At 71.5% G+C, this 49051-nt stretch carries 51 protein-coding genes, 1 pseudogene and 1 riboswitch; of the genes and pseudogenes, 30 read left to right on the top strand and 22 right to left on the bottom strand.

What is annotated here, in order from left to right; genetic code table 11:
- From GVV75_RS07910 to GVV75_RS10535, 11 genes and pseudogenes are all read left to right on the top strand, one after another.
- Nucleotides 1-403: hypothetical protein (locus GVV75_RS07910; RefSeq protein ID WP_159814252.1), on the top strand; the 403-nt coding region annotated here is incomplete at its 5' end.
- 129 nt (nucleotides 404-532) lie between these two features.
- Nucleotides 533-1342 (top strand): F0F1 ATP synthase subunit A, encoded by an 810-nt coding sequence (gene atpB / locus GVV75_RS07915; protein WP_159626049.1) that lies wholly within the window; start codon nucleotides 533-535, stop codon nucleotides 1340-1342.
- 109 nt (nucleotides 1343-1451) lie between these two features.
- Nucleotides 1452-1655 (top strand): ATP synthase F0 subunit C, encoded by a 204-nt coding sequence (gene atpE, locus GVV75_RS07920; protein WP_073451362.1) that lies wholly within the window; start codon nucleotides 1452-1454, stop codon nucleotides 1653-1655.
- A gap of 18 nt (nucleotides 1656-1673) precedes the next feature.
- Nucleotides 1674-2276, top strand: coding sequence for a F0F1 ATP synthase subunit B (locus GVV75_RS07925; protein ID WP_159523981.1), 603 nt, complete (start codon nucleotides 1674-1676; stop codon nucleotides 2274-2276).
- Nucleotides 2273-3088: a F0F1 ATP synthase subunit delta gene (locus GVV75_RS07930; protein WP_159626053.1), complete on the top strand. Its 816-nt coding sequence runs from the start codon at nucleotides 2273-2275 to the stop codon at nucleotides 3086-3088. Before GVV75_RS07925 ends, GVV75_RS07930 begins: the two co-directional genes overlap by 4 nt.
- Nucleotides 3089-3155: 67 nt before the next feature.
- Complete coding sequence (gene atpA / locus GVV75_RS07935; protein ID WP_159523983.1) at nucleotides 3156-4787, top strand: F0F1 ATP synthase subunit alpha; 1632 nt, start codon at nucleotides 3156-3158, stop codon at nucleotides 4785-4787.
- Nucleotides 4788-4790: 3 nt separating this feature from the next.
- Nucleotides 4791-5735, top strand: coding sequence for a F0F1 ATP synthase subunit gamma (locus tag GVV75_RS07940; RefSeq protein WP_159814254.1), 945 nt, complete (start codon nucleotides 4791-4793; stop codon nucleotides 5733-5735).
- A 91-nt stretch (nucleotides 5736-5826) separates the two neighbouring features.
- A complete protein-coding gene (gene atpD / locus GVV75_RS07945) occupies nucleotides 5827-7296 on the top strand; it encodes a F0F1 ATP synthase subunit beta (RefSeq protein ID WP_159523985.1) in 1470 nt (489 codons plus the stop codon).
- Between the two features lie 5 nt (nucleotides 7297-7301).
- Nucleotides 7302-7661 (top strand): F0F1 ATP synthase subunit epsilon, encoded by a 360-nt coding sequence (locus tag GVV75_RS07950; RefSeq protein ID WP_159814256.1) that lies wholly within the window; start codon nucleotides 7302-7304, stop codon nucleotides 7659-7661.
- Nucleotides 7662-7666: 5 nt separating this feature from the next.
- Nucleotides 7667-8071, top strand: a complete 405-nt coding sequence (locus tag GVV75_RS07955) for a DUF2550 family protein (protein ID WP_159524013.1) — start codon at nucleotides 7667-7669, stop codon at nucleotides 8069-8071.
- A 249-nt stretch (nucleotides 8072-8320) separates the two neighbouring features.
- Nucleotides 8321-9017: pseudogene (locus tag GVV75_RS10535) on the top strand (transposase); the annotation flags it as partial.
- Between the two features lie 40 nt (nucleotides 9018-9057).
- On the opposite strand, the gene GVV75_RS07965 reads toward GVV75_RS10535, so the two are convergent.
- Both GVV75_RS07965 and GVV75_RS07970 read right to left on the bottom strand, forming a co-directional pair.
- Nucleotides 9058-10401, bottom strand: coding sequence for a DUF418 domain-containing protein (locus GVV75_RS07965; RefSeq protein ID WP_159718096.1), 1344 nt, complete (start codon nucleotides 10399-10401; stop codon nucleotides 9058-9060).
- A 102-nt stretch (nucleotides 10402-10503) separates the two neighbouring features.
- Nucleotides 10504-11304, bottom strand: a complete 801-nt coding sequence (locus GVV75_RS07970; RefSeq protein ID WP_159814260.1) for a class I SAM-dependent methyltransferase — start codon at nucleotides 11302-11304, stop codon at nucleotides 10504-10506.
- A gap of 77 nt (nucleotides 11305-11381) precedes the next feature.
- Here GVV75_RS07970 and nucS point away from each other — a divergent pair, with 77 nt between their 5' ends.
- Complete coding sequence (nucS, locus tag GVV75_RS07975; protein ID WP_159523989.1) at nucleotides 11382-12077, top strand: endonuclease NucS; 696 nt, start codon at nucleotides 11382-11384, stop codon at nucleotides 12075-12077.
- A 62-nt stretch (nucleotides 12078-12139) separates the two neighbouring features.
- Here nucS and GVV75_RS07980 read toward each other — a convergent pair whose 3' ends face one another.
- Complete coding sequence (locus GVV75_RS07980; RefSeq protein ID WP_159814262.1) at nucleotides 12140-12298, bottom strand: hypothetical protein; 159 nt, start codon at nucleotides 12296-12298, stop codon at nucleotides 12140-12142.
- 33 nt (nucleotides 12299-12331) lie between these two features.
- Between GVV75_RS07980 and GVV75_RS10140 the strand changes: the two genes are divergently transcribed.
- Together GVV75_RS10140 and GVV75_RS07990 are read left to right on the top strand one after the other, a co-directional pair.
- On the top strand, nucleotides 12332-12514 hold the full coding sequence (locus tag GVV75_RS10140) for a hypothetical protein (RefSeq protein ID WP_159523991.1): 183 nt from the start codon (nucleotides 12332-12334) through the stop codon (nucleotides 12512-12514).
- Nucleotides 12515-12536: 22 nt separating this feature from the next.
- Nucleotides 12537-13769, top strand: coding sequence for an N-acetylglucosamine-6-phosphate deacetylase (locus tag GVV75_RS07990; RefSeq protein ID WP_159814264.1), 1233 nt, complete (start codon nucleotides 12537-12539; stop codon nucleotides 13767-13769).
- A gap of 205 nt (nucleotides 13770-13974) precedes the next feature.
- Here GVV75_RS07990 and purU read toward each other — a convergent pair whose 3' ends face one another.
- The 9 genes from purU to rpmB form a co-directional block, all read right to left on the bottom strand.
- Entirely contained in the window at nucleotides 13975-14877 is a 903-nt protein-coding gene (gene purU, locus GVV75_RS07995; protein ID WP_159523993.1) for a formyltetrahydrofolate deformylase, read from the bottom strand.
- 13 nt (nucleotides 14878-14890) lie between these two features.
- The gene (locus GVV75_RS08000; protein ID WP_236266108.1) at nucleotides 14891-16186 is read right to left on the bottom strand and encodes an APC family permease; all 1296 of its coding nucleotides are present in this window, start codon (nucleotides 16184-16186) and stop codon (nucleotides 14891-14893) included.
- A 9-nt stretch (nucleotides 16187-16195) separates the two neighbouring features.
- Nucleotides 16196-17446 carry a glutathionylspermidine synthase family protein gene (locus tag GVV75_RS08005; RefSeq protein ID WP_159814266.1) on the bottom strand — a complete coding sequence of 417 codons (1251 nt, stop codon included), beginning with the start codon at nucleotides 17444-17446 and terminating at the stop codon, nucleotides 16196-16198.
- Nucleotides 17447-17872, bottom strand: coding sequence for a hypothetical protein (locus tag GVV75_RS08010; protein ID WP_159814268.1), 426 nt, complete (start codon nucleotides 17870-17872; stop codon nucleotides 17447-17449).
- A 436-nt stretch (nucleotides 17873-18308) separates the two neighbouring features.
- The gene (gene ykgO, locus GVV75_RS08015; protein ID WP_003782012.1) at nucleotides 18309-18431 is read right to left on the bottom strand and encodes a type B 50S ribosomal protein L36; all 123 of its coding nucleotides are present in this window, start codon (nucleotides 18429-18431) and stop codon (nucleotides 18309-18311) included.
- Nucleotides 18432-18433: 2 nt separating this feature from the next.
- A complete protein-coding gene (locus GVV75_RS08020) occupies nucleotides 18434-18703 on the bottom strand; it encodes a type B 50S ribosomal protein L31 (RefSeq protein ID WP_159523996.1) in 270 nt (89 codons plus the stop codon).
- A gap of 13 nt (nucleotides 18704-18716) precedes the next feature.
- Nucleotides 18717-19022 carry a 30S ribosomal protein S14 gene (gene rpsN / locus GVV75_RS08025; RefSeq protein WP_159814270.1) on the bottom strand — a complete coding sequence of 102 codons (306 nt, stop codon included), beginning with the start codon at nucleotides 19020-19022 and terminating at the stop codon, nucleotides 18717-18719.
- Complete coding sequence (rpmG, locus tag GVV75_RS08030) at nucleotides 19022-19192, bottom strand: 50S ribosomal protein L33 (RefSeq protein ID WP_159523998.1); 171 nt, start codon at nucleotides 19190-19192, stop codon at nucleotides 19022-19024. Before rpmG ends, rpsN begins: the two co-directional genes overlap by 1 nt.
- A complete protein-coding gene (rpmB, locus tag GVV75_RS08035) occupies nucleotides 19189-19428 on the bottom strand; it encodes a 50S ribosomal protein L28 (protein ID WP_073451341.1) in 240 nt (79 codons plus the stop codon). Before rpmB ends, rpmG begins: the two co-directional genes overlap by 4 nt.
- Nucleotides 19429-19476: 48 nt before the next feature.
- Between rpmB and GVV75_RS08040 the strand changes: the two genes are divergently transcribed.
- The 3 genes from GVV75_RS08040 (at nucleotide 19477) to GVV75_RS08050 (ending at nucleotide 24012) form a co-directional block, all read left to right on the top strand.
- A complete protein-coding gene (locus GVV75_RS08040) occupies nucleotides 19477-20694 on the top strand; it encodes a GTP-binding protein (protein WP_159814272.1) in 1218 nt (405 codons plus the stop codon).
- 945 nt (nucleotides 20695-21639) lie between these two features.
- Nucleotides 21640-21726: riboswitch (ZMP/ZTP riboswitch) on the top strand.
- A gap of 46 nt (nucleotides 21727-21772) precedes the next feature.
- The gene (gene glyA / locus GVV75_RS08045; RefSeq protein WP_159524585.1) at nucleotides 21773-23083 is read left to right on the top strand and encodes a serine hydroxymethyltransferase; all 1311 of its coding nucleotides are present in this window, start codon (nucleotides 21773-21775) and stop codon (nucleotides 23081-23083) included.
- Nucleotides 23080-24012 (top strand): bifunctional methylenetetrahydrofolate dehydrogenase/methenyltetrahydrofolate cyclohydrolase, encoded by a 933-nt coding sequence (locus GVV75_RS08050; RefSeq protein ID WP_159814274.1) that lies wholly within the window; start codon nucleotides 23080-23082, stop codon nucleotides 24010-24012. Before glyA ends, GVV75_RS08050 begins: the two co-directional genes overlap by 4 nt.
- 72 nt (nucleotides 24013-24084) lie before the next feature.
- On the opposite strand, the gene GVV75_RS08055 is transcribed toward GVV75_RS08050, so the two are convergent.
- On the bottom strand, nucleotides 24085-24411 hold the full coding sequence (locus GVV75_RS08055) for an acylphosphatase (RefSeq protein WP_159524586.1): 327 nt from the start codon (nucleotides 24409-24411) through the stop codon (nucleotides 24085-24087).
- Nucleotides 24412-24506: 95 nt separating this feature from the next.
- Here GVV75_RS08055 and GVV75_RS08060 point away from each other — a divergent pair, with 95 nt between their 5' ends.
- Entirely contained in the window at nucleotides 24507-25352 is an 846-nt protein-coding gene (locus GVV75_RS08060) for an exodeoxyribonuclease III (RefSeq protein ID WP_159524587.1), read from the top strand.
- A 95-nt stretch (nucleotides 25353-25447) separates the two neighbouring features.
- Here GVV75_RS08060 and GVV75_RS08065 read toward each other — a convergent pair whose 3' ends face one another.
- Together GVV75_RS08065 and galK are read right to left on the bottom strand one after the other, a co-directional pair.
- A complete protein-coding gene (locus tag GVV75_RS08065; protein ID WP_159814276.1) occupies nucleotides 25448-28111 on the bottom strand; it encodes an MSCRAMM family protein in 2664 nt (887 codons plus the stop codon).
- A 571-nt stretch (nucleotides 28112-28682) separates the two neighbouring features.
- Nucleotides 28683-29996 (bottom strand): galactokinase, encoded by a 1314-nt coding sequence (gene galK, locus GVV75_RS08070; protein WP_159814278.1) that lies wholly within the window; start codon nucleotides 29994-29996, stop codon nucleotides 28683-28685.
- 136 nt (nucleotides 29997-30132) lie between these two features.
- Between galK and GVV75_RS08075 the strand changes: the two genes are divergently transcribed.
- The 8 genes from GVV75_RS08075 (at nucleotide 30133) to GVV75_RS08110 (ending at nucleotide 37880) form a co-directional block, all read left to right on the top strand.
- Nucleotides 30133-30687 (top strand): 2'-5' RNA ligase family protein, encoded by a 555-nt coding sequence (locus GVV75_RS08075; protein ID WP_159626085.1) that lies wholly within the window; start codon nucleotides 30133-30135, stop codon nucleotides 30685-30687.
- Nucleotides 30688-30707: 20 nt separating this feature from the next.
- Nucleotides 30708-31814, top strand: a complete 1107-nt coding sequence (locus tag GVV75_RS08080; RefSeq protein WP_159814280.1) for a YihY/virulence factor BrkB family protein — start codon at nucleotides 30708-30710, stop codon at nucleotides 31812-31814.
- 19 nt (nucleotides 31815-31833) lie between these two features.
- Entirely contained in the window at nucleotides 31834-33018 is a 1185-nt protein-coding gene (locus GVV75_RS08085; protein WP_159626089.1) for a mannose-1-phosphate guanylyltransferase, read from the top strand.
- 81 nt (nucleotides 33019-33099) lie between these two features.
- Nucleotides 33100-33798 carry a hypothetical protein gene (locus tag GVV75_RS08090; protein WP_159814282.1) on the top strand — a complete coding sequence of 233 codons (699 nt, stop codon included), beginning with the start codon at nucleotides 33100-33102 and terminating at the stop codon, nucleotides 33796-33798.
- A 119-nt stretch (nucleotides 33799-33917) separates the two neighbouring features.
- On the top strand, nucleotides 33918-35123 hold the full coding sequence (locus GVV75_RS08095; RefSeq protein ID WP_159626093.1) for a metal ABC transporter solute-binding protein, Zn/Mn family: 1206 nt from the start codon (nucleotides 33918-33920) through the stop codon (nucleotides 35121-35123).
- Nucleotides 35120-35917, top strand: a complete 798-nt coding sequence (locus GVV75_RS08100; protein ID WP_159626095.1) for a metal ABC transporter ATP-binding protein — start codon at nucleotides 35120-35122, stop codon at nucleotides 35915-35917. The genes GVV75_RS08095 and GVV75_RS08100 overlap by 4 nt, the downstream gene beginning before the upstream one ends.
- On the top strand, nucleotides 35917-36873 hold the full coding sequence (locus tag GVV75_RS08105) for a metal ABC transporter permease (RefSeq protein WP_159524596.1): 957 nt from the start codon (nucleotides 35917-35919) through the stop codon (nucleotides 36871-36873). The genes GVV75_RS08100 and GVV75_RS08105 overlap by 1 nt, the downstream gene beginning before the upstream one ends.
- Nucleotides 36870-37880, top strand: coding sequence for a metal ABC transporter permease (locus GVV75_RS08110; protein ID WP_268891791.1), 1011 nt, complete (start codon nucleotides 36870-36872; stop codon nucleotides 37878-37880). Before GVV75_RS08105 ends, GVV75_RS08110 begins: the two co-directional genes overlap by 4 nt.
- On the opposite strand, the gene GVV75_RS08115 is transcribed toward GVV75_RS08110, so the two are convergent.
- Nucleotides 37840-39585, bottom strand: coding sequence for a phospho-sugar mutase (locus GVV75_RS08115; RefSeq protein WP_159718130.1), 1746 nt, complete (start codon nucleotides 39583-39585; stop codon nucleotides 37840-37842). The genes GVV75_RS08110 and GVV75_RS08115 overlap by 41 nt on opposite strands.
- A gap of 151 nt (nucleotides 39586-39736) precedes the next feature.
- Between GVV75_RS08115 and GVV75_RS08120 the strand changes: the two genes are divergently transcribed.
- Together GVV75_RS08120 and GVV75_RS08125 are read left to right on the top strand one after the other, a co-directional pair.
- Entirely contained in the window at nucleotides 39737-40489 is a 753-nt protein-coding gene (locus GVV75_RS08120) for a TIGR00730 family Rossman fold protein (protein ID WP_159626099.1), read from the top strand.
- A gap of 125 nt (nucleotides 40490-40614) precedes the next feature.
- A complete protein-coding gene (locus tag GVV75_RS08125; RefSeq protein ID WP_159524657.1) occupies nucleotides 40615-40782 on the top strand; it encodes a DUF3117 domain-containing protein in 168 nt (55 codons plus the stop codon).
- A 489-nt stretch (nucleotides 40783-41271) separates the two neighbouring features.
- Here GVV75_RS08125 and GVV75_RS08130 read toward each other — a convergent pair whose 3' ends face one another.
- Nucleotides 41272-41907 carry an O-methyltransferase gene (locus tag GVV75_RS08130; RefSeq protein WP_159814284.1) on the bottom strand — a complete coding sequence of 212 codons (636 nt, stop codon included), beginning with the start codon at nucleotides 41905-41907 and terminating at the stop codon, nucleotides 41272-41274.
- A 280-nt stretch (nucleotides 41908-42187) separates the two neighbouring features.
- On the opposite strand from GVV75_RS08130, the gene GVV75_RS08135 reads away from it, so the two are divergent.
- Entirely contained in the window at nucleotides 42188-43105 is a 918-nt protein-coding gene (locus GVV75_RS08135) for a twin-arginine translocase TatA/TatE family subunit (RefSeq protein WP_159814286.1), read from the top strand.
- A gap of 286 nt (nucleotides 43106-43391) precedes the next feature.
- On the opposite strand, the gene GVV75_RS08140 is transcribed toward GVV75_RS08135, so the two are convergent.
- The 5 genes from GVV75_RS08140 to GVV75_RS08160 form a co-directional block, all read right to left on the bottom strand.
- The gene (locus GVV75_RS08140) at nucleotides 43392-44534 is read right to left on the bottom strand and encodes an Mrp/NBP35 family ATP-binding protein (protein ID WP_159524613.1); all 1143 of its coding nucleotides are present in this window, start codon (nucleotides 44532-44534) and stop codon (nucleotides 43392-43394) included.
- A 166-nt stretch (nucleotides 44535-44700) separates the two neighbouring features.
- Entirely contained in the window at nucleotides 44701-45291 is a 591-nt protein-coding gene (locus GVV75_RS08145; RefSeq protein ID WP_159814288.1) for a DUF1003 domain-containing protein, read from the bottom strand.
- A complete protein-coding gene (locus GVV75_RS08150) occupies nucleotides 45284-46576 on the bottom strand; it encodes a magnesium transporter MgtE N-terminal domain-containing protein (protein ID WP_159524615.1) in 1293 nt (430 codons plus the stop codon). The genes GVV75_RS08145 and GVV75_RS08150 overlap by 8 nt, the downstream gene beginning before the upstream one ends.
- A gap of 555 nt (nucleotides 46577-47131) precedes the next feature.
- On the bottom strand, nucleotides 47132-47353 hold the full coding sequence (locus GVV75_RS08155) for a hypothetical protein (RefSeq protein ID WP_159814290.1): 222 nt from the start codon (nucleotides 47351-47353) through the stop codon (nucleotides 47132-47134).
- Between the two features lie 13 nt (nucleotides 47354-47366).
- On the bottom strand, nucleotides 47367-47954 hold the full coding sequence (locus GVV75_RS08160; protein WP_159814292.1) for a hypothetical protein: 588 nt from the start codon (nucleotides 47952-47954) through the stop codon (nucleotides 47367-47369).
- 444 nt (nucleotides 47955-48398) lie between these two features.
- Between GVV75_RS08160 and GVV75_RS08165 the strand changes: the two genes are divergently transcribed.
- On the top strand, nucleotides 48399-49051 hold a 653-nt coding region (locus GVV75_RS08165; protein ID WP_159814294.1), incomplete at its 3' end, for a general stress protein.

The raw sequence follows: 49051 nt of genomic DNA on the forward strand, positions 1-49051 counted from the left end.
CGCCGTCATCGGCACCGCGCTGGCCGCCGCCTGCCTCGCCGCCGGGGCGGCCAGTGGCGGCCGGGCCCTGGCCGGCGCGGCCTGGGGCGCTGGCGCGGGCCTGGTCTTGACCGTCATCACCGCCGTCGCCCTGCTCGTGCCGTGGCAGCGCTTCCCCCTCATGGCCCCGGCCGGCGTCATGCTCTCCTTCGCGGCCAAGATCGTCGTCATGGTGGCGGTGGTCCTGCTGGCCGGGCCCCACCGGGCGGGTTTCTCCCGCCCGTGGTTCCTCGCCTCCCTGGCGCTCATCCTCATCGTGGTGACCATCGTGGAGGTCGTGGCCCTGGCGAGAGGGCGGGCCCTGACCGTCGAGAGCCAGGGGGAGGCCGGGCCCGCGCCGCCGCGCCCCGCCAATGTGAGATGACAGTCGTCGCGCCGGGCAACGTGGAGTAGTGTTGTGGTGCGATGCCAGTGCTCGCCGCCCCGGGCGGACGGCACCGGCGTTTTCGCCCTGATCGATCGCACCGGACAGCCTTGAGGAGGCCATGTGCCAATGAGCGCAACTCTCGTGGCCAGCGCGCTCGCGCCCGCCTCGCGGGAGGGATTCGAGCCGCCGTCGATCTCCGACTTCTTCCCGGAGGCCTTCGCCTTCGTGGGAACGCCGTTCGAGATGAACCGCATCATGATGATCCGCCTCATCATGACCGGCGTCCTGGTCCTGTTCTTCGCGATCGGGGCCTCGCGGGCGCGCGTCGTGCCCGGGCGCTTCCAGGGCGCCTGCGAGACGCTCATCGACTTCGCCCGCGTCAACATCGCCGAGGAGATCATCGGCAAGCGCCGGGCCGCGCCCTACGTCCCGATCATCACCACGATCTTCCTGGGCGTGCTGTTCCTCAACATCTCCGGCGTCATCCCCGGGCTCAATATCGCCGCCACGAGCGTCATCGGCATGCCGATCGTCTTCGCCGTGGTTGCCTACATCGCCTTCACCTACGCGGGGATCAAGAGCCACGGCGTCCTCGGGTACATGCGCTCCCAGGTGCTCCCCGGGGGCGTGCCCAAGGCGCTGTGGATCCTCATCATCCCCATCGAGTTCTTCTCGAACCTCGTCATGCGGCCGGTGACCCTGACTATCCGACTCCTGGCCAACATGGTCTCGGGCCACTTCCTCCTGGCGCTGTGCTACGCGGCGACCAACGCCCTGTTCATCCACGCGGCTGGGGCGCTCAAGGGCCTGGGGGCGCTCACCTTCGGGGCCTCGATCGCCTTCGTCTTCTTCGAGCTCTTCGTCGCCGCCCTCCAGGCCTACATCTTCGCTCTGCTCACCGCCGTGTACATCGACTCATCGATTAACGCCCACTGATCGCTCCCGCAGCGATCCCCCACGCACTGACAACCCAATCATCAGCAAGCCACCCGGGCCCACCCGGGGACGACGAGAACCCTCGTTCAGACTCTCAAGGAGAAGCAACATGACCGGATCCATCGCCACCATCGGCTTCGGCCTGGCCACCCTCGGCCCCGGCATCGGCATCGGCATCCTCGTCGGCAAGACGCAGGAGGGCACCGCCCGCCAGCCCGAGGTCGCCGGCGCCCTGCGCACCAACATGTTCATCGGCGCGGCCCTTATCGAGGCCCTCGGTCTGCTGGGCTTCGCCGCGGGCTTCGCCTTCTGATCGGCGACGGTCATCCCCATGGCCCCCGTCATGATCACCACCCTCGCCGCGGCCTCGGAGACTGCGTCGGGGGAGGAGCACAGCCTCCTCCTGCCCCACACCTATGACCTGGTCTGGGGCACGATCTCCTTCGCCATCGTGGCGCTGGTGCTCATCAAGTACGCCCTGCCCCGCTTCACGAGGGTCCTCGACGAGCGCACCGCGCGCATCGAGGAGGGCCTCGCCTTCGCGGACAAGGCCAAGAAGGACCAGGCCGGCGCCGAGCAGCGCGCCGCCCGCCTCGTGGAGGAGGCGCGCCGCGAGGCCGCCTCCATCCGGGAGAAGGCCCAGGGCGAGGCCGCCGCCATCGTGGCCGCCGCCCGCGCCGAGGCCCAGGCAGAGGCGGGCAAGGCCCTTGACGCCGCCCAGCGCCAGATCCTCGCCGAGCGCCAGGCCGCCCAGATCTCGCTGCGCGCGGAGGTCGGCCTGCTGGCCTCCACTCTCGCCGAGCGGATCGTCGGCGAGCAGCTCAAGGACACCGAGTTGTCCAGCCGCGTCATCGATCGCTTCCTCGATGAGCTCGAGGCCGCCCCCGCGACCCCGGGCGTCGACGGCGGCGCCTCCGTGGAGGAGCTCCGGTGAACCAGGGCACATCCGCGACCCGCGCCGCCACCCGCGCCGCATGGACCCCCGTCCTGCGCGACGCGGGCGCCTACGGCCAGGAGCTGGGCCAGCAGATCCTGGCCATGGCCCACGAGATCGCCGCGCACCCCCTGCGCGGGCCGCTGACCGACCCCGGGCGGAGCGGTGAGGACAAGGCCGCACTCGCCTCCCGGCTCTTCTCCGGCCGCCTCGACGAGCGCGTGGTCGAACTCCTGCGCGGCATGGCGCGCGGGCGCTGGTCCAAGCCCGTGCACCTCATCTCCGCCCTGCATGACCTGGGCATTGAGGCGATCCTCGCCGGCGCCCACGCCGATGGCACCGTGGCGGACATCGAGCGGGAGGTCTTCGAGGCCTCGGAGATCATCGGCCAGGACCGCGAGTTGCGTGAGGCCCTGGAGCCCTCGCGCAGGGCCACCACCGAGCAGCGGGTGCGCCTGGCCGAGGAGGTCTTCGGCCGGCACCTGTCCGCGCCCGCCATGAGCCTGGTGCGCTGGTGCGTTCGCCACCACGCCGAGGGCGGCCCCCGGCGCAACCTGCGCCGCGTCGTCGAGCGCGCCGCGGCCCTCCAGCGCCGCACCATCGCCGACGTCGTCACCGCGGCCCCCATGACCAGCGCGCAGGAGGCCCGGCTGCTGGCCATCCTCACCAAGCGGCTCGGCACCGAGGTCGAGCTCAACACCTCGATCGACCCCGCGGTCATCGGCGGGGCGCGTATCGCCATCAAGAGCCACATCATCGACCACACGGTGCGCAGCGCCGTCGCTGACCTGCGCGCCCAGCTCGCGGGATGAGCCCCGCCTCCCACCACCGGGCGCAGGCCGCCCCCACCGACTCAATGCTTCGCAAAGGAGACCAAAGATGGCAGAGCTGACCATCAAGGCCGAGGAGATCCGCTCGGCGCTCAGTGATTTCGCGCGGGCCTACAAGCCCGCGGAGGTCGCCGCCGAGGAGGTCGGACACGTCATCTTCGCCGCCGACGGCATCGCCCACGTCGAGGGCCTGCCCGGCGTCATGGCCAACGAGCTGCTCACCTTTGAGGACGGCACCGCCGGACTGGCCATGAACCTCGACGAGCGCCAGATCGGCGTCGTCGTCCTGGGCGACTTCGCTGGCGTCGACGAGGGCCAGACCGTGCGCCGCACCGGCGAGGTCCTGTCCGTCCCCGTGGGCGACGCCTTCCTGGGCCGCGTCGTCGACCCGCTGGGCCGGCCCATCGACGGCCTGGGCGAGATCGCCTCCGAGGGGCGCCGCGCCCTGGAGCTCCAGGCCCCCGGCGTCATGGCCCGCAAGTCCGTTCACGAGCCGCTCCAGACGGGGCTGAAGGCCATCGACTCGATGATCCCCATCGGCCGCGGCCAGCGTCAGCTCATCATCGGCGACCGCAAGACCGGCAAGACCGCCATCGCCCTGGACACCATCCTCAACCAGAAGGACGCCTGGGAGACCGGCGACCCCGCCAAGCAGGTCCGCTGCATCTACGTGGCCACCGGGCAGAAGGGCTCGACCATCGCCGCCGTGCGCGCGGCCCTGGAGGAGCGCGGCGCGCTGGAGTACACGACCATCGTCGCCTCCCCGGCATCCGACCCCGCCGGCTTCAAGTACCTCTCCCCGTACACCGGCTCGGCCATCGGCCAGCACTGGATGTACGCCGGCAAGCACGTCCTCATCGTCTTCGACGACCTGTCCAAGCAGGCCGAGGCCTACCGCGCGGTCTCCCTCCTCCTGCGCCGCCCGCCGGGCCGCGAGGCCTACCCCGGCGACGTCTTCTACCTGCACTCGCGCCTGCTCGAGCGCTGCGCGAAGCTCTCCGACGACCTGGGCGCCGGCTCCATGACCGGCCTGCCGGTCATCGAGACCAAGGCCAACGACGTCTCGGCCTACATCCCCACCAACGTCATCTCCATTACCGACGGTCAGATCTTCCTTCAGTCCGACCTGTTCAACTCCGATCAGCGCCCCGCCGTCGACGTCGGGATCTCGGTGTCCCGAGTCGGCGGAGCGGCCCAGATCAAGGCGATGAAGAAGGTCGCCGGGACCCTCAAGATCACGCTGGCGCAGTACCGCTCCATGCAGGCCTTCGCCATGTTCGCCTCCGACCTGGACGCCACCACCCGCGCCCAGTTGACCCGCGGCGAGCGCCTCATGGAGTTGCTCAAGCAGCCCCAGTTCACCCCCTACCCCGTTGAGGAGCAGGTGGTGAGCGTGTGGACAGGCACCAACGGGTACCTCGACGACCTCGAGGTGGCCGATGTCCTGCCCTTCGAGGCGGCCCTCCTGGACCACCTGCGCCGCAACTCCACCGTCCTGGCGGCCATCCGAGACACCGGGCAGCTCTCCGAGGAGACCGAGGCCGCGCTGCGCGCCGCCGTCGAGTCCTTCCGCACCACCTACCTCTCCGGCGGGCGGATGCTCTCCGGCGAGGTCGCCGACGCCGAGGACGAGGTCGTCGCCGAGCGCACGAGCGAGCAGATCGTGCTCAAGAGGGGCTGACCCGTGGCAGGCAACCAGCGCGTCTACAAGCAGCGCATCCGGTCGACCCAGACCCTCCAGAAGGTGTTCCGGGCCATGGAGCTCATCGCCTCCTCCCGGATCGGCGCCGCGCGCCGCAGCGCCGCTGAGGCGGGGCCCTACGATCACGCGCTGAGCCAGGCCGTGGCCGCCGTCGGAACCTACTCCGGCCTGGACCATCCCATCACGCGCGAGCGCGAGGACACCGATCGGGTGGCCGTCGTCGTGGTCACCTCCGACCGCGGCATGGCCGGCGCCTACTCCGCCACCATCCTGCGCGAGTCCGAGCGGCTCATCGAGCACCTCGTGGAGGACGGCAAGGAGCCGATCCTGTTCACCTACGGGCGGCGCGCGCAGAACTACTTCGCCTTCCGCGGTCGCACCGTGGAGCACTCCTGGACGGGGGACTCCGACCGCCCCAGCGCCGAACACATCGAGGAGGTCGCCACCCGCCTCCTCGAGTACTTCCTCGCCCCCGCCGACTCCGGGGGAGTGGCTGAGGTCCACATCGTCTTCACCCGCTACGTCTCCATGGTCTCTCAGGTGCCGGAGGTCCGCCGGATGCTCCCGCTGACGGTCGTGGACCTGGGCGGTCCGGGGGAGATCAATCGCGAGGACATCGCCGCCACCCAGGCGGTCCAGCTCTCCGCCGTTAAGGGAACCCAGCCCCTCTACGAGTTCGTGCCCTCCACCTCCAAGGTGCTCGATGCGCTCCTGACCCGCTACGTGGGCTCGCGCATCCGCAACGCCCTGCTCCAGTCGGCGGCCTCCGAGCTGGCCAGCCGCCAGCAGGCCATGCACACGGCCACGGACAACGCCGAGGAGCTCATCACCACCTACACCCGGCTTGCCAATGCGGCCCGCCAGGCGGATATCACCCAGGAGATCTCCGAGATCGTCTCCGGCGCCGACTCCCTCGCCGCCGAATAGACCTCACCGACAACCCCGGCGGCCCCGCCGCCCGCAAGACCCGACTCAACGTCAATAGGCATCGACAGACTCAGACATGGAAGAGCGCATCATGGATGACACCACCACCCAGGCCGCCCCGGACACCACCGAGGCGGGCCCCGGCACCGGCCGCGTCACGCGGATCATCGGCGCCGTCGTCGACGTCGAGTTCCCACCGGACGCGATCCCCGCGATGTACAACGCCCTCAAGGTGACCATTCAGGCCACCAGCGAGGGCGAGGAGGCGCGCGAGATCACCCTCGAGGTCGCCCAGCACCTGGGGGACAACATCGTGCGGGCCATCTCCCTCAAGCCCACCGACGGGCTCGTGCGCGGCACCGAGGTCCGCGACACCGGCGCCCCCATCTCCGTGCCGGTCGGCGACGTCACCAAGGGCCATGTCTTCAACGTCACCGGCGAGGTCCTCAATCTCGCCGAGGGCGAGACCCTGGAGGTCACCGAGCGCTGGCCCATCCACCGCCAGCCCCCGACCTTCGAGCAGCTGGAGTCCAAGGAGCAGATGTTCGAGACCGGCATCAAGGTCATCGACCTGCTCACCCCCTACGTCCAGGGCGGCAAGATCGGCCTGTTCGGCGGCGCCGGCGTGGGCAAGACCGTCCTCATCCAGGAGATGATCCAGCGCGTGGCCCAGAACCACGGTGGTGTCTCCGTGTTCGCCGGCGTCGGTGAGCGCACCCGTGAGGGCAACGACCTCATCGTCGAGATGGAGGAGGCGGGCGTCTTCGACAAGACCGCCCTCGTGTTCGGCCAGATGGACGAGCCGCCGGGCACGCGCCTGCGCGTGGCGCTGTCCGCCCTGACGATGGCCGAGTACTTCCGCGACGTCCAGCACCAGGACGTGCTGCTGTTCATCGACAACATCTTCCGCTTCACCCAGGCCGGCTCCGAGGTCTCCACGCTGCTGGGCCGCATGCCCTCGGCCGTGGGCTACCAGCCGAACCTCGCCGATGAGATGGGCCTGCTCCAGGAGCGCATCACCTCGGCCGGCGGCCACTCCATCACCTCCCTGCAGGCCATCTACGTGCCCGCGGACGACTACACCGACCCCGCCCCGGCCACGACCTTCGCCCACCTTGACGCCACCACCGAGCTCAGCCGTGAGATCGCCTCGCGGGGCATCTACCCCGCGGTGGACCCGCTGGCCTCCTCCTCTCGCCTGCTGGCCCCCCAGTACGTGGGCCAGGAGCACTACGACGTCGCCACCCGAGTCAAGTCCATCCTGCAGAAGAACAAGGAGCTCCAGGACATCATCGCGATCCTCGGTGTCGACGAGCTGAGCGAGCAGGACAAGGTCACGGTGGCCCGCGCCCGGCGCATCGAGCAGTTCCTGAGCCAGAACACCTACATGGCGGAGAAGTTCACCGGCGTGCCCGGCTCCACTGTGCCCCTGGCCGAGACTGTCGAGGCCTTCAAGCGGATCTGCGACGGCGACTACGACTCCTACCCCGAGCAGGCGTTCTACAACATCGGCGGCATCGAGGACCTCGAGCGCCGGGCCGCCGAGCTCGCCGGGAAGTGAGCGCCATGGCGCCCGCAGTGCTCACGGTTGAGATCGTCTCCCGTAACGGGGGCACCGCCTGGGAGGGCGAGGCCTCCCAGGTCTCCGTGCCGCTCGACGACGGCGAGATGGGCATCCTGCCCGGGCACCAGCCGGTCCTGGCGCTGCTGGGCACCGGGACCGTCCGGCTGACAACCGTGCAGGGGGCGCCCGTCGAGGTGCCGGTCGCCAGGGGCTTCTGCTCCGTGGACCACAACATGATCACCGTGGCGGCCGATCTGGCGGGGGCGGAGATCGCCACCGCCGGGGCTGCCGGGGTCGGGGTCAGCTCGGCTGGCGCCGCCGGGGCCGGCGAGCCGAGCGGCACGACGATGAGCGCGGAGTGACGAGGATGGGGCAGGTGCTCATGGTCCTCGCGCTGGTGGCCCTGTCCGTCGTCGTCCCCCTCGTTATCTTCCTGACCCGGCTGCGCTCGATCGCCGGGCGCGTGGGCTCCTTCGAGTGCGCCCTGCAGCGGCCCGGGGGCATGACCTGGACCTCCGGGCTCGCGCTGTTCACCGATGACTCCCTGCGGTGGTACCGGCTCGTCTCGGTGTCCCCCCGGCCCGCCGCCCACTGGACCCGGGGGGCGATCGAGCTCGGCCAGGCCGTGAGGCGATTCGAGAACGGCAAGGTCCTTGAGGTCCCCTGCACCATCGCGGGCCAGCGCTATAAGCTGGCGATGCATGAGGCCTCCCACTCCGCCCTCGTCGCCTGGTTGGAGTCGGCGGCCCCCACCCAGCCCACCCTCCTCTAACCCCCCCCTATGAGCGAGACCGGTCGAAAATAGGAGCGAGACCGGTCGATCGGTGCTTTTCGCACTGAGTGGTGCCATTCGCACCCACTGGTGCGGGTAGCACGCACCGCTCGGTGCAAATGGCTCCGCTCGGTGCGAGTTGCGCGTGTCGGCGGTCGGCCCGGGGCGGCCCGGGCGTCGGGGGTGCCCTGGGGGCATGGCCGACGACGAGATACTGGCTTGAGGCACGCCGGGCGTTGATCAGTGGCTCCCTCGCGCTTTGACCGTGTCAGGGGCATCGGGGTCGACGAGCATGTGTGGCGCCACACGCGCAAGGGCGACAAGCGCGTCACCGCGGTCATCGACCCGCCCCCAGTGCGCGAGGGCATCGGAGAGCGGCACTCTAATATCGGCGAGCGCGCCCGGATCCGCCCCCTGTGCGCGAGAGCACCGGGGCCGGCCTACCTCCCCGACATGGTCCCACGGCCGCTCCAAGCAAGCGCTCACAACCTGGCCGTCGCCCCAGGCCTGGCCGGAGGGCATCGAGGCGATCGCCATGGAGGGCTTCACGGGGCTCAAGACCAACACCACCCAGCAGATGGCCGACGCTGCCCCCGTGCTGGGCCCCTTCCACGTGGCGCGGCTGGCTGGCCACGACCCAACCAGTGCCGCCAGCGCATCCAGCACAGCCGCGTGGCCACGACTGTCGGCCCAGCGTCCCCTGCGCAAGGCCCGCCCGATCCCGCGCCCCGACACCGACCTGATCACCCCCAGCCCCCGAAGCAAGCGGGTTGACACCCCTGCAACACCCCTTAATCAGAAGAGCCGGTTATCGGCTGGGCGAGCGTCTGGGGCGAGCAGCAGGGCCCCACCCAGTCCAGCGCCACGGGCCATTACGAGCCGGACACGGCGTCGAGAGGCCTGCCGCTGGGAGGAATCGCGGCAGTTGGACCGGTCTCGCTCGTGATTTCGACCGGTCTCGGTCCTGATATCGACCGGTCTCGCTCTTATTTTCGACCGGTCTCGGCGAGGGGGCGGGGGCGAGAGGGAGGGGGCGGGGTGCTGGGGGCCCGGGTGGCCCGCAGGGAGATGACATGCACAACGTGCTCCATCGGCCCGCGGACGAAGACGGCCAGCCAGGCCATCGCGAAGGCCGCCAGGACGCCCATCATGATCATCAGAGGCCTGTTCGTCTGGACGCTCGTGAGGTCGAAGGCCCAGATCGCCACGATATGCGCGCTGTAGATCGTCAGGGACATCGATCCCATGGCGGCCAGCGGCGCGAGCAGCCACCGCGCCCACGCCCCCGCCGAGGCCAGCAGGCTCAGCAGCGCGATGACGGCCACTGCCACCCCGCCGGAGCCCACGGCCTCGAAGAAGCTGTTCGTGTGCGGCTTGGCCGAGAGCAGCACCGGCCACTCGGAGGAGCCGCTGATCGCCTCGCCGTCGCCGCAGCTCGGCATCTCGACTTTGACGGCCCGGTCCGCCTCGGGCTCCGGGAGCCCATCGGAGCCGACGACGTCGGCGCCCCGGCTCGTGGGAACGGCGAGGTGGAAGGCGTCCGGCTCGTCGGCCCCCGCCGCGCGCGTGAGCACGTAGGCGCCGCCGTAGCCGAGCACCGCGCACAGCGCCCCGATCGCCGCGAGCCTGACCAGGCGCCGGGTCCCGCTGATCCCCATCCTCGCGAGCCCCATCCCCAAGAAGATGAAGGACATCCACACCGCGCCGGGGTAGGCGCCCGTGATGAACATGCCCAGGAGCGCCTCGGAGCCGTCGGAGGCGGCGGGCGAGGAAGCCAGGCCCAGCCGCGCCATCGCCAGCGGGAGCGCCTTGAGGACGAGCGGCCCGAGGGCGGCGGTGGCTGCCGCGGCGATGAGCAGCCTGCGGGCGCCCCAGTGGAGGACCGGCAGGGCCACTGCGAACCAGGCTGCGTAGTAGCCCAGGATGATCGCAACCCCGGTGGTGAAGGTGATGAGCGCCCCGGCGATCGCCATGAGCAGCACCGCGCGCACGAGGATCCGTAGCCGCGTGCGCAGGAGGCGCTCGCCCGTGTGGGGCGTCTCGCGCCCGGACATGATCCCGAGCGAGAACCCCGCGATGATCGCGAAGAGAACCGCGGAGCGGCCGTGCGCCAGGTTGAGCCAGCCCGGCAGCGTGTCGAGCCCGCAACTCGTTACGCCCACATGGGCCGCCGCCATGCCGAACAGCGCGACGCCCCGAGCGGCGTCGAGGCCGATGAGCCGGGTTTTCCCGGCCGTCCCGGTGAGGTACGGCCCCCGGCGCAGGCGCAGGCGCCAACTCGCCGGATCGGGGGCGGGGCCGGGCGGTGCCGCGGCGCTCGTGCTGGTCACTCGTGGGGCTCCTCAGGGTACGGCTAGCCATTGGTCAATGGTCAGATCATCACCCCATCGCGGGCTGCCGCGTGAATCGGCTCGTCAGCCGGGGCGACCGGCTCAGCGGCGGACGAAGGAGAGCAGGAGGAGGTCATCGCGCGCCGGTCCCGGCTCCAGGCCGATCCGCGCGGCCCGGGCACGCAGGCGCTCCGGGGTGAGGATCCGCCAGGAGGCGCGGGCCGTGCGCTCATCGATCACATCGCCCGCCGCCGTGCGGACTGTCCATCGCATGGTCCAGCGCATCGAGTCGCCGTCGGGATCGGCCCGGCCCTCCATGCCGTATCGCAGCCCGCCGACGGCGCTTAGCCCGAAGTCGGTCCACGGAACCTCGGTGGGCTCCAGCGGGCCCTGCAGGGAGATGACGACGACGCCGCCCGGGGCCAGGCGCTCGTCCGTGAAACTCCAGAACCTTTCCTCCTCCGCCTCGTCGAGGTGCCCGAGCACGTTGAGCGCGACGACCGCCCCGAGGCGGGAGGGCAGGAGGGGCGCGGCGTCGTCGAGAGTTCCGGGCAGCGCGGTCACGCGCCGCGCCAGGCCGGGAAGGGCGCAGATGGTGGCCATGAGCCCGGCCCGCATGGCCGGATGCGGCTCGACGGCGCACAGCGGGTGATCACCGAGGGCCGCGAGGCAGGGCAGGAGGGCCCCAGTGCCCGAGCCGAGGTCGAGGATCGGCAGCCCGGGCGGAGCGCCGTCGTCGCCGCGGAGGAGCTCTGTGAGCGCGGGGCCCATCGCCTCCACGTAGGGCTGGGCCAGCGCCGCGTAGATGTCGGCGTTGGCGCTGTAGAGGTCGCCGGGAGGGCCGGGAGGGCCGGGAGGGCCGGGAGCGTCAGGAGAGCCGGAGGGCTGCTCGGAAGGGATCACGGGGACTCCTCTCGCGTCGCGGCTGCCAGCGCGCAGTCTTGTCGTTAGCGACCGAGGCTACCCGCTAGGGTGGGCCGGTGCGCGTCGTCATCGCTTCCTGCTCCGTTGACTACTCCGGCCGCCTGTCCGCCCACCTGGACCGGGCCAACCGCCTCATCATGGTCAAGGCGGACGGCTCCGTGCTCGTCCACTGCGACGGCGGCTCCTACAAGCCGCTGAACTGGATGAGCCCGCCGGCGCGCCTGACCGAGTTGGAACCGGATGCGGAGGACCGCGAGGCCGGCGTCGTCGCCCTCTGGGAGGTCTCCTCCACCAAGACCGACGACCGCCTCGTCATCCGCATCCACGAGATCATCTCGGACGACTCGGTGGACCTGGGCCCCGAGCCGGGCCTGCTCAAGGACGGCGTCGAGGCCCACCTCCAGGAGCTCCTTGCCGAGCAGATCGAGGTCCTGGGCCCCGGCCACCGCCTCGTGCGCCGCGAGTACCCCACCGCCATCGGGCCGGTGGACATCATGGCCAAGGACTCCACGGGGGCGAGCGTCGCCGTCGAGATCAAGCGCGTGGGCGGGATCGACGGCGTCGAGCAGCTCACCCGCTACCTCGACCTCCTGGGGCGTGACCCCCTGCTCGCCCCCGTGCGCGGGGTCTTCGCCGCCCAGACCATCAAGCCCCAGGCGCGCGTGCTCGCCGAGGATCGGGGCATTCGCTGCGTCGTCCTGGACTACGACGCGATGCGCGGCATGGACGACGCCGAATCACGCCTCTTCTGACGGAGTCCCGCCATGACCGCTCGCGCTCCTCGCAAGGCTCCAGCGGGCCGGCCCCTGCCCCGTCAGGCCTCGCTGCTGCGGATCGTGGCGCAGGGGCTCGTGCCCTCCTGGCCCATGCGCGGCACCGTCCACGTCACGGCGGCGGCGGGGGAGTCGCCAGGGGAGAGGCCGGCCACCGCGCCGCCCTCGTCGAGATCGCCCGGCGCTACGCCACGAGTCACGGTCCGATAACCGCCGAGGGCCTCTCCCGCTGGATGACCTTGCCCAAGGGGGAGGCCGCCCGGGCGCTCGCGGACGCCGTCGAGATGACGAACGCGCGGGACTACGCGGCCGACCCGAGCGCGGGAGCCGTGCCGCTGGCCCGGGCGGTGGCCCAAGAAGGGGCCCGGGGGAGCCTGCGGCTGCTGGGCGCGGCCAGCGCGGTCGCGGTTGTCTGATGTCTGGGTCTATGCTGCGAGCATGAGCAGCGCTGCCACCGCCCTGCGCGGACGAGTCGTCACACCGGACGCCATCATCGACGACGGCCTCGTCGTCATCGCGGACCGCCATATCGCCTGGGTCGGGGAGGCCTCGGCGGCGCCTGGCGCGGGATTCGGCGAGGCGCTCCAGGGCGCCGAGGCGGCTCCCGAGGGCGGTTACCTCCTGCCCGGTCTCGTGGACGTCCACTGCCACGGCGGGGGCGGCGAGTCCTTCCCCAACGCCACCGCCCCCGAGCAGGCGATGGTCTCCATCCTGGAGCACCGCCGCCACGGCACCACCTCCCTCGTGGCCTCCTGCGTGACGGCGGCCGCCGATGTCTTGAGGGAGCGCACCGCGGTCCTGGCCGAGTTGTGCGACGCCGGCGAGCTCGCCGGCATCCACTTCGAGGGGCCGTTCGTCTCCGTGGAGCGCTGCGGCGCCCAGGACCCGACCTACATCGTCGACCCCGATGCCCCGCTCACCCGCGAGCTCATCGAGCTGGGGCGCGGTCACGTGGTCACGATGACGATCGCCCCGGAGAAGCCCGGCATCACCGGCGACGAGGGCGTCAACGCCGCGCTCATCGAGGGAGGCGCCCTGCCCTCCTTCGGGCACACCGACTCCGGCGCCGCTCCCGTGCGGGCCGCCCTGGCCGATGCCGCCGAGCGCATCGCGGCGCGCCTGGGGGCCGGAGCGCCGATCCGCTCGCCGCGCTCGACGGCGACGCACCTGTTCAACGGCATGCGCCCCATGCACCATCGCGCCCCGGGGCCGGTGCCGGAGTTCCTGGCCGCCGCCCAGCGGGGCGAGTGCGTCCTGGAGATGATCGGCGACGGCGTCCACCTCGATCCGGCGATCGTGCTCGACATGTTCGAGACGCTGGGGCGGGACAACGTCGTCCTCATCACCGATGCGATGGCCGCGGCCGGCATGCCCGATGGCGAGTACGCCCTCGGCCCCCAGGCGGTCACCGTCTCCGGGGGCGTCGCCCGGCTCACCGGCAAGGACGCGATCGCCGGCGGGACGGCGCATCTGATCGACGTCGTGCGCACCACCTGGCGCGGCGGCGTCCCGCTCGTGGACGCCGTGTACGCCGCCTCCGTCCAGGGCGCGACGATCCTCGGGGACGCCAGTATCGGCGCGCTGCGCCCGGGCCTATGGGCCGACGTGCTGGTCACCGACGCCGAGCTTGCCCCCGTGCGGGTCCTGCGCCGGGGCGCCGACGTCCTCTGATCGAGACCGGTCGAAATCACGAGCGAGACCGGTCGTTGTCAGGACCGAGACCGGTCGAAATGACGGTCGAGACCGGTCGTTGCCAGGATCGAGACCGGTGTCAGGGCCGAGACCGGTCCGGGAACCGGTCTCGGTCCTATTTTCGACCGGTCTCGCTCTTATTTTCGACCGGTCTCGCTTCGGGAGGCGCTCGCGGTCAGGCGGGTCAGGGGAAGACGACGGTCCGGTTGCCGTTGAGGAGGACGCGGTGCTCGGCGTGCCACTTAACGGCCTGCGCCAGCACCCGGCGCTCGACGTCCTGGCCCTTGCGCTGAAGCGCCACGGGGGAGTCAGCGTGCGAGGCACGCGTGACGTCCTGCTCGATGATCGGCCCCTCGTCCAGGTCCGCCGTCACGTAGTGGGCGGTGGCGCCGATGAGCTTGACGCCGCGCGCGTGAGCCTGGTGGTAGGGCTTGGCGCCCTTGAAGGACGGCAGGAAGGAGTGGTGGATGTTGATGACGTTGCCGCGCAGCCGCTCACACAGGGACTCCGAAAGGATCTGCATGTAGCGCGCCAGCACCACGAGTTCCACGCCGAGCTCGTCCACGAGCCCCAGCAGTTCGGCCTCCGCCTCCGCCTTGGTCTCCTTGGTGACCGGGATGCAGCGGAAGGGGACCCCGTAGAACTCGGCGACGGGCCGCAGGTCCTCATGGTTGCCCACCACGCCCACGACGTCGATCGGCAGGCCCTGGCTGCGAGCGCGGAAGAGCAGGTCGGTCAGGCAGTGGGCGTCCTTGCTCACCATGATGAGCGTGCGCAGGGGGCGATCCACCTCGCCCAGCTCCCATCGCATCGAGTAGGTGCTGGCGAGTTCGGCGAGGTCGGCCTCCAACTCCGAGCGGGGCACGCGGGTGAGCACTGTCACGCGCATGAAGAACAGGCCGGTCTCCTCATCGCCGAACTGGGAGGACTCGGTGATGTTCCCACCGCGCCGGGCCAGCGCCCCCGTGACCGCGTGGACGATCCCGGGCCGGTCCGGGCAGGACAGGGTGAGGACGAGATGGGCGGTGGGGGAGGGCTCCGACGGCGTGGCGGGAGCCGTCGCGGGCGTGGTGGCGGGAGCAGTCATGGGCGCAGCCTACCTAGCCCCGCCGCGCCCCCGATTCGGGACCGCCGTAGCGCAGCGCCCCCGCCACCCCCAGCGCGCTCAGCCCGACGACGATGAGCCCCACCCCGCCGACGCCGCCGACCGCCGTCGCCCCGTAAGCCGGATCGAGCATCTGGATCGCCACCGCCGTCGTGATGACCACCATGAGCGCGACCGCCGCGACCTGGGCCCACCGCTCGCGCTGGGAGCGGGCGCGCAGCGCCGCGATGAGCGAGCTCGCGGTGAAGTACAGTCCCACGAGCACGCTGAGCGCGTCGACCGTGTCCGTGAAGAGCCCCTCGGAGATGAGCAGCAGGCCCGCCCAGGCCACTGAGGCGGTCGTGACCACCGCCGTCGCCCAAGAGGTCCGCCGCAGGAGGCCCGCCCAGGAGGGGATCTGGCCGGCGTCGGCCATCGCCTCGATCCCGCGCGCCGTGGGCACGAGCGTGGAGCCCAGGCTCATGATCGCTGAGGAGACTACCGCGATGCGCACCACCAGATGGCCCGTGACGGGGGTGGGGTCGACGGCGCTGTACGCCGTCCCGCCGACGGCGAAGAACCCGATGAGCCCCACCACGGTCAGCGCGGTCACCCGCTGCGGCGCCCCAGCGCTCGTGACCTCGGTGAGCGCGAAGATCGCGTCGAAGCCCCAGTAGGCGAAGACGGCCAGCAGCACCGCGTGGAACCAGTCAAGGGGAGAGCCGGCCATGGGCGCCAGCCGCACCCCGCCCCCGGCCACGAGCCCGGCGCAGACGATCGTCGCCCCCACGCCCGCGACGATCGCCAGGTACTGCAAGGCCGCCATGAGCCGCAGCTCGTAGAGGTCGATGAGCGCGGCGACGCCGGTGAGCGCCGCCGCCAGGCCGGCCTTGAGCGCCGCTGGGGCGGAGGGGATGAGCAGGTCGGCGGCCACGTGGGCCATCCCGGAGGTGGCGATGATGCCGGTGGAGGCCAGGCAGAAGCCCGCGAGCCAACCGGTGCGCGGCAGGCGGTGCCGCACCCAGGCGTAGACGCTGCCCTTATGCGGGTCGCGGCGGTCGTTGGCGCTCATCCCGGCGGCCACGAGGGCGGCGGGGATCGCCGCGAGCAGGTAGACGACGGCGGTGCCCGAGCCGACCAGCGCGGCGATGAGCGGCGCGGTCACCATGATCGAGTACCACGGGGCCGTGGCGGACAGGGCGAGCGCGGTTCCCTGGGCGGTGGTCAGCCGCGGGGCGCTTGCCCCGGGCCTCCGGGGCCGTTCCTTGCGTCGCCCCCGAGGGGGCGCCGTCGTCGATCCGGGCGCCACCATCCCCGGCGCCTAGAGCCGGATCCGATTGGGCACGAACCGGCAGTAGTAGTCCGTGATGGGCCCATCGGACTCGCGGATGCCCAGGCCGTAGCACTCGTCGCCGACCATCCAGGTGCCCAGGACGGGGCGGTTGTGGAGGTGGTCGGAGCCGGTGAAGTCGGGCAGCGCGCAGAACTCCTGGATGACGTACCCCTCCACGCCCCAGCCGCCGGGTTGGACGATGTGCCGGCCCTCCCCATGCAACTCGATGTTCGCGCCCTCGCGGGCGTGAAGAGGCTTGATGACGTACTCGCTCATGCCCATGGTGTCATGGCGGGCGCGGGCCTCGTCGGGGTACATGTAGGTGGGGATGAGGTTGGGGTGGTTCGGGTAGAGGTGCCACAGCGCCGCCGACAGCGCCTTGGTGGACAGGAACATCGTCCAGGCGGGCTGGAACCAGTGGTCCGGCTTGAGCGCGCAGATCGCGGGGCCGAACTCCTCGAACATCATCTCCTCCCACGGGTAGAGCTTGAAGATGGCCTCGAGATGGCGGTTCTCCCCGTCGGTGAAGCGGGCGGCCTCCCGATCCAGCCCGAGCTGCTTCATCTCCACGAGCATGCCGGTCAGGCCCGCCTGCGTGGCGGTGTCCATGAGGTAACTCGTGGTCATGAGGTCCTCGCCGGAGTCGTCGGCGTCGGTGTAGGCGAAGTGGTACATGTGGGGGCGCAGGCCGTGAAGTCCGCCGAGGCGCTCATCGATGCGCCCCCACTGGGCGATGAGCTCCTCGTGGATGCCGTTCCACTGGTCGATGCCCGTCAGGCCCGCCTTCAGGTGGACGTCCTCGTGCCAGTACCACTGGATGAGGGCGGCTTCCACCAGCCCGGTGGGGGTGTCCGCGTTGTACTCCAGCATCTTCGGCGGGCGCCCGTCATTGCCTGAGTAGATGAGGTCGAAGCGCGAGTAGAGCGAGGGGTCATCGCGGTCGAGGGAGACCGTGGCGTACTCGATGGCCTCCCTCGGGATGCCCAGGTTGAAGGGGGAGCCGGGCTTGAGGGATTCCTCGGCGAGGAAGCCGGCCGCGTCCTTGGCCATCATGTGGAGGCTCTCGCTGGTGCGCTCCAGGAGGTTGACCTCGTCCATGGTGAGCTCGTAGCAGGCGAACTCATTCCAGTAGTTGGTGATGATCCCCGTGGCGGGGTCGGTGGTCTCGGAGAAGACGAGGCCCTGGCGGGCGATGGTGTCGCGCCAGCCGGGGCGCGGTGAGCATGGGACGCGCAGCATTCAGGACCCCGATCCGCCCTTGGAGCCGGAGCCGAAGCCCCCGTGACTGGTCCCCGAGCCCCGCGAGTAGGAGCCCCCCGAGCGCTTGGAGGTGGTGACCTTCCTGCTCGACGACGGCTTGGAGCCGTCGTACCCCGAGGGCACTGCCTCGCCGACCCCCGGGGCCCTGACCGAGGAGCCGCGCGAGATCGGCGCGTAGACCCAGTGGGGTCTCCTCGAGCGGTCGCTCCCGCTGTCGGAGCACTTCTCGTCCTCGATGCGCTGACCCGTGGCGGGGTCCTTGCAGACCTTGACGTAGTCGGCGTCGGTGTTGCCGTCGTCGGACTTCTCGGGGGCGCAGCCATGCATCCCCCCGATCCACAGCGCCGCCGCCGCGGCTGTGACGGCGGATACGACGACTCTTCGGCCTCGGCCCCTGGCGTGCATCGCTCTTCCTTCCCGCGCCGCGCCGGGCAGGGGCGCCGTACCGGGCAGGGGCGCGGCGCCGATGGGCGCGGTCGCCAGCCTAGGGCCGCCGGGCGCCGTCGACAACGGCTGTTCCACGGCAGCGCTCCCCATCGTCTCGCATCGTCCCCATCGCCCCGCCCGCGGGGGCGCCCCGCTGGGCGCCGCGCCTCATCTGCTACTCCAACCCGCCCTCCATGCGCGGGGGGCGGGCGGCTCGGCCCGCGGCGTGGCTGGGCTGGCGCCGGACGGGACCCGACCCGCCTCCGCGCGGGGGGAGCGCCCGGTCTCGCTCGTGATTTCGACCGGTCTCGCGCGACCCGCCCCCCGCGCGGGGGCGCCCCGCGCCGGTCGGGGTGGGCGCGGGGCGCTAGGGAGTGGGGAGGAGGGCTCCCGGGCGGGAGTCGTCGTGGGAGGCTCAGCCCTGGCGGGCCTTGAGGCGCGGGTTCTTCTTGTTGATGACGTAGGTGTGGCCGCGGCGGCGCACCACCTTCGAGCCCGGCTGCTTGGCCAGGGAGCGGATCGAGGCGCGGACCTTCATGCTCAGGCCTCCTTCTTCGTGGGGCGGGTGCGCTTGCCGTAGCGGCGCTCGAACTTCTCCACGCGGCCGGCCGTATCCAGGATGCGGCCCTTGCCGGTCCAGAACGGGTGGGAGGCGCTGGAGACCTCGACGTCGACGACGGGGTAGGTATTGCCGTCCTCCCACTCGATGGTCTCGGCGGAGGTCATGGTCGAGCGGGTCAGGAAGGCGAAGTCCGCGCTCTTGTCGCGGAAGACGATGGGATGGTAATCGGGGTGGATTCCAGGTCTCATGATGTGCTCCTTGTCACCAGGACGACTTGACGATGCCGGGCAGCTCGCCGCGCGAGGCCATCTCGCGGAAGCGCACGCGCGAGGTCCCGGTGACGCGCAGGTAGCCGCGCGGGCGCCCGTCGACGGCGTCCCGGTTGCGCACTCGCGTGGGGGAGGCGTCGCGGGGCAGGGCGTGCAGCGCGGCCATGGCGGCCTCGCGCTCGGCGGTGCTCAGATGCGGGTTGACGCTGGCTTTCTTGAGCTCAGCGCGGCGCTCGGCGTAGCGGGCGACGACGGCGCGGCGGCGCTTGTCCGCGGCGATCTTGGAGTTCTTGGCCATCAGCGGGACTCCTTGAACTCGACGTGGCGGCGCACCACGGGGTCGAACTTGCGCAGCACGAGGCGGTCGGGGGTGTTGCGGCGGTTCTTGCGGGTGACGTAGGTGAAGCCCGTGCCCGCGGTGGACACCATCTTGATGATGGGGCGCAGGTCCTTGGCGGTCTTGCTCATCGCAGCTTCTCCCCTCGGGCGAGCATGTCGGCCACGACGGCGTCGATGCCCTTCTTATCGATGGTCTTGATCCCGCGCGCGCTCACGGTCAGCGTGATGGTGCGCCCGAGCGAGGGCGCCCAGTAGCGCTTGCGCTGGAGGTTGGGGTCCCAGCGCCGGTTCGTGCGGCGGTGGGAGTGGGAGACGGACTTGCCGAAGACCGGCCGGGCTCCCGTGACTTGGCAGTAGGTGGTCATGGGTGCAGTATTGGGATTGAATCTCATTACCGTCAAGTTGGAGCCCTCATGACTCTCGACTCATCCCGGCCGGGGGCGGACCGGCCCTCCTCCCGCGGCCCCCACGCGGGCGCCGGCCATCGGATCGCCCTCATCAGCGCCGTCGATCCCGCTCTGCTGGACCTGGCGGCCCTCAGCCTCCACGGCGAGGACGCCCTCGTCATCGCCGCCACGATCCACCCCGATCAGGGAGACAACGGCGTCATCAGACTGTCCTCGACCGGCTCGCAGGCCCCCGACGGCGAGTCCTCCCCGGCGCTCGCCGAGCCCGCCGTGCTCGACGTCGACATGCCCACGTCCTGCCCCACCTGCTCCCTGCGCGAAGTGCTCCTCGCCGTGGCCGAGGACCGCGCCGACGACGAGCCGAACGGTGTCACCGTCATCCTCCTGCCCCCGGCGATCGAGATCGTCCACCTCGTGCCGCGCCTGGCGGAGGAGCTTGAGTCGGTTGCGGGCGTCGCGCTCGCGGGTGTCGCCCACGCGGTTCTCACCGCCACCGCCGTCGACGAGATCCTCACCCACATCCCGCTGGCTGACCGAGGCCTGGCTTGGGGCGAGGGCGACCCCCGCTGCACCGGCGAGGTCCACATGCTGGGGCTCGGCTACGCCGACGTCATCATCGCGGTGGGGGAGGAGGGTGCGGGCGCGGACCTCGTCGAGCACCTGCGCGCCCACGACGCGCTCCTCCTACCCGGATTCGACGCGCCGGTCCTCGACGCCCTCCTGTCGGTGCGCCATGACGCTCGCGCCGCCGTCGCCCGGGTCCACCCCGCCTCCACCCGCGCCTGGGGAGGGCCGGTGGAGCACGGCGTGCGCACTCTCGATCTGGCCTCCGACCGGCCCTTCCATCCCGAGCGGCTGCGCGAGCTCGTCGCCGACCTCGCCGGGGCGGGCATGTGTGCGCGCGGCTGCTTCTGGCTGCCCAGCCGACCCGGGCGCGTCTGCGCATGGGAGGTCGCCGGCGGTGCCGTCACCGTTGGTGACGCCGGCAGCTGGGACGAGGCGCCCGCCCCCTGGGGTGAGGAGGAGGCGCCGAAGGCGGGAGCGGGCGGGCTTGTCGGCCCGCGCTGCCACCTGGTGGTCACCGGCATCGCCGACGACGCCGCCTGCGAGCGCGTGCGCGAGGCCTTCTCCCGCATCCTGCTCCGGCCCGACGAGTTCGTGACGGCCCTGGCCTGGAGCGGCCCCGACGGCGATGCCATGGACGACTGGTTCGGCGGCGACTGAGGGGCGCGGGTGCGGCGGGGCGGCGGGGCAGTGGGGCAGTGGGGCGGCGGGTGCCGCTCGCACTGAGAGGTGCGGCTGGCACTGGGAGGTGCGGTTTGCGCCCACTGGTGCGGGCAGGACGCTCCACTCGGTGGAAATCGCACCGCTCGGGGCAGGAAGCGCCCGCCGTGCCGCCGCCCGCCGTGCCGCCACCCGCTACCCGCCGTGCCGCCGCTTCCTCGGCGTCGTCGCGCGCTGGCGGGTGCGGTTTGCACCCACTGGTGCGGGCAGGACGCTCCACTCGGTGGAAATCGCACCGCTCGGGGTGGATGGCACCGCTCGGGGTTGGGGGCGCCGGTCGATCGCCGTGCCGCCGCTTCCCACCTGCCGTTTCCTCGGTGTCGTCGCGCGCTGGCGGGTGCGGTTTGCACTGGGAGGTGCGGTTTGCGCCCACTGGTGCGGGCAGGACGCACCACTCGGTGGAAATCGCACCGCTCGGGGTGGATGGCACCGCTCGGGGTTGGGGGCGCCGGTCGATCGCCGTGCGCTGGCGGGTGCGGTTTGCACTGGGAGGTGCGGTTTGCACCCACTGGTGCGGGCAGGACGCACCACTCGGTGGAAATCGCACCGCTCGGGGTAGGAAGCGCCGGTCGACTGGCGTGCCGCCACCCGCTACCCGCCGCCCGCCGTGCCGCCGCTTCTTCGGCGTCGTCGCGCGCTGGCGGGTGCGGCTGGCACTGAGAGGTGCGGCTGGCACTGAGAGGTGCGGTTTGCGCCCACTGGTGCGGGCAGGACGCTCCACTCGGTGGAAATCGCACCACTCGGGGCAGGAGGCGCCAGTCGGGGTGGATGGCACCACTCGGGGTAGGAGGCGCCCACCGCCCACCGCCCACCGCCCGCCACCCGCCGCGCCGTCGCCCGCTACCCGCCGCGCCGCCGCCCGCCGCGCCGCCGGGCGCGATAGGGTATGGCCGTCGCGACTGGCGCCGGGTGGATCACCACCGGGGAGCGGCATGACACGCAGATCCGGGGTCGCCCGCCTGGGCCGCGGATCGCCCGCCGCGGCGCGCACGCGCGCCCGAGTACCCGCAGGAGAAGCATGACCGCCCCAGCCACCGTCTCCCTCAACAACCTCCCCCTGGCCGAGCTCGACCCCGAGATCGCCGCCGTCCTGGACGGCGAGCTCGACCGCCAGCGCGGAACGCTCGAGATGATCGCCTCTGAGAACTTTGTGCCCCGCGCTGTCCTCCAGGCTCAGGGCAGTGTGCTCACCAACAAGTACGCCGAGGGCTACCCCGGCAAGCGCTACTACGGTGGCTGCGAGGTCGTCGACGTCGCCGAGCAGCTCGCCATCGACCGCGCCAAGGCCGTCTTCAGCGCCGAGTACGTCAACGTCCAGCCTCACGCCGGGGCCCAGGCCAACGCCGCCGTCCTCCACGCCCTGGCCGACTCCGGCGACACCATCCTCGGCCTGTCCCTCGCCCACGGCGGGCATCTCACCCACGGCATGCGGATCAACTTCTCCGGGAAGAACTACCACGCCACCGCCTACGGCGTCGATGAGACCACCCACCGCATCGAGATGGAGCAGGTGCGCGAGACCGCCTTGCGCGAGCGCCCCCGCGTCATCATCGCCGGCTGGTCCGCCTACCCCCGCCACCTGGACTTCGACGCCTTCCGCTCCATCGCCGACGAGGTCGGCGCCGCGCTGTGGACCGACATGGCGCACTTCGCCGGGCTCGTCGCGGCAGGACTGCACCCCAGCCCCCTGCCCGCCTCCGACGTCGTGTCCACCACCGTCCACAAGACCCTCGGCGGGCCGCGCTCGGGCATGATCCTGTCCAACCGCGCCGAGCAGTGGGGCAAGAAGCTCAACTCTGCCGTCTTCCCAGGCCAGCAGGGCGGGCCCCTCATGCACGCGATCGCAGCCAAGGCCATCGCCATGAAGATCGCCGGGACCCCGGAGTTCGCGGACCGGCAGGCTCGCACGCTCGCCGGGGCCCGGATCCTCGCCGAGCGCCTCCTGGCCGACGACGTGCGCGGCGCGGGCATCAGCCTGGTGACCGGCGGCACCGATGTCCACCTCGTCCTGGTGGACCTGCGCGACTCCGCCCTCGACGGCCAGCAGGCCGAGGACCTCCTCCACGCCGCGGGGATCACTGTCAACCGCAACGCCGTGCCCTTCGACCCCCGCCCCCCGCGCGTCACCTCCGGACTGCGCATCGGCACCCCGGCCCTGGCCACTCGCGGCTTCGGTGAGGCCGAGTTCACCGAGGTCGCCGAGATCATCGCCACCGCGCTGACCGCGGGCGCCGCCGGCAACGCCACCGAGGACCTGCTCACGGGCCTGCGCTCGCGGGTGACGGCCCTGACCGACGCCTTCCCGCTCTACCCGGGCCTGGTCCAGTGAGGGCCCCCTGGGAGGGCGCCGCCCGCGTCCTGGACGGCAAGGCCTCCGCCGCCGCCATCAAGGCCGAGCTCACCGAGCGGGTGGCGGCACTGCGGGCGCGCGGCGTCGTGCCCGGGTTGGGCACGGTGCTCGTCGGCGAGGACCCGGGCAGCGTCAAGTACGTGGCCGGCAAGCACTCGGACTGCCGCGAGGTCGGCATCGAGTCCATTCGCGCGGACCTGCCTGCCACCGCCACCCAGGGGGAGATCGAGGCCGCGATCGATCGCCTCAACGCCGATCCCGCCTGCACCGGCTACATCGTCCAGCTGCCGCTGCCGCGCGGCGTCGACACCAACGCCATCCTGGAGCGCATCGACCCCGACAAGGACGCTGACGGACTCCACCCCACGAACCTCGGCCGACTCGTCCTGCGCGGCGCCGGGCCCATCGACTCGCCGCTGCCGTGCACGCCGCGCGGCTGCATCGAGCTCATGGCCCGCCATGGCATCGACCTAGCCGGCAAGGACGTGTGCGTCGTCGGCCGCGGCGTCACCGTGGGGCGCACCATCGGCCTCCTGCTGGCCCGCAAGGACGTCAACGCCACGGTGGACGTGTGCCACACGGGCACCGCCGACCTCGCCGCGCATGTGCGCCGCGCGGATGTCGTCATCTCCGCGGCCGGCTCGGCCGGGATCATCACTCCTGCGATGGTGGCCCCGGGCGCCGTCGTGCTCGACGTGGGCGTCTCGCGCGTGGTGGACCCCGTCACCGGCAAGGGCCGGATCGTCGGGGACGTGGCCGACGGCGTCGACCAGGTGGCCTCCTGGCTCTCCCCGAACCCCGGGGGAGTGGGGCCGATGACCCGCGCCCTCCTGCTGGCCAACGTCGTGGAGGCCGCCGAGCGCGCCGCCGAGCGCGCCGCTGAGCGCGCCGCCCACGTGACCCCCTGACCGAGACCGGTCGAAAATAGGGGCGAGACCGGTCCGTGAACCGGTCTCGCTCTTGTTTTCGACCGGTCTCGGTCAGTTGCCCATGACGAAGGCCCGCTTCCTCAGGCTCCCGGGCTCCAGGTCCGTGATGACGACGGCGCTCACCGAGGCCCAGCGCGGGCCGCGGTAGAGCCAGGCGATGAGGCGCGCCACGTCGTCGGCGGGGCCTTGCGCGAGAACCTCCACATCGCCATCGGGCAGGTTGCGCACCTCGCCCACCAGGCCCAGGCGCTCGCCCTCCTCCATGCAGGACCAGCGGAAGCCGACCCCCTGGACCCTTCCTGATACCAGGGCGTGGATCGTGCGCCCTCGTGCCGCCGCCCGCGCGCTGGCGCCGCCGTCGCGGCCGATGCTCCTCATGCCCCCATTGTGACAGGTGGCACTTGGAATCGCCGCTCGGCTCCGCCGGGTGTGGCCCCGCTTCGAGCGCATCCCGGCCGCGTACGCTGGGCGGCATGCGAATCGCCACCGTCAACGTCAACGGCATCCGGGCCGCCGCCCGCAAGGGCATGGGGGACTGGCTCGCCACCGCCGCGCCCGATGTCCTCCTCCTGCAGGAGGTGCGCGCCGACCCCGAGATCGCCGCCCCGCTCCTCCCCGGTTACGAGCCCATCGTCTGGCCCTGCCGCATCAAGGGGCGCGCGGGAGTCGCCGTCGCCGTGCGCGAGGGCAGCGGCATCACGGTGGGGCGGACCCGCCTGGGCGTGGCCGCGCCCGGGAGCGACGAGCCCGATGTCGACTCCGGCCGCTGGTTGGAGGCTGACCTCGCCCTGCCCGGCGCCGCTCCGGGCGCCCCCAGCGTCCTCACCGTCATCTCCGCCTACCTGCACTCCGGCCAGATAGGCACGGAGAAGATGGACCAGAAGTACGCCCACCTCGACCTGGTTGACGCCCGCATGGCGGCGCTGCTGGCCGAGTCGGAGGCATCCGACGGCGCCCGTGAGATCCTCATGGCCGGCGACCTCAACGTGGTGCGCTCCGAGCGGGACATCAAGAACTGGAAGCCCAACCACAACAAGGTCGCCGGCGTCCTCGACGAGGAGATCGCCCACTTGGAATCCTGGTTTGACGCTGGATGGGTGGACGCCTCCCGCCACCTCCACCCCGACGCCCAGGGCCCCTACACGTGGTGGTCCCAGCGCGGTAAGGCCTTCGACAACAACGTCGGCTGGCGCCTCGACTACCACGTCATCACCCCCGGCCTGGCCGAGCGCGCCGAGAGTCTGCGCGTGGACCGCGCCGAGGACTACCAGGGTCGCTGGTCCGATCACGCCCCGCTCGTCGTCGACTACCGGCTGTAGCTGGGGCGCGGCTCCAGGTAGAGCGAAACCGGGTCCGGGGAGAGCCCCCGGACCCGGTTTCCGCCTACCTAGGCGAGCCTTCCGCCGCGGCGGGATCAGGCCCGACGACGGCGCGACTGCCTGACAACGAGCGCGATGATCGCGGTGAGGCCCAGGCCGAGTCCTCCGAGGTAGAAGAAATCGGCTCCCATCCCGCCGGTCAGCGGGAGCGCGGGCACTGGGCCCTTGTAGTTCGGGAAGGGATCGTTGAACACGTGGTTCACGACGGCGCCATCCGATCCGACCGTGATGCTGAACGCCTTCGGCTTCTTGTCGAGCCGGTACCCGGCCGGCGCCTTGGACTCGGTGAGTTCCAGGGCCGCGCCGTCGGCGGGAATGCCCTCAACCTGGAAGCTTCCGGGAGTCGGGTCGGCGTCATAGTAGGTCGCGCCCGCGGCCTTGGCCTTGCAATCGCCGGAGTCGCAGTCGGTGATCACGGTCGCGGCGGGGAAGGAGGGGCCGGTGAGGGTCCACTCGGAGCCCGCCAGGGCCTCGTTGCTATCGCCATCGACCTTCTTCCAGGACACCGTGCCGGTGGCCCGGGTGTTCGTGATGGTTCCAAGATCGACCGCGAGGCTCGTGCTCGAGATCCGCGCGGGTCGGGCGGTGGTGTCCAGGACGTACCCGCTGGGCGGGGCGGCCTCGGTCACGGTGTAGTTGTCCCAGGGCAGGTTCGTCACCTTGAACTTGCCGGGAGCGGGGTCGGAGTCGGCGATCCCGCCCTGGCACTTCCCGATCTCGACGCAATCGGTCACGGTCACTCCAGCGGCGCCGGCGCCCGTGCCCTTGATCGTCCAGGAGGAGCCGGGGAGCTCTTTCGCGGTGCTGGCGTCGGTCTTGGTCCAGGTGAGCGTGCCCGGCTTGCGCTGGTTGGTGAACTCGCAGGCGACATTGGCGCCGGGTGAGAGGGTGATCGTGCCCTCGCCGGGGTTGCCGGTGGGGGTGACGGCAAGGGGGGAGCCGTCAGCGGAGGTGCAGGAGATCGCCTTGTTCTCCCAGCCCTCGGCCGCGCCCTCACTGATGGTCACGGTGCCGGTGTCCTCGCCGGGGGGAACGGTGACGGTCCAGGGATTGTCCACCGTGCCGTCGTCCCATGTGACCTGGGTGCCTCCCACCACGGTCGAGCCGTCCTGGGCGGCGGCGGTCAACTCCCAGTCCGCACGGGAGTTGGGCAGCGGGCTCCCGTCCACCGCGAGGGCCTTCTTGGTCATCGTGAGGGTCGCCTCGAGGGGATCATTGGAGACGCCGATGACACGCGCCGCGCGCTGAGCGCTCGTGATCTTCACGCTCCAGACGCTCGTGGCCTTCTTGTAGTTCTTGGGAGCCAGGGTCTCGGCGAGGGAGTAATCGCCCAGGGGAAGATTCTCGACGAGGAACTTACCGGGGGCGGGGTCGGCGTCGTTAGTGCCGGCGCACTGCCCTGCGGAGGTGCAGTCCTTCACCGCCAGCGTGGTGCCGCCGGGGCCGGTGAGGGACCATTCAGAGCCGGGCAGGAGTTGGGAGGGCGCGTTGCTGGCCGTCTTGTCCCAGGCCACGGAGCCGGAGAGGGGGGCGTTGGTGAACGTGCACTCCACGACGACGCTGCTCTGCTGGGGGATTCGAACGGTTCCGCTGGCTCCGTTGCCCTGGGCGAATGGGGTTTTGCTCCCGTTCTGCGTGCAGCTCCACGATGAGGAGTAGTTGGAGAGGTTCGCGCCGTTGGCCGCGCTCTCTGAGAAGGAGAAGTCGGTGTTGACCAACACGGGGAAGATTCCGATGACCTCCTTTTGCACGCCGTTGGCGCCTCCCGTGGTTTGGACGGATGCGATCTCGCCGCCCGCCGGGTCGTAGCTCACCGAGAGCTTGAACTGATCGTTGGCGTTCTGCCGCTTGACGATGTTCTTCTTCAGGATGAAGGTCGCGGGCGAGCCGCAACTGGCCAGGTCAGTGCTTTCTGAGGCTTCTCCGTTGATGTCCGTGCCGAGGCTGCTCTTGTTGATCTTCGGGCTGATCTGGTTGAAACTGACCGGGTCGTAGGTGCCCACATTGTTCGCGTCCGAGAGGTAGAGTTTCCCCTCGGCGTCGAAGGCGATGCCGTTGACCGCCTTATTGTTCGAGATTCTGTCGGCCTTGGTGGTGTTCGCCGGGATGCGGTACTTGCTGCCACTGTCCGCGGCGAGAGCCGCAGCGGTCGCCGAGAAGATCTGGGTGAGCCCCGAGGTGCTTGAACTCCGGACGACGAACATGTTTCCGGCATCGTCGAAGGCCAAGTCACCATTGCCATCGCCGTTATCGATTTTCTCGCCGACGTCAATGTATCCCACATCCTGGATCCATTTGGCTTCCAGGTAGCCGTTGGGCATCCGCCAGACGCGGAAGTGCAGGTGCGTCCTTCTGGTCCACTGGTCGGTGACCTCCTCGTAGCCGCCGAAGTAGTAGTCGCCCGTGGAGGGCTGGACCCCGCCGGCGATATAGGTCCCGTTGAGGAGCCCCCATTGATCGGAGTCTATCCGATCTGTGCCTGTCCATTTTCCATTGGAGTAATGGACGATCCTGACTTGATGATCACTGCGTTTCTGGATGAGGAAGTAGGCCCCGGCCCCATTCTTCTCGATACCCAGTCCGTTCGCTTTGTCTCCGTCGTAGAACCATTCAAAGGGATAGTCGTATCCCTCGACATGTGAGACAGTGCCGTCGGGAGAGAGCTTGTTGATGGTCCCGTTGGCGGTCACGTTGTACACCGTCCCGGGAGTGCATTGGAAGATCCCGTCCGCAGCTTGGGCGGGCGGGATGGGGCTCAGAGAGCGGGGAATGCTGACCGCGTCAACACAGATGAGGGCGAGCGCGCAGAGGGCCAGTAAGGCGCAGTGAGCGACGCGTCTGGCGTGCGGTGGGGTATGGGAACGAGAACTCATTGTCACTCTTCGTTGCGGATCTGACGCGACACGCCCTTCCCCGCCGGTGGGAAATAGCCGGGCGCTGGGGGCGCTCGGGGTGGGAATGCTCGTCCTTGTAGGGAGCCGGGCTGGCGATGGGGAATCGTCATACCTCGGCGGCTATGAAGATGACACTAGCAAATGCCGGGGGCAGGGGATGTGGGCGCAATGACATTGTTATCACCCTGATCGGCCGGGGTGGTGACAACCTCGCTGGCGAGCCGCGCTTCCATGACTGTGGCCCTGGCGGTTCCCGCCTCCGCGCGCGGGCGAGCGGGAGCGGGTGAGCAAGGGGCCGGAAGCGAGCGGGAGCGGGCGCCCGGCGCTCCTCCGGGAGCGCCGGACGCCCGCTGCGCAAGGCGGTTCTGCGCGCGCCTCAGGCTGTCGCGCGGCCAGCTGGGGCGCTAGGGACGGCGTCGATGAATGCCGGAGGGGTGAATCCCTCGCGCGCGTAGGCGGCGACGACGGCGCGCGCCACATCGTCCACCCGGTCGGCGTCCACCAGGGCGATCGCGCTGCCCCCGAACCCGCCGCCGGTCATGCGCGCCCCGTGGGCGCCAGCGGCGCGCGCCGCCTCGACGGCCACGTCCAACTCGGGGCAGGTCACCTCGTAGTCCACGCGCAGCGACTCATGCGAGGCGTCCATGAGTTCCCCGACTCTGGCCAGCTTCTCTCCGACCAGCGGGGAGCCATCGGACAGGAGGGAGACCAACTCGACTGTCCGGGCGATCTCGGTGACGACGTGGCGCGCGCGGGCGACCAGCAATTCCGCCTCCTCGCCACCGCGTTCGCGCAAATTGGTCAGCGCCTCCTCCAGGCGCTCGGGCGCGATATCGGCCAGGAACTCGACGCCGAGGATCTCCGCCGCGCGCTCGCAGGCGGAGCGGCGCGCCCCGTACTGGCCGTCGGCCAGGGAGTGCTTGGCGCGGGTGTCAATGACGAGCAGGGCCAGGCCTTCGGCGGCCAGATCGAAGGGGACGTGAACGACCTCGCCGTCGCGGCAGTCGAGTTCGAGGGCATGCCCGGCGCGGCACCGCAGCGAGGCCGACTGGTCCATGCCGCCCGTGGGGGCCCCGGCCATCTCATTCTCCGCCCGCACGCAGGAGGTCACCAGGCGGGCGCGGCCGGCGTCGGCGGGCGCGTCGGCGGGCCCGGCCAGCGCGAGTCCCGCGATCTCGTCGAGGGCCACGCTCGTGGCGCACTCCAGGGCGGCCGAGGAGGACAGGCCTGCCCCCAGTGGGACGCAGGAGACTAGGGCGGCGTTGAAGCCCGGCAGGGGGCCGAGTCCGTCGCGCTCCAGGGCCCAGGCGACCCCTGCGATGTAGGCGGCCCAATGGGGGACCTCGCCGGGGGTGCCCTTGGGGCCGATGGCGTCCAGGTCGAGCACGTCCACGGCCTCGCGCGTCTGCGGCGAGATGAGGCGCACCGTGCGGTCATCCCGGCGCCGCAGCGCCAGGAAGGCGCGGTGCGGCAGGGCGATGGGCAGCGCGAGACCGCCGTTGTAGTCGGTGTGCTCGCCGATGATGTTGACGCGCCCCGGCGCGTACCAGACGCCGTCGGGGTCGGCGCCGAAGGCCTCGTGGAACAGGGCGGTGGCCTGGGCGATGCCCTCCTCATTGGTCAAGGCGGGGGAGAAATCAGGGACGGCGGGGGGCGTGACGGCGTCAGCGTCGGTGGTGAGGTCGCTCATAACGCACATCGTGCCATGCGGGCGATGCCTTTGAGGGGCGATGCGGGTTAGGCTTGGTCAGCCCGTGGTGGACCCCGCCGCCGCGGACGCCCGATGCGACCGCCGAGTGCGCCCCCAACGCGCGGAGAGGAGGGTCATGGAGGTCCCTGAGCCCGCCGACCGCGAGAGCGTGGTCGGTGTCACCGTGCCCGTTCCCGAGCCCTTCGCCGCCACGATCCGCGACATCCGCCGCGACGCCGGGGACCCGCTCGCCGCCCGGATCGCCCCCCACATCACCCTCCTGCCGCCCACGGCGGTGCCGACCGACCGGCTCGACTCCATCAAGGAGCACCTGGCCGACGTCGCCCGCGCCCACGCGCCGATCGACCTGCGCCTTAAAGGGGCCGCCACCTTCCTGCCCGTCAGCGCCGTCGCCTACCTCAAGGTGATCGGTGGCGGCGACGCGCTGCGCTCCCTCCAGCAGGACATCCGCGATGCCTCCGGCCCGCTCAGCGCCCCCCTGCGCTTCCCCTTCCACCCCCACGTCACCCTTGCCCATGAGGTGGGCCGGGCCGCTCTCGACGCCGCCATGCGGGCCGGGGCGGCCCTCGACGCCGCGTTCGTCGCCGGGCAGGTGCTCCTGCACACCCTGAACCGGGACCACTGCGCGCTCCTGGCGCGTATCCCCTTGGGCGGGTCGGCGCCGTCGTGAGGCGTCAGGGCGGCAGCGGCATGGCGCGCGCGATCACCACGACGCGCGCGGGCGCCGCCGCGCTCATCGACCGCTACAAGTCCAGCCGCCTCGGGCGGGCGCTGGCCCGGTACGCCATGGCCCGCGGCGCGCTCCTGGCCGGGGGCATCGCCTATACGGGGCTGTTCTCCGTCTTCTCCGCCCTGGCCATCGGCGTCACGATCCTCATGGGCCTGCTCGGCAGCCGTCCGGCCCTGCGCGACCGCGTTCTCGAGCAGATCGACCAGGCCCTCCCCGGCGTCATCGACACCGGCTCGGGCGGCCTGGTGACCATCGACCAGCTCACCCTCGGCTCGGCGCTCAACATCGGCTCCCTCGCCGCGGGCGGCGCCCTCCTCTACTCCGCCGCCGCCCTCATGGGGGTCCTCAAGACCGCCCTGCGCGCCATGTTCGGCATCGCCCGCCTCCCGGAGAACCCCGTGAGGGCATGGGCGTGGAACCTCGTGGCGCTGCTCGTCATGATGACCGGCGTGCTCGCCACCGCCGCCGCATCGGCCCTGACGACGGCGCTCGCCGGCTCGACGGCCAGCCTCATCGGGCTGCCCGCCTGGCTCAGTGGCGCTGGCAGCCACGTAGCGGCCGTCGTCATCTCCTTCCTCATCGACGCCGCCGTGCTCGCCCTCCTGCTGGCAGCCTGCGGCATCCGCGTCCCCCGCAAGGACCTAGCCGAGGGCGCGTGCCTGGGCGCCGTCGCCTTCGGCGCGCTGCGCGAGATCGGCTCGCGCGCCGTCGGGTCGACCTGGCACAACCCCCTCCTGGCCTCCTTCGCCGCGATCGTCATCCTCATCCTCTGGCTGCACCTGGCCAGCCGCACCCTCCTCATGATCGCGGCCTGGATCGCCAACCCTCCCCGGCCCGCCGTCATCGAGCACCCCGATGAGGTCCACGCCAGGGCCCGCCCCAACTACGTCACCCTGTCCGTCCCCGAGACACTGGCCTGGCCCCGGCAGTCCCTGACCGGCACTGTCGAGGTCGATCCCACGGAGCGCCCCGACCACCGCGCCTCCGCGCCGGCCGGGGACCGCGCCCCCGCGCCGGCCGAGGATCGGGAGCGCCCCGCCGGCCAGGACGCTCCTCCCGAGGGCTGATCCCCGCTAGCCTGGGCCAATGACCGACTTCCCCGCCAGTCCCGAAGCCCGGCGCGCCGCAGCGCCGGACCGCCAGAGCAAGCCCATCCACGCCATCATCCCCGCCGGCGGCGCGGGCACCAGGCTCTGGCCGCTCAGCCGCCGCGAGCGCCCGAAATTCCTCCTCGATCTGACCGGCGCCGGGCGCACCCTCCTGCAGGGCACCGTCGCCCGCTTGGAGCCCGTGGCCGCCACGACGACGATCGTCACCGGCGCCGCCCATGCCCAGGCCGTCGCCGCGCAACTGCCGGGCGTGCCCGCTGAGTCGATCCTCGCCGAGCCCTCCCCCCGCGACTCCATGGCCGCCATTGGCCTGGCCGCCGCCGTCATCGCCCGACGCCACGGGCCGGACGCCGTCGTCGGCTCGTTCGCCGCCGACCAGACGATCGCCGACGAGGGCGCCTTCGCCGAGGCCGTGCGCCAGGCCGCGGCGCTGGCCGAGGAGGGCTGGGTGGTCACGATCGGCATTGAGGCCACCCACCCCTCCACCGCCTTCGGCTACATCCACGCCGGCGGCCCCACCTCCGTGCCCGGGGCCCCCGAGGGCCGGGTCGTCCTCGGCTTCACCGAGAAGCCCGACGTCGCCACCGCCGCGGAGTACCTCGCCACCGGCGAGTACCGTTGGAACGCCGGCATGTTCGTCATGCGCGCCGGGGTCCTCCTCGACCACCTCGCTGCCCAGCGCCCCGAGCTCGCCGCCGGCGTGGAGGAGATCGCCGCCGCGTGGGACACCCCCGAGCGGGAGCCGGTCCTGGAGCGCGTCTGGCCGGGCCTGGAGAGGATCGCCATCGACCACGCCATCGCCGAGCCCGTCGCCGCCGCCGGGGGAGTGGCCACCGTCCCGGCCGCCATGGGCTGGGACGACGTCGGCGGCTTCGACGCGCTGTCCGCCCTCGTCCCCGTTGTGTCCGAGGGGCCCGCCGCGGGCGTCGCCGTGCTCGACGGCGCCGGTCAGGGCGGCCCCGCCGCCGACGTCGAGGCCGTGGGATCCTCGGGGGCGCTCGTCGCCACGACGACCGGGCGGAGGGTCGTGCTGCTCGGCGTGCCCGGGCTCATCGTCGTCGACACCCCGGACGCCCTGCTGGTGACGACGCCGGAGCGCGCTCAGGACGTCAAGGGCGCCGTCGACCGCCTCAAGCGGGACGGCCGGACGGGCCTGCTGTAGCCCGGTTGTGCGCGGGCAACGGCGATGACGGCACCTGGCCGGCGCGAGGCGCGATTCACGGCCGCGACCTCGATGACCCAGATGGACCCCACCACCTGCGGGGCCACCTGCTTGCTGGTCGCCAGCGCCCTCCTGGGGCGCGAGCCGGTCGGCGGAGCGGTCGCCGGAGCGGGCGGTGGGCAGGGGGCACCGCCGGGGGAGGGCCCGGCGGACGCGCAGCGGCGCATCCAGCGCTCGCTCAACCGCCGGGCCATCGCCCGCTTGGTGCCCTGGCCACGCGCATTCGGCTCGACCCCCTGGTCCCTGGCCCGTGAGCTCACCCGCATGACCGGTCGCCGATACCGGGTGCGCTGGACGCGCGACACCGGCCGCGCCTTCCCCGAGGCGCTTGAGGAGGCCCGCGCCCACCTCGCGGACGGCCTGCCGATCCTCCTGCTCGCGGGCGGCCCGCTCCTGCGGGCCCCCGCCGACCGGGCCGGCTGGCGGAACCGGGCGCGGTCGGCCGCGGCGGCCATGCTCGCCGGCCCCGCCATCCCGCGCCACTACGTGCTCGCCCTGCCGCGCGATGGCGCCCGGCTCCCCGGCGACTGCGGCCCCGGGCAGTTGCGCCTCTACGAGCCCAGCGGTGGGCGTGTCCACGAGATCGACCTTCTCAGCGCGCTCGCCCAGGGGGCGCGCCCTGGGCGCCTCGGGGCCCCCGCTCGCCCCAGGCGTCAAGCGGGCGGTCCGGAGGCGCTGGGGCACTGGCCCCGCCTTCTCGCCCTCATCCTGCCCCGCTGATCGCCCCGCCGGTGCCGGTCCGCGATCGGCGCGAGCAGCCAGCCCGGCGCCCCGCGCGAGGCCCGAGAAAGGAATTTCGGGTTTGCGAATTTCGGGTAGCCGAAACTAATGTCGGGCTCATGAGAACCCTCCACCGCCCCGGGCGCCGGGCCGTCAGCGCCGTCGCCGCCATCGCCCTCGCCGCCCCCGCTCTGGCCGCCTGCGCCGAGACCTCCCCGGCGGGCGGGGACGGAGCCATCAAAGTCGTCGCCTCCACCACCCAGATCTGCGACTACGTCACCCAGATCGCCACCGGGGGCAATCCCTCCGGCTCGGGCTCCCTGGCCCTTGAGCGCACCGGCGCCGACGGCGCCACCACCCACCTGGGCCCTAAAGGCGCCAAGGCTGGCGCCAGTATCAAGCTCACCTGCCTGCTCGCCCCCAACGCCTCCGCCCATGAGCACGACATGACAGCCGCGCAGGCCAAGGCCCTGTCCGAGGCCGATCTCTTCCTCGTCTCGGGGGTGGACCTGGAGCACTTCCTCGACGACGCCGTCGCCTCCACCGGCTTCAAGGGCACCATGGTCGTCACCTCCGGCGTCTACGGGGCCGCCGACGTCGATGACCTCGACGCCCAGAAGGCCAAGGAGAAGGACCTGCCCTACACCGTCGAGCGCGGGAGCCAGAAGGTCGACGTGGCCCCCTGGCCCTTCGCCCCCGAGGAAGGCGAGACCGAGCCTGAGTTCCGCTTTGACCCGCATGTCTGGACCTCCCCGGCCGGCGCCATGGTCCAGGTGCGCAACATCGGTGAGGCCCTCGCCAAGGCCTCCCCGGCCGGCGCGGCCACCATCAACGAGCACACGGGGACCTACGCCTCCCTGCTCACCGAGCTCGACTCCTGGGCCCGCTCCAGCCTTGAGACCGTTCCAGCGGACAAGCGCGTCCTGTTCACCAGCCACGACGCCTTCGGCTACCTGTCGAAGGCCTACGGCCTGAGGTTCGAGGGCGCCGCCCTGTCCGACTTCAACGCCCAGCAGGACGCCACGGCCCAGCAGATCCAGACCACCGCCGACGCCGTGAAGGCCTCGGGCGCCGTGGCCATCTTCGCCGAGAACTCCAACAACCCCGCCTCCGTGCGCAAGGTGGCCCAGACCGCCGGCGTCAAGGCGATCATCGGCGACGAGGCCCTCTACGGCGACTCGCTGGGCGAGCCCGGATCCGACGGTGAGACCTACATCGGATCCATCCTCCACAACGTCACCGGCCTCACCAACGCCTGGGGCGGCACCGCGGCCCCCATCCCCGCCTCGCTGGCCGCCTGGACCCCCAAGGCGGCGGCGCAGTGAGACCCGGGCACCTCGCGGGCGGGGGCGCCGTCGTCCACTGCGAGGGCGCCGCCCTCGCCTACGGGCGCGCCGTGGCGCTCACCGGCGTCACCGGCGAGGTGGGGCCCGGCACCGCGCTTGCCCTCATCGGCCCCAACGGCTCAGGCAAGACCACCCTGCTGCGGGGGCTGCTCGGCATGGTCGACATCACCGCCGGGCGCATCGAGGTCTGCGGGAGGGAGCCCGGCAGGGCCCGGAGGGGCTCGATCGGATACGTCCCCCAGGTCGCCGACCTCGACCCCGCCTTCCCCGTCACCGTCCTCGACGTCGTCCTCATGGGGATCACCGCCTCCATGGCCCGCCTTGGCGCGCTCCCGCTGCTCGGGGCGCGTCGCCGCGAGGCCCGGCGGCGCGCCCTGGCCGCGCTGGAGTCCGTGGGCCTGGCCGAGGCCGCTGGGCGGCGCTTCGGTACCCTGTCCGGCGGCCAGCAGCAGCGCGTCCTCGTGGCCCGCTGCATCGCCGCCCGCCCCCGGCTCATCGCCCTTGACGAGCCCTTCAACGGCCTCGACCAGCCCAACCGCGACGCCCTCCTGCGCATCATCGCCGACCTCAAGGACGACGGCGTCGCCCTGGTCATCTCCACCCACGACCTCGTCATCGCCCGCGAGTGCTGCGAGCAGGTGGCCCTGCTTGCTGGGCGCCAGATCGCCTTCGGGCCCCGCGAGGAGGTCCTCGTCCCCGAGCTCATCGAACGGGCTTACGGCACGGGCGCGAGAGGCCGTGACGACCTCCTGCTCGGGACAGAGGAGGACTGATGAGCACCACGGATCCGCTCACCGCCCTCGTGGCCGGCGCCGTCGAGCAGCTGAGGCTGGCGCTTGTTGACGCGCCCGGCCTCGTGCCCTTGGCCAGCGCCCCCTTCTTCTTCCGGCCCCTGGTCATGGTGGTCCTGCTGGGGATCGTCTCAGGCGTCGTCGGGGTGCTCGTGAACCTGCGGGGCGCGGAGTTCAGCGCCGAGGCCCTCGTCCACGCCGTCTTCCCCGGGATCGTGGCCGGCGCCGCCTTCTGGGGGATCGAGGCGATCATCCCCGCGGCCTCCGCCGTCGCCATGATCGCGGCGGCAGGCCTGACCGTTCTCACCCACCACTCCGGGCGCGTCGCCGGGGCCCGCCGCTCGGCCGGGGGAGGCGGGGCCGAGGCCGGCACCGCCGTCCTGCTCACCGGCTTCTTCTCCGTGGGCATCATCCTGTCCCTGGCCAAGGGGGACAGGTCCGGGCAGTTGGAGGCCCTCATGTTCGGGAGGCTCCTGGAGATCACCGACACCGGGCTCGCCCATGCGCTCCTCGCCTGCCTCGTGGCGATCATCCTCGTGGCCGTCACCTGGCGGGGGCAGATCGCCTACGCCTTCGACCCCGTGGGGGCCCGCGCCGCCGGCCATCGGCTCCTCGCCCTCGACATGGCCCTCAACGCGGCCATCGCGGCCGTCGTCGTCTCGGCTTCCACCGCGGTGGGCACGCTGCTCGTTATCGGCGCCCTCATCGTCCCCGGCGCCACCGGGCGGGTCCTCGCCCACCGGGTGCGCCCCATGGTCATCATCGCCGTGGCCACCGGCGTGCTCGGCGGCTACCTGGGAATGCTGGCCGCCGTCATGCCCAGCCCCCGGCCCGTCTCCCCGCAGGCGGCCGTGAGCCTCGCGACGACGGCGCTGCTCCTGTGCGCGATCATCGCGGCCTCCGCGCGGCGCCGGGCCCGCAGGGGGAAGAAGGCATGAGCGGCATCGGCGTCACATGGGCCATCGCCGCCATGGGAGTCGCAGCAGGCGCGGGGGCCGCCCCCGGCGCGGGGGCGACCGCCAGCGCAGGGGCGACCGCCAGCACGCCCGGCGCGGGCGGTCTCACCGACGTCTCACTGGGGCTGCTGGCCCTGCCCGCGGTCGAAGCGGTCCTCATGGGCCTGCTCGCCGGCCTCGCCGGCGCCCTGGCCCTGCTGTCCCGCCGCGTCTTCTTCACCGAGTCCCTCACCCACGCGACCTTCCCCGGGGCGATCCTCGGCGTCGTCGCCGCCACCTGGATCGCTGGGGCGCTCGGGCACGGGCGCCCCGGGTTCGAGTTGCTGAGCGCCACGCTGCTCGTGGGCGCGGCCCTCATGTGCCTGCCCATGGCCGCGCTCATGCGCGCACTGACCCGCGTGGAGGGGCTGGGGCCCCAGGCGGCCGCGGGCATCGTGCTCACCATCGGTTTCGCCCTGGGTTACTTCCTGGCCAGTTGGTTCAAGCCCCTGCCGCTGAAGATCGACTCCTTCCTCACCGGCTCCGTGCTCAACGTGGGGCTCGTGGACGTGGCCGCCACGGGCGCGGTCCTGGCGGTGGCCGCGGCCGTGGTCGCCCTGACGGGCAGGGCCCTGGTCTTCCACGCCTTCGACCCGGTGGGCCACCGCGCGGCGGGCCTGAGCGCGGGCTGGGCTGACGGCGCGGTGCTCGTCCTCATCACCGCCACCATCGTGGTGCTCGTGCCCGCCGTCGGCACCATCCTGCCCATCGCCCTCATCGCCGCCCCCGCGGCCGCGCTGGCGCCCTCGGCCCGCAGCGCGCGCGGGCTCCTCATCGGGGCTCCCCTGCTCGGCGCCGCGTGCGCGCTGGCCGGACTCGTGCTCGGCGTGGCGCTTCGGCTCTCCGTGGGAGGCATGATCGCCGCCGTCGCCGCCTCGGCCTACCTGGCGGCGGCCTGCTGGCGGGGGATCAGGCGCAGATCCCCAGCGCGCCGCGCAGATCGGCCCTGATGACCGCCAGGCGCTCGGAGGCCGCGGTTCGGACGGCCGGGACCGGCTCGCCGTCGGGGATCTCCATGACAACCTCGCAGTAGCACTTGAGCTTGCTCTCGGTGCTCGAGGGGCGAAGGACGACGCGGTCGTCGGCGGCCGTCTTGATGATGATCCCGTCCGCGGGCGGCAGTTGCGCGCCATTGCCGTCGCTGGCCCCGTCCATGAGGTCGAAGACGTCCACCACGGGCGAGCCCGCCAGTTTCGCGGGGGCCCCTCCCTCGCGCAGGCGCCGCATGACGCCGTCGATGACCCCCGCGTCGTCGGCGCGCGCGCTCATCTGGCAGGTCAGGTGCAGGCCGTGCCGCTGGGCGAGCCGGTCCAGGAGCGAGACCAGGGAGCGGCCCTGCGCCTTGAGGACCGAGGAGAGCAGGGCCATGCGCACCGCGGCAGCGATGCCGTCCTTGTCCCGCACGGAGGCGGGATCCACGCAGTAGCCCATCGCCTCCTCGTAGCCGAAGACGAGCCCGGGAACGCGACTGATCCAGGTGAAGCCCGTGGGGGTGATGCGGTGCGCCAGCCCGTGGTCCTGGGCGATCTTGCGCAGCATCCGGCCTGAGGCGATGGAGGAGGCGAGCACGCCGGTGCCGGTGAAGGCCGCCAGCTCGGCCGCCTGCTCGCCCAAGAGGATCCCGACGGCGTCGCCCGTCAGCTGGCGCCAGCCGCCGGCCACGGTCTCATCGGGGACGGCCACGGAGCAGCGATCCGCGTCGGGGTCGAGGGCGATGGCCAGGTCCGCGCGCTCACGGCGGGCCAGGTCCAGCAGGAGGTCCATGGTGCCGGCCTCCTCGGGGTTGGGGATGGCCACCGTGGGGAATCCCGGATCCGGCTCGAACTGCTCGGGGACCACGACGACGTCGTCGAAGCCCGCGCGGCGCAGCGCCTCGACGCAGATCCGACCGCCCACCCCGTGCATGGCGCTCAGGACGATTCGCAGGTCCGCGGCCGCGGTCGTCCTGGCGGCGGTCACCACGCGCTCGATGTACCCCTCGCGCAGCTCGGGCCCGATCAACTCCCAGCCGGATTCCGCGCGAGGGATCGTCTCCAGGCTCCCCAGGGCGGTGATGGCCTCGCTGATCGCCGCGTCCTGCGGGGGAGCGATCTGGGCGCCGCGGTCCCAATCGTTGGTCGCCCGGCCGCCGAGGTAGACCTTGAAACCGGAGTCCTGGGCGGGGTTGTGCGAGGCGGTGACCATGATGCCCGCGTCCGCGCCCAGCGCGCGCAGGGAGAAGGTCAGCAGCGGGGTAGGGCAGTGGGAGTCCATGAGGAGGGCCCGGCCCCCCGCGCCGGTGACCACGGCGGCGGCGTCTCGGGCGAAGACATCGGAGCAGTGGCGGGCGTCGTAGCCGATGACGACGACGAAGCCGGCCCCGACCTCCTCGCGCAGATAGGCGCACAGGCCCGCCGTCGCGCGGATGACCACGGCCCGGTTCATCCTGCCCAGGCCGGGGCCGAGCCTGCCGCGCATGCCCGCGCTCCCGAAGGTCAGGGGGCCGGAGAAGGCCTCGGCAAGGGCGGCTGTGGCGGCGGGATCCCCCGCCTCGTGGCGGGCCAGGAGGCCGGCCAGTTCCTCGCGAGTGGTCTCATCGGGGTCCTCGGCGATCCACTGCGCGACGGTCGTACGGACAACTCCGGTGGTCGGGGCAACCTTGGGGGAGTGGGTCATGACTTGACCGTACCGGTCGGATCCTTCTTTTAGCGGAGAAGGTGATGGCGTTCATGCGTGGCACCTCCCACAACATCTGATGTCGCAGGCCAGAGGCTGTGGCGCACCTGCGTCAGGGGGCTCGCCGTCCGCACGATGACACAATGCGGACATGACTGATCGCCAGACCTACCGCAAGGGCCCTGTCCTGCTGCGGGGGACGCAGATCCCCCGGCAGACCTCCGACGCGAGCCTGCTGTCCGCGACCGAGCGCGCCGACTGGCTCCACGCCGACCCCTGGCGGGTGCTGCGCATTCAGTCTGAGTTCGTCGAGGGCTTCGGCGCCCTGTCGGAGATCGGGCCCGCGATCAGCGTCTTCGGCTCGGCGCGCACGAAGCGGGACGATCCCGCCTACCGCCTCGCCGAGGAGATCGCCGCGGGGCTGGTCCGCTCCGGCTACGGCGTCATCACCGGCGGCGGCCCGGGCATGATGGAGGCCGCCAACAAGGGGGCCCATGAGGCCGGCGGCCTGTCCGTGGGACTCGGCATCGAGTTGCCCATGGAGCAATCCATGAACGAGTACGTCGACCTCGGCATCAACTTTCGCTACTTCTTCGCCCGCAAGACGATGTTCGTCAAGTACTCCGATGGATTCGTCGTCATGCCCGGCGGCTTCGGAACTCTTGACGAGCTCTTCGAGTCCATCACACTGGTCCAGACCCGTAAGGTCGACTCCTTCCCCGTGGTGCTCGTCGGGCGCGAGTACTGGGGCGGGCTCGTCGACTGGATCCGCTCCTCGCTCCTGGGATCGGGCATGATCGCGCCGCAGGACCTCGACCTGCTGCGCGTCGTCGACACCGCTGCCGAGGCGGTCGAGTACGTGGTCGCGGGCGCCCAGAGGATCCGTCCCACGTCACCGGAATGAGCCGGGCCCCGGACCGTTAGCCCTGTGTCCTACTTATCGTGCTTATCGTGCCATCGAGCATCATGCCTTAGAATAAGAGGCAGCACCGCGGGCGGAGCCGCGTGAGCACGATGGAAGGGATGCATATGGCTGCCATGAAGCCCCGTACCGGGGACGGCCCCCTGGAGGTCGTCAAGGAGGGACGCGCCATCATCATGCGCATGCCCCTCGAGGGCGGCGGCCGCCTGGTCGTCGAGATCACCCCTGACGAGATCAAGGCCCTCAAAGACGCATTGGCCACTGTCAAGGTCTGACCCATACGCCCGGCGCCGAGCACCGGAACCGGCTGGCCGCTCGCCCATCCACCGTCGGAGGGGCCCAACGGCCGTCTCGCGCAGGAGAAGGACCGCTCCCGGATCGGGGCGGTCCTTCTTCCGCCTCGCACCGGCAGGTGCGCCTCGCGCCTAGCGGTGCTGTTTGCGCCGACAGGTGCGCGTCACCCCGGCAGGTGCGCCTCGCCCTGAGCGGTGCTGTTTGCGCCGACAGGTGCGGGTAGGACGCACCAGTGGGTGTGGATGGCGCCTCTCGGTGCAATCCTGCATCTGTCTCGCACGGCCCGGAGGTCGCGCCTCATCCTGAGCGGCGCGCGTTACTCCGACAGGTGCGTGTAACCCCGACAGGTGCGCCTCGCCCCGAGCGGTGCTGTTTGCGCCGACAGGTGCGGGTAGGACGCACCAGTGGGTGCGGATGGCGCCTCTCGGTGCGAGATGGCGCCTCTCGGTGCGATCCTGCTTCCGCCGCCCTCAGTTCCGGCGCACGGCGACGAGCAACCCATCGCCCACGGGGAGCAGCGACGTCAGGAGCCCGTCGGCGTCCCGTAGGGTCTTACCCAACTCTCGGGCGGCCACCGTCACGGCGTCGCGGCGCGCGGGGTCGGCCACATGGTCGCGCCACAGCGCGTGGGTGATGACGAGCGACCCCCCGGCGCGCAGCATCCGCAAAGCGTCCTGGAGGAGGTCGGCGGCGTCCTGCGGGTCGACGTCGAGCACCACCATGTCGTAAGAGCCCGCCGCCATACGGGGCATGACGTCGGAGGCCCGACCCTGGATGATGCGTGTGCGGTGGCCGGAGTACCCGGCGGCGTCGAAGGCCCGTCGCGCCTCCCGCTGGAACTCGGCCTCGACGTCGATGGTCGTCAGCACGCCGTCGGCGCCCATGCCGGCCATGATCCACAGTCCGGAGACCCCCGTGCCCGTCCCGATCTCCGCCACAGACTTCGCGCCCGCGGCCGCGGCGAGCGCGCGCAGGGCCGCGCCAGTGGCCGGGGAGACCGGCGCGGTGCCGAGCTCGATGCCGCGCAGGCGAGCCTGGGAGGTCGCCTCGTCCTCGAAGGGGAACTCCTCGGTGTAAGACCAGGTCAGAGTCTTGTCCGCGCTCACAGTGAGTCCCTTCCATTGCGGTGAAGCATGCGCTCGAGATCGCCGCGACATCCGCGCGGCAACCGCATTGTCCCAGGACCATGGGGAATTCCTCGCCCGACCCGCCGTCGCGCGGAGTGTGGCGCGTGGCGCGTGGCGCGTGGCGCGCCGGGCCACGGCGGGTCGGGCACGATGGCGGGTCGGGCCGCGGCGCGCTGGGCCGCGTTGCGCTGGGCCGCGGCGCGCTGAGCCGGGAGCTGGCGCATGAGGGCATCGCGGCCCAGCGCTCTATACTCGCCTCGTGCTGGGATTCTCCTCATCTGAGTTCGTGGTCTTCCTGCTGGTGGCCGTCGTGGTCATCGGCCCCCAGAGGCTGCCCGAGTACACCCGCAAACTCACCCAGATGGTCCGCCAACTGCGCGTCTTCCTGGAGAGCACCAAGACCCAGATCGCCGAGGAGGTCGGCCCCGAGCTCGCCGACCTCGACCTGTCCAGCCTCGACCCGCGCCAGTACGACCCGCGCAAGATCGTGCGCGACGCCCTGGGTGAGGACCTCGACGCCATCAAGAAGGACCTCCAGTCGCCCTTCAAGGCGGTCAAGGACGCCGCCAAGGAGACCACCGACGCCATTGACGCCTCCGTCAAGGAGGCTCGGGACAAGGACCGGGCGAACTCCCTGGCCAACAAGATCGAGGAGAAGAAAGCCGAGGCCCTTGCCGCTGCCCGGGCCGCGAAGGAGGGCGAGGCCACCACCGCCGAGCTCCCACAGGTGGAAGCGTCCCAGGCCGATCCGGCGGCTGGCGCCGAGGAGAAGGATGGGGTGGCGGTCGCGGAGGGCGGCTCCGACGGCCAGCCCAAGGCCGGTGGCGCTCCCGCGGATTCCGAGCCGGTCGAGGCCGGAGGCGCCGGAGCCGGCCTCAGCGAGCCGGGCGCGGAGGCGGAGCCGGCCCCGGAGCCGGCCGAGGCCGAGCCGGCGGTGGAGCCCACGCCTGCCGCTGTCACTGCTGATCCCGCCGCTGCGGAGCCCGTCGTCGTCGAGCCCGTCGCTGACCCGGTGACGGGGCCTGTGACCGTGCCGGCCTCGCTGGTGGAGGAGCCCGCGGTCGCGTCGGCGGTCGCGCCCGGCGCGCCGCGCCCACTCTCACCGCGCGATATCGTGCGGGCCGCCAAGACGGCCGCTCGGACCCGTGAGGCCGCGGCGTCAGTGCGCGTCGACTGAGCCTCAACAGTCATTCGGCTGGGCGCCCCGTGGAACGGCGCGTCGACGCCGATCCTCCCCACCGATGGTCGCGCTGAGCGCCTTCGGGCGCGGTTGTCACCCAGACCCGCAGTGCCTCCGGTCCAACTATCAGCGCCTCCGGCCCAGCCATCAGTGCTGAATCCCCGCGCGGGGTCCCGGCGCGCCCAGATCTGGTCGCGCTGCCCGCCCTCGAACCGGTCTCGCTCCTATTTTCGACCGGTCTCGCTCCTGATATCGACCGGTCTCGGTGAGGGGCGCGGGGACGTCAGGCGGGGGTGACGCCGAGGGGGCGCCCGGCCAGGCCCCGGGAGCGGTGGGACAGCCTACGCGCCACCGCCGAGAGCTCCTGGGCGGCAGGGGCGTCCGCGGGCGGGTGGCCACCCTCGCCGATGGTCGCGGGCACGCCGGTGTCGGAGCCCTCGCGCAGCTTGATGTCCAGGGGCAGCTGGGCGAGCAACGGCACGTCGTAGCCCAGCGTCTCGGTCAGGGAGGCGGCCACGGCCCGGCCGCCGCCGGAGCCGAAGATCTCCAGCCGAGAGCCGTCGGGCTGCGTCAAGTAGGACATGTTCTCAATGACGCCCACCACCCGCTGCTTGGTCTGGGTGGCGATGAGGCCCGTGCGCTCGGCTACCTCGGCCGCCGCCTGCTGGGGCGTGGTGACCACGAGGATCTCCGCGTTGGGCAGCAGTTGCGCCACGGAGATCGTCACATCCCCGGTGCCGGGGGGCAGGTCGAGGAGGAGGACGTCGAGGTCCCCCCAGAAGACATCGGAGAGGAACTGCTGGACCGCGCGGTGCAGCATGGGGCCGCGCCACACCACGGGCTGCTTGTCATCGACGAACATGCCGATCGAGATGAGCTTCACGCCGTGCGCGATGGGCGGGACGATCATGCCATCGAGCTGGGTGGGCACCTGCTCCGAGCCCAGCATCCGGGGGATGGAGAAGCCGTAGATGTCCGCGTCGACGACGCCAACGCTCAGGCCCTGCGCGGCCATGGCGGCGGCGAGGTTGGCCGTCACCGAGGACTTGCCGACGCCGCCCTTGCCAGAGGTGACCGCGTAGACGCGGGTGAGCGAGCCGGGCTGGGTGAAGGGGATGACGGGCTCCGCCGCCCCTCCGCGCAACTGGGAGCGCAGGGCCGCCCGCTGCTCATCGGTCATGACGCCCAGGCTCACGCGCACATCGGTGACACCCTCGACGGCGCCGACCTCCCGGGTGGTGTCCTGGGTGATCGTGTCCTTGAGCGGGCAGCCGGCCACGGTGAGGAGCACGTGGACGCTCACGACGCCGTCGGGTGAGATCTCGAGGGAGTCCACCATTCCGAGCTCGGTGATGGGACGGCGGATCTCAGGGTCGTGGACGCGGGCGAGCGCATCGCGGACGGCCTCTTCAGTGGGCATCGGCATGCCCTCATCCTACGGGCTCGCCCTGGGGGCGCCATCCCCGGGCCGTCTGTGTCAGTTCGTGGCGGATCGGGGGCGCGGGGGATCGGGGGGGGCTCGCGGCGGAATGGGCGAGTTCGCGGGGGCTCGCGGCGGATCGGGGCGGGGTGAGTGCGAGCGCCGGGCCGGGTCAGGCCTCGTGGGCGGGGGAGGGTGTCTCGGCCAGTACGGGCGCCTCATCGCCCTCGGCGTGCTCGCCCTCGCCGAGCTCGGAGATCTCCTCGCGGATGGCGCGCTCCTCGGCGAGGATCTCTGAGAGCATGTCCCGCAGCTCGCCGCGCACGAAGTCACGGGTGGCGACGTCGTTCATCGCCAGGCGCAGCGCGGCGATCTCCCGGGTGAGGTACTCGGTGTCTTCCAGGTTGCGCTCGGCGCGCTGGCGGTCCTGCTCGGCGGTGACGCGGTCGCGGTCGTCCTGGCGGTTCTGCGCCAGCAGGATGAGGGGGGCGGAGTAGGAGGCCTGGGTGGAGAAGGCCAGGTTGAGCAGGATGAACGGGTAGGGGTCCCAAGCCTTGGAGGCGCTTGCCAGGGCGATGTTCGCCACGATCCAGGCGATGACGAAGACCGTCATGTACAGGACGAACCTCGGCGAGCCCATGAAGCGGGCGGTGGCCTCCGCGAAGCGCCCGAAGGCGTCCGAGCGCGAGGAGCGGCGCGGGCGCAGTCCGCGCAGTCGGCGACCGCGCCCCGGGTCCAAGGGCTGGTCGAGCTGCTCAGGCATTGGCGCTCCTCTCGATCATCTCGTCGGTGACGGCGTCATCGGCCTCGCGCCAGTCGTCGGGCATGAGATGGTCCAGCACGTCGTCGACGCTCACCGCGCCCACGAGGCGGCCGGCCTCATCGCACACGGGCATGGCCGTGAGATTGTACGTGGCCAGGAGGCGCGTGATCGTGCCGATGGAGTCGGTGGGCCCGACGGCGCCGAGGTCCTTATCCAGGATGCGCCCCACCATCTGCTGGGGGCGCTCGCGCAGGGCGCGCTGGAGGTGGACCATGCCCAGGTACATGCCCGTGGGGCTCTCCAGCGGCGGGCGGCACACGAAGGCCACCGCCGCCAGGGCCGGGGGGACCTCCGCCTTGCGGGCCTGGGCCAGCAGGGTGGCCACGCTGGCCTCGGGCGGCAGGATGATCGGCTCGGTGGTCATCAGGCCGCCGGCGGTGTACTCGTCGTAGCGCATGAGGCGGCGCACGTCGGCGGCCTCATCGGGCTGCATGAGCGCGAGAAGCTCGTTTGCCTTGAGCTTGGGGAGCTCGGCGACGAGGTCGGCCGCGTCATCGGGCTGCATGGCCTCCAGGACGTCGGCGGCGCGGGCCGACTCCAGGGCAGAGAGGAGGGCGACGGCGTCGTCATCGCCCAGCTCCTCGACGGCGTCGGCGAGGCGGTCGTCGGGCAACTCGCGCGCCACCTGGACGCGCCGGGCGTGGGGGAGGTCGCGCAGCGCCTCGGCCAGATCCGCGGGCTTGAGGTCCTCCAGGGTGGCCAGGAGGGCGGTGACGCCCTGCTGCTCCATGCCGCCTGCCAGGCCGGTGACCTCGTCGGGGCGGACCGTGGCGGTCTCCCCGCGCCGCAGCCCCAGGGGGCCCGACGAGGCGCGCTGGACGAACAGGCGGGTGACCTTCCAATCCATGCCGGCGTCGCGCTCGATGGCCACATCGCGGATCTCCACGGTGCCCGTGCCGTCCTTGAGGGTGACGACGCGGTCGAGGAGCTCGCCGACCACGAGGGTCTCGACCTTGCGCTGCTCGAATCGGCGCATGTTGACCACGCCCGTGGTGATGACCGCGCCCGGCTCGATCGCCGTGATGCGCGACAGCGGCAGGAAGACGCGGCGCCGTCCAGGCACCTCGATGACGCAGCCCACCGCCCGGGGCTCGCCGCGCAGTTGGATGAGCACGACGACGTCATGGACGCGGCCGACGGGATCCCCGAGGGGGTCGAAGACGGCCGTGCCGACGAGTCGGGCCACGAAGACCCTGCTTGCGCTGCGCGTCCTACTGCTCTCCATGGGCACAGCCTAGTTGCACTGACCGGGGAGGTTGGTAAAGCGGGTGATGGGTGGTTGGTTGTCGCGGGCTGGGCGGGGCCTGTGGCGATTGTGGAAGTGGATCCATCCTGACGGGGCTGCTCGGCGCTCGGCCTCGGAGGCGTGGCGGCGGGCGGGTTCCCCAGTGGCCCGGTCGCAGGCCGACAACTGGTTGAGTCGGCAGGCCGTGAGGATGCGTCCCACGCTCGAGGGGCCGATACCCAGGTGGGCGGCGATCGGACGGTGACGTGGGGTCAAGGCCGCGTTAGCCGTGGGACACGGCAGGGCCTTCTCCTTGAGGGCATACCTAGCCAGTCCCACTCAACCGCGCAGGTCCTCCCACCCAGGTCTTTTCAGACCGTGTCGTCACACTCCTTCAACCAACCTGTCCGGTCAGCGAGACTAGCCGTATCCGAGAGGGCGACACCGTGAGCCAGCGGGCGCGAGGACGGCCCGCTGGAAGCGCCCTCGGCGAATCCTCGCGCCCGCTGTGTCAGGCGCCCGGCGCCTCGGCGCCGCCCGGTGCTCTCATGAGCCCTAAAACGGATTGTGACGGCTTATCGAGAAGCGGTAGTAGTTGACGGTGAAGATCGCGGCTGGAACGAGCGAGTATATCCAGGTCGTGAGGTCCGCCCATGTGCTGAGCGCTGAGAGGGGCAACCCCCAGATGCAGCAGGTGATGATCTTCATCACAAGGAGTCCCCAGAGGAACTGAAGCGCCGTTTTGTTTCGCAGTCGCGCGCTCTTCTGAGTGGTCATGATGGCCTCCAGATCACAGATGTCCCCGACATGTGAGGGCCCCCCATCCGAGCGCGAGCGCGATGCCCCAAGGACCGCCCAGGGCCTTCGTGGCGGATGGGCCGATAATGCGGGCCACTGTCCGCGCTGTCAGTCCCCAGTTCCATGCCCGCAATCCTTCTCGTAGAGCAGCGTACAGGTTGGGTGCGTTACCGATTGGAATGCCGAGGGCTGACGTCGCCAAGCAACTGATGAAGCTTCCGACGCTTAGAGCGCTTGCTCCATTGCTTGAGAATTGGCTCTCTTGACCGGAAGGGGTGCGGCCAACATTGTTCATCGCATCGGCGAATCGTTGAAAGTCGGAGATCTTGTCCCCCATTCCATCCGCAGTGATATTCTGGATGTTTACGACGACTGTTCCATCTGCTCTTTGTTGCACATAGCGGGTGAACAGTGTCTCGAGGTCGCCGGCGAATTGATCGAGTTCTTCCTCTGATGTGGGCTCTTCGGAAGAGGTGCTAGAATTGGGTGGTGTTTCGATGGGTGCTGCGGACGCGGTAGCGCCGGAAACGGCTAGCGCAACGCTGGCGGCTCCGCCGGCAATGATGTGAGGAACCTTCATGATTTCTCCAGTTGCTGAGCGGTTGATATGGTGTGCGAACACTTTTCAAGATGTTCGAACGAATCGAAGGCTCCTATGCCTTCGGCTGTGTTCGCGACCACTAGATTACCTGCGGGCATGGCTTCGCGTAAATAGTGGGTCCGTGGCGCGATGCACTCGTTGCGAGCTCGTGATACATCGCAACGGCTTATTCCTCCTGCGGTCGGCTCTCCGGTTTCGCTTATGTATGTGCCCCTTCGGAATCGAGGGCACGGTTGGCGCGGCGGAGATCTGATGAATGCCCCTGATGGGAATCGAGTGGCCAGGCGCTCGCTCGCCGCTGATGCCTGAGGGACGCCATCGGGCCGATATTCCCCCGCCGCCCCGTGGTCGCTGAGAGCGGATCGGGGCGGCGGGGGGCGGGCCGGCTCGTCTCCGTGGCGGTCGGCATGGGACGATGGGGTTATGAGCATCCAGATGGGTCCTGACACGATCGTCGGTCGCGGGGGCGCGCTGCCCCAGGGCGAGGAGATCGCCTCCTTCGCCACCTACGCGCAGGCGCAGCACGCCGTTGACTCCCTGTCGGACGGGGGCTTCCCCGTCCAACTGCTGTCGATCATCGGCACCGATCTGCGGCAGGTCGAGCGCATCACCGGCCGCCTGAGCTGGGGGCGGGCGATCGCCGGCGGCGCCGGGTCCGGGCTGTGGATCGGCGTGTTCTTCGCCCTCATGATGAACTTCATCGGCAGCGCCTCGACGCCCCCGAGGCTCCTCGGCGCCGTGCTGCTGGGCGTCGTGTGGGGGATCCTCTTCCAGGCGGTCAGCTACGCGCTCACGCGCGGTCGCCGGGACTTCACCTCTATCAGCCAGGTGGTGGCCTCGCGCTACTCGATCCTCGCCTCGGACCGGGTTCAGGAGGCGGCCCGGGCGCTGGCCGACGCGCCGGGCAACCTGACCCGGGGCGGCCAGGCCGCGCGCCGCGCCGAGGAGCGCCGTCGCGCCCGCGCGGAGTCCGGTGACGGGCCCACGGCGTTCGGATCGCGCCCCGATGAGGAGCCGCGCTTCGGCGTGCGCATCCAGCCCGGCGGCGCGGCGCCGGGCGCTGGGGCCTCGGGTGG

It is taken from the genome of Actinomyces sp. zg328 (assembly GCF_009829635.1).
Classification (GTDB): domain Bacteria; phylum Actinomycetota; class Actinomycetes; order Actinomycetales; family Actinomycetaceae; genus Actinomyces; species Actinomyces marmotae.

Coding starts and splice junctions, on each gene's coding strand:
- GVV75_RS08110 (WP_268891791.1), top strand. CDS start 36,870: ATGAGCGGCATCGGCGTCACATGGGCCATCGCCGCCATGGGAGTCGCA.
- GVV75_RS08005 (WP_159814266.1), bottom strand. CDS start 17,446: ATGCTGCGCGTCCCATGCTCACCGCGCCCCGGCTGGCGCGACACCATC.
- GVV75_RS08155 (WP_159814290.1), bottom strand. CDS start 47,353: ATGACCACTCAGAAGAGCGCGCGACTGCGAAACAAAACGGCGCTTCAG.
- rpmB (WP_073451341.1), bottom strand. CDS start 19,428: ATGACCACCTACTGCCAAGTCACGGGAGCCCGGCCGGTCTTCGGCAAG.
- GVV75_RS08145 (WP_159814288.1), bottom strand. CDS start 45,291: ATGCCTGAGCAGCTCGACCAGCCCTTGGACCCGGGGCGCGGTCGCCGA.
- glyA (WP_159524585.1), top strand. CDS start 21,773: ATGACCGCCCCAGCCACCGTCTCCCTCAACAACCTCCCCCTGGCCGAG.
- GVV75_RS08020 (WP_159523996.1), bottom strand. CDS start 18,703: ATGAGACCTGGAATCCACCCCGATTACCATCCCATCGTCTTCCGCGAC.
- atpB (WP_159626049.1), top strand. CDS start 533: ATGAGCGCAACTCTCGTGGCCAGCGCGCTCGCGCCCGCCTCGCGGGAG.
- GVV75_RS08075 (WP_159626085.1), top strand. CDS start 30,133: ATGGAGGTCCCTGAGCCCGCCGACCGCGAGAGCGTGGTCGGTGTCACC.
- GVV75_RS07990 (WP_159814264.1), top strand. CDS start 12,537: ATGAGCAGCGCTGCCACCGCCCTGCGCGGACGAGTCGTCACACCGGAC.
- GVV75_RS08010 (WP_159814268.1), bottom strand. CDS start 17,872: ATGCACGCCAGGGGCCGAGGCCGAAGAGTCGTCGTATCCGCCGTCACA.
- GVV75_RS08120 (WP_159626099.1), top strand. CDS start 39,737: ATGACTGATCGCCAGACCTACCGCAAGGGCCCTGTCCTGCTGCGGGGG.
- atpD (WP_159523985.1), top strand. CDS start 5,827: ATGGATGACACCACCACCCAGGCCGCCCCGGACACCACCGAGGCGGGC.
- GVV75_RS08125 (WP_159524657.1), top strand. CDS start 40,615: ATGGCTGCCATGAAGCCCCGTACCGGGGACGGCCCCCTGGAGGTCGTC.
- GVV75_RS08095 (WP_159626093.1), top strand. CDS start 33,918: ATGAGAACCCTCCACCGCCCCGGGCGCCGGGCCGTCAGCGCCGTCGCC.
- rpmG (WP_159523998.1), bottom strand. CDS start 19,192: ATGAGCAAGACCGCCAAGGACCTGCGCCCCATCATCAAGATGGTGTCC.
- GVV75_RS08080 (WP_159814280.1), top strand. CDS start 30,708: ATGGCGCGCGCGATCACCACGACGCGCGCGGGCGCCGCCGCGCTCATC.
- galK (WP_159814278.1), bottom strand. CDS start 29,996: ATGAGCGACCTCACCACCGACGCTGACGCCGTCACGCCCCCCGCCGTC.
- GVV75_RS07955 (WP_159524013.1), top strand. CDS start 7,667: ATGGGGCAGGTGCTCATGGTCCTCGCGCTGGTGGCCCTGTCCGTCGTC.
- atpA (WP_159523983.1), top strand. CDS start 3,156: ATGGCAGAGCTGACCATCAAGGCCGAGGAGATCCGCTCGGCGCTCAGT.
- GVV75_RS08055 (WP_159524586.1), bottom strand. CDS start 24,411: ATGAGGAGCATCGGCCGCGACGGCGGCGCCAGCGCGCGGGCGGCGGCA.
- GVV75_RS08150 (WP_159524615.1), bottom strand. CDS start 46,576: ATGGAGAGCAGTAGGACGCGCAGCGCAAGCAGGGTCTTCGTGGCCCGA.
- ykgO (WP_003782012.1), bottom strand. CDS start 18,431: ATGAAGGTCCGCGCCTCGATCCGCTCCCTGGCCAAGCAGCCGGGCTCG.
- GVV75_RS08160 (WP_159814292.1), bottom strand. CDS start 47,954: ATGAAGGTTCCTCACATCATTGCCGGCGGAGCCGCCAGCGTTGCGCTA.
- purU (WP_159523993.1), bottom strand. CDS start 14,877: ATGACTGCTCCCGCCACCACGCCCGCGACGGCTCCCGCCACGCCGTCG.
- GVV75_RS08000 (WP_236266108.1), bottom strand. CDS start 16,186: ATGGTGGCGCCCGGATCGACGACGGCGCCCCCTCGGGGGCGACGCAAG.
- atpE (WP_073451362.1), top strand. CDS start 1,452: ATGACCGGATCCATCGCCACCATCGGCTTCGGCCTGGCCACCCTCGGC.
- GVV75_RS10140 (WP_159523991.1), top strand. CDS start 12,332: ATGACCTTGCCCAAGGGGGAGGCCGCCCGGGCGCTCGCGGACGCCGTC.
- GVV75_RS08040 (WP_159814272.1), top strand. CDS start 19,477: ATGACTCTCGACTCATCCCGGCCGGGGGCGGACCGGCCCTCCTCCCGC.
- GVV75_RS08085 (WP_159626089.1), top strand. CDS start 31,834: ATGACCGACTTCCCCGCCAGTCCCGAAGCCCGGCGCGCCGCAGCGCCG.
- GVV75_RS07925 (WP_159523981.1), top strand. CDS start 1,674: ATGGCCCCCGTCATGATCACCACCCTCGCCGCGGCCTCGGAGACTGCG.
- GVV75_RS08140 (WP_159524613.1), bottom strand. CDS start 44,534: ATGCCGATGCCCACTGAAGAGGCCGTCCGCGATGCGCTCGCCCGCGTC.
- rpsN (WP_159814270.1), bottom strand. CDS start 19,022: ATGGCCAAGAACTCCAAGATCGCCGCGGACAAGCGCCGCCGCGCCGTC.
- GVV75_RS08115 (WP_159718130.1), bottom strand. CDS start 39,585: ATGACCCACTCCCCCAAGGTTGCCCCGACCACCGGAGTTGTCCGTACG.
- GVV75_RS08090 (WP_159814282.1), top strand. CDS start 33,100: ATGGACCCCACCACCTGCGGGGCCACCTGCTTGCTGGTCGCCAGCGCC.
- GVV75_RS07950 (WP_159814256.1), top strand. CDS start 7,302: ATGGCGCCCGCAGTGCTCACGGTTGAGATCGTCTCCCGTAACGGGGGC.
- GVV75_RS08105 (WP_159524596.1), top strand. CDS start 35,917: ATGAGCACCACGGATCCGCTCACCGCCCTCGTGGCCGGCGCCGTCGAG.
- GVV75_RS08060 (WP_159524587.1), top strand. CDS start 24,507: ATGCGAATCGCCACCGTCAACGTCAACGGCATCCGGGCCGCCGCCCGC.